This window comes from Bacteroidota bacterium (assembly GCA_039111535.1).
Lineage (GTDB): Bacteria > Bacteroidota > Rhodothermia > Rhodothermales > JAHQVL01 > JBCCIM01.
The window spans coordinates 1-41,353 of the sequence record JBCCIM010000031.1; the positions used below are offsets into that span (position 1 = coordinate 1).

General features: G+C 51.3%; 18 protein-coding genes. 8 read left to right on the forward strand and 10 right to left on the reverse strand.

Annotation, left to right across the window (positions count from 1 at the left end):
• From AAF564_07210 to AAF564_07220, 3 genes are all read right to left on the reverse strand, one after another.
• Positions 1 to 4,049 (reverse strand): FG-GAP-like repeat-containing protein (locus AAF564_07210; protein ID MEM8485321.1); only part of this gene is annotated, 4,049 nt, incomplete at its 3' end.
• Positions 4,050 to 4,272: 223 nt separating this feature from the next.
• Complete coding sequence (locus AAF564_07215) at positions 4,273 to 9,618, reverse strand: FG-GAP-like repeat-containing protein (protein ID MEM8485322.1); 5,346 nt, start codon at positions 9,616 to 9,618, stop codon at positions 4,273 to 4,275.
• Positions 9,619 to 9,948: 330 nt separating this feature from the next.
• Complete coding sequence (locus AAF564_07220) at positions 9,949 to 12,057, reverse strand: CSLREA domain-containing protein (protein MEM8485323.1); 2,109 nt, start codon at positions 12,055 to 12,057, stop codon at positions 9,949 to 9,951.
• A 278-nt stretch (positions 12,058 to 12,335) separates the two neighbouring features.
• Between AAF564_07220 and AAF564_07225 the strand changes: the two genes are divergently transcribed.
• Positions 12,336 to 12,926, forward strand: coding sequence for an ECF-type sigma factor (locus tag AAF564_07225; GenBank protein MEM8485324.1), 591 nt, complete (start codon positions 12,336 to 12,338; stop codon positions 12,924 to 12,926).
• A 205-nt stretch (positions 12,927 to 13,131) separates the two neighbouring features.
• Complete coding sequence (locus AAF564_07230; protein ID MEM8485325.1) at positions 13,132 to 15,798, forward strand: serine/threonine-protein kinase; 2,667 nt, start codon at positions 13,132 to 13,134, stop codon at positions 15,796 to 15,798.
• Positions 15,799 to 15,859: 61 nt separating this feature from the next.
• On the opposite strand, the gene AAF564_07235 is transcribed toward AAF564_07230, so the two are convergent.
• Positions 15,860 to 18,130, reverse strand: coding sequence for a T9SS type A sorting domain-containing protein (locus tag AAF564_07235; protein MEM8485326.1), 2,271 nt, complete (start codon positions 18,128 to 18,130; stop codon positions 15,860 to 15,862).
• 71 nt (positions 18,131 to 18,201) lie between these two features.
• On the reverse strand, positions 18,202 to 20,688 hold the full coding sequence (locus AAF564_07240; protein ID MEM8485327.1) for a T9SS type A sorting domain-containing protein: 2,487 nt from the start codon (positions 20,686 to 20,688) through the stop codon (positions 18,202 to 18,204).
• Positions 20,689 to 20,906: 218 nt separating this feature from the next.
• Here AAF564_07240 and AAF564_07245 point away from each other — a divergent pair, with 218 nt between their 5' ends.
• The 3 genes from AAF564_07245 to AAF564_07255 all read left to right on the forward strand — a co-directional run bounded on the left by AAF564_07245 (position 20,907) and on the right by AAF564_07255 (position 26,145).
• A complete protein-coding gene (locus tag AAF564_07245; GenBank protein ID MEM8485328.1) occupies positions 20,907 to 21,482 on the forward strand; it encodes an ECF-type sigma factor in 576 nt (191 codons plus the stop codon).
• A gap of 209 nt (positions 21,483 to 21,691) precedes the next feature.
• Positions 21,692 to 24,472: a protein kinase gene (locus AAF564_07250; GenBank protein ID MEM8485329.1), complete on the forward strand. Its 2,781-nt coding sequence runs from the start codon at positions 21,692 to 21,694 to the stop codon at positions 24,470 to 24,472.
• A gap of 983 nt (positions 24,473 to 25,455) precedes the next feature.
• A complete protein-coding gene (locus tag AAF564_07255; GenBank protein MEM8485330.1) occupies positions 25,456 to 26,145 on the forward strand; it encodes a hypothetical protein in 690 nt (229 codons plus the stop codon).
• 67 nt (positions 26,146 to 26,212) lie between these two features.
• On the opposite strand, the gene AAF564_07260 is transcribed toward AAF564_07255, so the two are convergent.
• Together AAF564_07260 and AAF564_07265 are read right to left on the reverse strand one after the other, a co-directional pair.
• Positions 26,213 to 34,546, reverse strand: a complete 8,334-nt coding sequence (locus AAF564_07260; protein MEM8485331.1) for an FG-GAP-like repeat-containing protein — start codon at positions 34,544 to 34,546, stop codon at positions 26,213 to 26,215.
• A gap of 734 nt (positions 34,547 to 35,280) precedes the next feature.
• On the reverse strand, positions 35,281 to 35,718 hold the full coding sequence (locus tag AAF564_07265; GenBank protein ID MEM8485332.1) for a MarR family transcriptional regulator: 438 nt from the start codon (positions 35,716 to 35,718) through the stop codon (positions 35,281 to 35,283).
• A gap of 170 nt (positions 35,719 to 35,888) precedes the next feature.
• Between AAF564_07265 and AAF564_07270 the strand changes: the two genes are divergently transcribed.
• The 3 genes from AAF564_07270 to AAF564_07280 all read left to right on the forward strand — a co-directional run bounded on the left by AAF564_07270 (position 35,889) and on the right by AAF564_07280 (position 39,332).
• Complete coding sequence (locus AAF564_07270; protein ID MEM8485333.1) at positions 35,889 to 36,716, forward strand: SDR family oxidoreductase; 828 nt, start codon at positions 35,889 to 35,891, stop codon at positions 36,714 to 36,716.
• Between the two features lie 125 nt (positions 36,717 to 36,841).
• Complete coding sequence (locus AAF564_07275; protein MEM8485334.1) at positions 36,842 to 38,128, forward strand: amino acid permease; 1,287 nt, start codon at positions 36,842 to 36,844, stop codon at positions 38,126 to 38,128.
• Between the two features lie 124 nt (positions 38,129 to 38,252).
• On the forward strand, positions 38,253 to 39,332 hold the full coding sequence (locus tag AAF564_07280) for an aromatic ring-hydroxylating dioxygenase subunit alpha (GenBank protein ID MEM8485335.1): 1,080 nt from the start codon (positions 38,253 to 38,255) through the stop codon (positions 39,330 to 39,332).
• 63 nt (positions 39,333 to 39,395) lie between these two features.
• Here the strand turns inward: AAF564_07280 and AAF564_07285 are convergent, their stop codons facing one another.
• From AAF564_07285 to AAF564_07295, 3 genes are all read right to left on the reverse strand, one after another.
• On the reverse strand, positions 39,396 to 40,205 hold the full coding sequence (locus AAF564_07285) for a permease prefix domain 1-containing protein (GenBank protein MEM8485336.1): 810 nt from the start codon (positions 40,203 to 40,205) through the stop codon (positions 39,396 to 39,398).
• Positions 40,193 to 40,531 (reverse strand): PadR family transcriptional regulator, encoded by a 339-nt coding sequence (locus AAF564_07290; GenBank protein MEM8485337.1) that lies wholly within the window; start codon positions 40,529 to 40,531, stop codon positions 40,193 to 40,195. Before AAF564_07290 ends, AAF564_07285 begins: the two co-directional genes overlap by 13 nt.
• A gap of 296 nt (positions 40,532 to 40,827) precedes the next feature.
• Positions 40,828 to 41,271 carry a DNA starvation/stationary phase protection protein gene (locus tag AAF564_07295; protein ID MEM8485338.1) on the reverse strand — a complete coding sequence of 148 codons (444 nt, stop codon included), beginning with the start codon at positions 41,269 to 41,271 and terminating at the stop codon, positions 40,828 to 40,830.
• Between the last annotated feature and the right edge of the window lie 82 nt (positions 41,272 to 41,353).

Below are 41,353 nucleotides of genomic sequence, written 5' to 3' on the forward strand. Positions count from 1 at the left end.
AGCAATCCATCTGTGGAGAAGGTAAAGCCTGCAACAGGCGCCTGGTTGCCACCAGCATCAACGCCTTCACCCGTCAGATCAACGGTCTGTGAGGCGTTGGTACCGTCGTGGTCAAATACCAGCTGTGCTGTTTTTGGACCGGTACCCGTGCTGCCGTCGAGTTCAATGATCTCAATTGCTGCAATAGTTGAAGGCCGGTTGTTTACCAGCGGCATAGCGATCGTCAACGTGGCATCTCCTGCAGTCAGCGTAGTGCTGTGCATGATGCCGGTGTCACAAACGTTGCCGGCTGCGGCATAGATGTCGAAATCATCAAGAACAACGACGTCTTCAACAACCACATCGAAGATGCGGCCGCCAACAGAACAGCGCGAGTTCTCGTTGAAGTACATCCGTACTTCGTAATCATTACCTGCCGTTACCGGGAAGTCCCACGTCATGTCAGGCGCTGCTTTAGCGGCATCGCGACGGACAGACTGGAAGATTTCCATTGGCGTGCCGGCTGGCACTGAAGCGTCCAGTGTTACCACATCTGTGTGCGTTTCAACTTGCGTATCCGTCACATTCACAAATGCAGATGGATTGGCATCAGAGTCTTCCGTGAAGTCTCCAACAACAGCTCCACCACCGTTTATTTTGTAGATAACCGTGCTGGCAAGCGGTGTGCTGATGGAAGAAGGAGAGAAGGTCACATTAACCGTCTCCTGTCCACCTGCAAGTACTGTAAATGTGCTTGCTGCATCGTGTGCAAATTCTGCAGCATCGTCACCCGTAAGTGATACGCTGGTTACGTCAACATCTGCATCACCCGTGTTGGTCAGCGTTACAGCAACGGGTGCTGAAGTTGAGCCAACCTCAATCTGGCCGAAGTCGATGCTGAGCGGCGAAGCAGTTAGCGTTGAACCACCGCCGGTGCCGCCATCTTCAACGATGAGGCTCCGCTGGTTGATGCCGATACCTGTTTCGGTCTGCACCGTACCTGATGGCCAGGTCACCGTTACGCTCACAATTGAGCTTGCGGTGCCGAGGCCGAAGTAGCCACCGATGTCGTCGCCCGCGCCAAGGCTCGAGCCGCTACGCACTTCGTGGTACTGGGTTACGCCATCATTCGTCTCTACTTCGATCTTCGCGCCAATACCATCGCGGTTACTCGTCACACCCTGGAGATCGATGATCGCCCAGTTGTTGAAGTTCGCGTTGTCATTACGGAAGAGCTGCATCTGACCTTCGTAGTTCACGATGAACATGTCCGGGTCACCGTCTGCATCATAGTCTGCAAACGCGCTCGTACGGGTACGCTCCTGCGTATCCAGACCACCACTGTTGGTCGATACATCTGCAAACGTACCGTCGCCGTTGTTCTGGTAGAGATACGAGTTCATATCCGTCTGCAGATCCTGCATACCGCCGGCTGCAACGTAGAGGTCAAGCCAGCCATCGAGGTCGTAGTCGAAGAAGTTGGCACCCCAGGTAATGTTGTCGTTATCTACGCCAGCTGCATCAGTGCGCTCGAAGTAGGTTGTCAGATCGTTGCGCAGCAGCACACCGCCGGCGCGTACGTTGGCTGACGTCGGGCTCGTGCCACCGTTGTCGGTGAAGTAGAGGTCCGTGTCAAGGTCGCGGTCATAGTCACCCATGGCCAGACCCATACCCTGCTGACACCAGTCTGCTTCGATTGAAGCGCTGATCTCCGTGAAGGTCCAGTCCGTTGCGCCGTCGGTACCGCCGTCGTTACGGAAGAACTCCGTCGGGTCGGTGTTCGACGTTGGACAGTCGTTCACTTTGAATACGTCAAGGTCACCGTCTTTATCGAAGTCGGTGAATCCACCCACAAAGCTGCGGCCTTCGCGGTCAACGCCCATCAACATGTCCGATACGTCGGTAAACGTACCATCGCCATTGTTGTGGAAGATGTAGTCCTGGCCGTTGATGCCGTCAAACGTGGCACCTGATACTGCCGTGTGGTTGGCGATGTAGAGGTCTACAAAGCCGTCATTGTCATAGTCACCAAATGAGGCTGAGGATGCGCGGTGCTCCAGCAGCGCGTCGATGCCTGAGCCGGCTGTGATGTCGGTGAATGTGCCGTCGCCGTTGTTGCGATAGAGTACGTCTTCGCCGCCATTGGCAAGGAAGAGGTCTTTGTCGCCATCGTTGTCGATGTCAGCTACAACCACACCACCACCGTCGCCCGTTGCGTCTTCGACGCCGGCTGCGGCAGCCATGTTGGTGAAGGTCCCGTCACCGTTGTTGCTCCACAGGAAGTTCGCCTGTGTACGCATCGTGGTGTAGAGGTCCATGTCGCCATCGAGGTCGTAGTCAAACCAGGCGGCACCAGTACCTTTACGCGGATCGCCTACGACTGGGAAAAGGTCCCCGTCGTGCGTGGCTGATACGCCGGCAGCTACCGATACGTCTGTGAACAGACCAGCAACACCGCTGGGTTCTGTAACGTTGATCATCTGGTTGACGCCTACGCTTGTCAGGTTAGATACCTGACCAGATGGCCAGAAAATGTCTACGTTGTCTGCTGTTGTTGCAGTACCCAGACCAAATTCGAGCACCAGTTCATTCTGCGAGTGTGCACTCACAGCACCTTTGATCTGGCGCATCCGCTCAACACCGCCGGCAGTAACTTTAACAAGCGCGTTGATGGCGCCAGTGTTACTCTGGGTTGCGTCGAGATTAACCTGGAGGTAGTTGTTGCTGTTTGAGGTAATGTTCTCATACAGGTGCATACCAAAGCCGTCGTGGATCACAACGATGTCCTGGTCGCCATCACGGTCATAGTCTGCTGCCGCGAGGCCGCGAGAGCTACCGCCAAATGCAGGCAGACCTGCAGAGCCGGTAATGTTGGTAAACGTACCGTCTCCATCGTTGTGATAGAGAATCGGGTCGCCTGTCCCTACAAGTAGATCTTCAAAACCATCCTGGTCAAAGTCGACAAAAACGATACCCCAGGAACCACCGCCGGTGATGCCGGCTGCAGGCGCTGAGTTTTCGTTCCATGTGCCATCAGCATTACCGGTGTAGAACGGGTTGCCTTCAGCGACAGGTTCGTTGCCTGGATCAGGCAGGTCGGTCATGTAGATATCCCAGTCGCCATCAAGGTCGATGTCGGCAAGGTCGATGCCCATACCAGCGCCTGAATCATCACCAATACCCGGCATAGAAGTAACCATCTCGGTGAAGGTACCATCGCCGTTGTTGCGGAACTGCTGGTCATGATGCCAGGGTGATGCATCGTGAACGTTGGTCACGTAGATATCCGGAAACAGGTCGTTCGGGTCCATCAGGCCGGCAAAAGCAGTCAGCGTCGGACGGTACCAGTCAACATCCGTTTCAGGATTCACACCACTGGCGACGGTAACGTTGGTAAACGTGCCGTCGCAGTTATTCATGTACAGGGCATTGTTATTGCTTGGCATACCCCCTTCGAAGAACACCATATTGCCTACAAAGAGGTCAATACAGCTGTCGAGGTTGTAATCCAGCCAGGCAGCGGTAAGACTTTGGTGTCCGGGATCGCTGCCAAAAGGAACAGCTGGCAGGTTGTCTACGCCGGCGGCTGCAGCCACATCAATAAACATTGGGGTGCTTTCTGCACCACCATTTTCTACCCACTGATTTTGCCACAGCACGTTGGCTTCCCCATCAGGGTTACCGAGGCTGTTGTTCATCGTGATGTAGATATCCATGTCGCCATCATTGTCGTAGTCGGCAAAGTTGGCGGCCGTTTTTTCTTCATTCGAGATTGAAGGCAGGATGGCATCTTTGTTTGTAAACGTTCCATCCTGGTTATTCAGGAACAGATGAACGTCCATACCTGCGCCGTTTGTGGCGAAGATATCGGGCCATCCGTCGTTGTTGTAATCCACCCAGATCACGCCAAGTCCGTGCGCATGTCCGGTGTCGTAGAGCTCTGTATCCAGGCCGGCGGCTACACTTGATTCCTGAAAAGAAACCTGTGCAAACGCTTGTGTGGTCAGAAGAGACCAGGCTACAAAGAACAGAAGCGGGATTACACCTCTGGTAGCAAGTTTTTTAAACATATCGAAATATTTGATCTAGAAAATTCTTGAGCGAGTTGCTTTTGCGAGCAGACGGAATTGCGTTCCAAAACAATCATCGTTGCAATTTCTCGCTGCACATTGTTTGCAGCTGAGTCGTCGGCGAACCCGAGAAGCGGAAGATCGAAGGGAAGGGTGACATTGTACCACCCTTCCCGCTCGATCTGCTTTCAATCGTCGGGCAAGTATGTCGAAGGACACACTTTTACTTCATGAGCAACATGGTATTGGTTTGGGTAAAGGATCCGGCTTTAATCCGATAGAGATAAATGCCACTTGCAACAGGAGCGCCTGCGTCATTTCGCCCATTCCACTGGGTTTCATAACGGCCGGCAGCAAGCTGTCCATTCATCAGTGTAGCAATGCGGCGACCCATCGTGTCGTACACTTCAAGGGTTACCCCTGCTTCTTCCGGCAACGCAAACTTGATGGTAGTTGCAGGATTGAACGGATTCGGATAGTTGTCTTCCAGCGCGTACTCGGTTGGCAGATCAACAGATGCGCCCTGCAGGGTCAGCATGTCTTTGTTAAGTCCACCATTCTTCGCTGCAGCTACAGCACCTGAACGCGGGCTTTCAGCAGGACCCTGTCCGGTTGGGACAAAGTTGATGTCGGTTGTTAACACAACTTTGTCTACGTAAGCGCCATCTTCGCGCATCCAGACATTCACTGTATTAACACCGCCGGCTGTAATACCCATCGTCAGCACATTGCCTTTGGAGTTCACATTCACCCAGTTCCAGGAGCCAATGGTAGAAGATTCCATTTTACTCGCTGAAGGGAAATCGTTAAGACCCATGTGGATGGTATTGTCCACAACGGCTGGTGCAAAGATACGTGCCCATACGAAGTAAGAGCCGGTAGTCGTGAAGTCGACTTCATACGTCATTACCGGGCTATTGCCTACGCTGGACTTCTTCAGGTTGGTACCTGTGTTTGGCGTGGTTACCATTGCACTGGTTCCGCTGTAATCAGCCTGATCGGTTGAAGTGATCCACTCGTGATCGCTACGCGGTTCATTGTTCAGGAAGTTTTCTGCTTCCATTACAACCATGCCACCTTCTTCAACAAAAGGTCCGATTGCATTCGGATCAGCGACATTGACATCCTGCGTAGCGCTACCTGTAGCACCCTGGTCGTCTGTAACGGTCAATGTAACCGTGTAGATACCGTAAGCACCGTATGCGTGCGTTGGGCTCTGGGTGGTGGATGTATTGCCATCACCAAAGTCCCAGCTCCAGCTTACTACGCTGCCATCGCTGTCTGTACTGGCATCTGTATATTCAACGCTCAGGTCGTTAACAGAAGCTGTGAAGACTGCGGTTGGCGCAACGTTGCCGTCACTTACCGTAACCTGTTGGCTTGTGCTACCGGTTGCCCCGAGGTCATCAGTGACCGTGAGCGTAACCGTGTAGGTGCCGCTGGCAGCATACGTGATGTCAGGATTCTGTCCGGTTGATGTGTTGCCATCACCAAAGTCCCAGTCCCAACCGGCGATTGTGCCATCGCTGTCGGAGCTACCATCAGTGAAGCTCGCCTGGAGACCTGTCGTTGTGAAGGTAAAGGCTGCCGTTGGTGCGTTGTTGCCGCTACCGTCGGTAGTTGCTTCACCCATCAGGTCAGCGTTAACAGCAGGGTTGGATCCCGTGTGAGATACCACCAGCTGCGCGGAGCGCGGATCGCTTGTGCCACCGCCGCCGGCGCCCAGGATTTCAAATCCTGTGACCAGTGAAGGCCGGCCATTGACGAGCGGGAAGTCGATATCGAGGTTGCCGTCGGTTGGCGTTACGGTGAAGGACCGCATGATACCAACGTTACAGGCGTTGCCGGCTTCGGTGAAAATATCGAAGTCGTCCAATACCAGGTTACCTTCGATTTCAACGTCGAAGAGGCGGTTACCTGAAGAACAACGCGACATTTCAGCGAAGAAGAGGCGTACCTCAATTTCTTCACCTGCGGTTACAGGGAAGTCCCATTCCATTTTCGGATCGTTCTTCGTAGCGTCGCGACGCGCAGATTTGAACAGATCGTCTGGCGTTTCAGCCGGAACAGATGCATCGATTGTTGGCGTAACTGCGTCAGTTTCGATTGACGTAGCACCTGGCAATACGTAAGGTGACACATTGGTGTCTGAGTCTTCTTCCCAGTCACCAAGCAGATCGCCACCCGCGTTAACGCGGTAGAGCACGCCTTCAGGCAACAGGCTAGGCGCTGCGGCCTCCTGTGGCGAGAAGGTTACGTTGAACGTGCCCGTGGCACCACCAGAGAGCGTGATCGGACCAGAGAAGTCGTGGCTGAAGTCCGTTGCATCAGCGCCCGAGATCGAAACGTCGGTTACGTCGATGGCATCAACACCATTGTTCGTCATGGTCATTTCTACAGGTGCAGAAGAAGAACCAACTTCAACAGCGTCAAAGTCGACGCTCAGTGGCGAGAGTGCCAGTGTTGAGGTAGCTGTTCCATCTTCTACAACGAGATGACGCTGGTTAATGCCCAGGCCGGATACGTTCTGTACCGTACCTGAAGGCCATGTGATCTGCAGGTTCGAGATTGAACCGTTGTTGCCAATACCGAAGTAGGCAGCAACATCATCGCCGGCGCCAAGGCTGGAGCCACTGCGAATCTCGAAATGCTGTGTTACACCGTCTGGTGTGCTCAGCTCAAGGCGTGCACCAATACCGTCGCGGTTGCTGCTTACACCCTGGAGATCAATTGTCAACCAGTTGTTGCCATTGTTGTTGTCGTTTCTGAAAAGCTTGACAGGCTGGTTGTAGTTCACGATGAACATGTCGAGGTCGCCGTCACCATCGTAGTCTGCATAAGCAGAAGTACGGGTGTTGGAACCGTCATCCATGCCACCAGCTGTGCTGGATACGTCAGAGAACGTGCCGTCGCCGTCGTTTTTCCAGAGAATGTTTTCTACAACGTTCTCCGGAGCCATGGCGCCACCAACCATAAAGAGGTCTTGCCAGCCGTCGAGGTCGTAGTCAAAGAAGTTGGCACCCCACGAGAAGTGGTTGTTGTCAACCTGCGCTGCATCGGTCGTCTCGGTAAAGGTACCGTTGTCGTTGCGAAGCAGTACAGCACCCACGCGCTTGGAAGCGTCTGGATACTCGGTTGTGGTTGCGCCATTGTCTGTGAAGAAGAAGTCCATCCAACCGTCACGGTTGTAGTCGCCCGTAGCGAGGCCCATACCGTTCTGGCACCAGTCGGTATTGGTTGCATCAGACACTTCCGTGAACGTCCAGTCAGTTGTGCCATTGGTGCCTCCATCATTACGGAAGAGACGCATCGGCGCAGAGTTCTGACCAAATGGACAGTCAGCGATCAAGTATACATCGAGATCGTTGTCATTGTCGTAATCTGTCCAGCCACTGATAAAGGCGCGTCCCATGCGGTCGCCACCAAGTAGCATGTCAGATACATCGGTGAAGTTGCCCGTACCGCCATCGTTGTGGAACAGGTAATCCTGCTCGCCGTCGCCGGTGAAGGTCTGGCTGAACGGCATGTGATGTGATACATAGAGGTCAAGGAAACCATCCTGGTCATAATCGCCCCAGGAAGCAGACGTACCGCGGCGCTCTTCTGACGCCTCGAGACCTGATCCTGTAAAGATGTTGGTGAATGTGCCATCACAATTGTTCTCGTAGAAGGCATCACCATTTGAGTTGGCCAGGTAGAGGTCAACACAACCGTCGTTGTTGTAGTCGGCCACTGCTACACCTGAACCGTCGTTGCCGGCATCCTGAACGCCCGCAGCCGCAGCTACATCAGTGAAGCTTCCACCATTGTTTTCGAACAGGTGGTTTGCACCGGTACGGTTGGTCATGTAAAGGTCGAGATCGCCATCCTGGTCGTAATCAAACCAGGCAGCACCTGTACCAATGGCCATGTCGCCTGTCTGGTCGCCTACGTGTGATACGTTGAGGCCGGCAGAGCTGGTCACATCGGTAAAGAGGTCGTTTCCACCACCGGTTGAACTGGACTCTACAACCAGAATACGCTGGTTGATGCCCACGCCACTTACCGTCTGCACGGTCCCTGATGGCCATTCGATGGTCAGGTTAGAAATAGAAGCATCTGAACCAAGGCCGAAGTACGCAGCCACATCATCCCCGCCACCAACGCTCGAACCGCTGTGAATCTCGTGTGTCTGCGTGCCACTGCTGGCACTGGTTACAATTACTTTTGCGCCAATACCCTGGCGGTTACTGGTCACACCCTGCAAGTCTACGATGAGCCAGTTGTTGCCGTTGCCATTGTCGTTGCGGAAAAGCCGCGCCTGGCCGGCGTAGTTCACGAGGAACAGATCCGGGTCACCATCCTCGTCGTAGTCAGCGTAAACGCCGGTACGGCCGCGGCCGGTGTCATCCACACCCTGAGCAGCTGATACGTCGGTGAATGTACCGTCGCCATCAGAATGCCAGAGGACAGACTCTACAGGATCGAAGTTGTTCAGAGAACCAGCTGCCATGAAGAGATCTTCCCAACCATCGAGGTCGTAGTCGAAGAAGTTGGCTCCCCATGAGAAGTTGAACGAAGAAACGTTGGCAGCATCGGTGGCATCAGACATGGTCGACCCGTTGTTATTCAACAGAATCGTACCCTGACGCTCTAGCCCACCTGAACCAGAAAGGTTGCCGTTGTCCGTGTAGAAGTAGTCCTGGAAACCGTCTTTGTCGTAGTCACCAACCGCGATACCCATGCCGTTCTGGCACCAGTTTGCATTGGCTACATCCGCAACGTTTGTGAAGGTCCAGTCGGTTTCCCCGTTTGTACCGCCGTCATTTCTCCAGAGTCGCATAGGCGCCTGGGCATCAAACGGACAGTCAGCGATCATGTAGATATCGAGGTCACCGTCGTTGTCATAGTCAGTCCAGCTACCAATAAAGCTTGCTTTTTCGCGGTCATCGCCGAGAAAAGCATCGGTAACGTCGGTAAAGGTGCCGTCGCCGTTGTTGTAGTAGAGGTAGTCCTGACCTTTGGATTTGTCGTCGGGTACGTTGGTGCCATCGAGCGGGTAGTGATGCGCTACGTACAAATCGACAAAACCGTCGTTGTCGTAGTCTCCCCATGAGGCGGAAGTACCGCGGCGTTCGCCTGACGTTTCAAGGCCAGAGCCGGCATAAACGTCTGTGAAGGTACCGTCGCAATTGTTCTCAAAGAGCACGTCTTCGATAGAATTTGCGAGGTAAAGGTCGATACAGCCGTCGTTGTTATAGTCGGCTGCAGCAACGCCGGCGCCATCGTTGCTGGCATCCTGGACACCAGCGGCGGCAGCTACGTCCGTAAACGAGCCAGCGTTGTTTTCAAAAAGAAAGTTTGCGCCTGTGCGCATGGTCATGTAGAGGTCAAGGTCGCCGTCGTTATCATAGTCAAACCAGGCTGCACCGGTACCTAACCCCATATCAGCTACAGATGCACCATCATGGGTCACATTGATCCCCACGCTGGATGCGACGTCTGTAAACTGAGCCTGCACATTACTCAATGGCCACAGAAAAGCCACCAGGAGTAATGTGAGAACTGTTGAGCGTTGAAACTGACACATAAGAACTCACCAAATGCTTGCAGAATGCTGATTCAGGCAGATTTGCGGGAGCACTTTTACCTGTTTCAGCCAGAGAGATTGGGGGATCGACATAAGGAAGCAAATTGGCCGAGTTTTTTTATAATCCGCACGCCATGGGGGGGCTTCAAATTTGGAGATGAAAAGGCAATTGTAGGTGTGTAATGGCGGCTGGTCGCGTCAGCCATTTGTCAGGGGGAGATTTGCGCCAAAGCACCCCGCTCGGGTACACCTTTTGTTTGCGCCAAACGAAAAAAGGGCACGGTATTTAGCCGCGCCCTTTCGGATTTCCTCCTGTTTGACACCCACCATCTATTTGGTTAGCAGGAGGTTGCGTGTGTCGACAAAATGTTCGCCGGCAACGCGCAAAAGGTAGCTCCCGGAAGCGAGGCCGGCAGCGTTAAAAGTGAAGCTGTGGGTAGCCTGGGCAGCAAGCGGTCCATCGTGGATCAAGGCAACCGTTCGACCCAATAGATCGTGTACGGTGACGCGAACGGACTGGTGCTGCTCAACCTGTAGCGTAAAGTTGGTTTGCGGGTTAAACGGGTTCGGATACGCTGGAGAAAGCGCGAAGCCATATTTTAACAACTCGCTTGATTCGGCTCCTTCATCTTCGTTCGACACCAGCGATGGCGGCGCTCCAAGGGGTTGGGAAGTAGCACTAAATTCGCTGGTATTGCCAAAGGGATCTGTTGCGGTAAGCACCAGCACATCACGTACATCCCATATTAAGCCGTCAGCCGACACCTCAAACCGCTCTGATCGACCAGGTACCACGTATGTGTGCGTCCCCAGGTATGTCTTGCCTTCGCCACTGCTCGCATCATCAGCAAGATACATGTCTACCGTCAGTGGGAAAGTAACATAGGCGTTGCTGGCATCAATGCTATATTCGACACCAAGCACATGCTGTGTCTCATCATAGCCAGCAACGAGAATGTCCGGATAATTCTGATTGAAATTGGGACCTTCATCAGCATCATCTAAATCATTCATCGTCACACCATCGACATTCAAATCGATACCGATGGCGCCATTGTTATACATGCGATTTCCGCGCAAAGACGTATTCCGTGTCCCCGGAGCCGATTCAATGGCAATACCACTGCCCCCGTTAAACGCAATAGTATTGGTAAATTGCTGCGTCGTAGATATGGTATCAACTGCGCTATATCCAATCGTAGTATCGAATACAGTTTCTTCAAGCAAAACACCATGCCCATCATTGCCGAGATTGGCGCCGTTCCGATTCGTGCCTATATAGTTACCTTGCACAACACTTAGCGCCGTATTGTGCAGCACAATACCATTACCTCGAATATTGCCTACCACATTCCCTTGATTGGCTGCCTTACCGCCCACTACTACGTCTTCTGCGTTTGTTATTTCAATACCAATGTTAACATTGGCCGGCAAAGGAACACCAAGATCATCGCCGGCAGCGTTGGTGCCTATGTAATTTCGCTGGACAGTTATACCTTCACAATTGGATATCCGTAGAAATGTACGTTGAAACCCAATGGTATTATCAACAATAGTGTAATGGTCTCCATATATGGATATCCCCAAATCATCACTAGTCCCCAACTTTGCGCCACTGGCATTGGTGCCGATATAGTTATTGCTGACAATCCCTCCCTCACCAGCCAAAGAAAGTGTTCTAAGCACACTTCCTCCAATTACATTACCCTGCTCAGGCTGCGGACCGCCAATGATGGTGTTTTTGCCTGAATCAATTATCCCAGAGGCATTGGTTATGGGATTACCATCCATATCAACACCAATCCGATTTGCCTGTATAACCGTGTTACTTGCGTCTGGAGAAACAGATACTTGTGTGCTGTTGTCAGCGATTACGTTGTTCCGCAAGATATTACCTGACCCATCCAATACCCTTAGACCAATAGCATTCAGAAACTCACCTGCAGGGACTATGCCGATGATGTTTTGCTCGATCAAATTGGCATCGCTATGAATGACAATTGCAGTTGATACCCTGCCTATGATAAAACCCTTGATGACACTGCCCGCTGACCCGAGCACTAATTCAAAACCATTCCAGTTTGTATCCTCCACTTCGATTCGTATGCCGGCACCCGGCCCGCTTAATCCATCAAGTATCACGCGGTCCTTAATTTCGGGTAGCGCAAGATTTGTAGTTCGACCAACACGGATCACAACAGGCGCCGTCAAGCTAGTAGAAAAGTGGATTTCATCCGGGCCGGCAAACGCATTGCCCGTAGCATTGGCTTCTTCTATAGCTGCGCGCAGCGTGCAGGATTCAAGCATGGTGAGGCACTGCCCATCACCGGGATTTGCATCAGTGTGGTCGAGTACAGAATTGACGGTAAAAATTTTTTGGCCGTTAGCCGGCAGCAGGCTAACCAAAAGCCAGCCGCATAGTGCAAGAAGTGTTCTCATTGTATTTCTTCGATTGATGGAAACTGATCATGGTGGGCGTTTGCTTACAGATTTCTGCCCATCTGATCACTCTAGCGTCGCCAATCTCGAAATGTGGACACGGGGGGTAGGTTGAAGGTTGAAGGTTGAAGGAATGTAAATTTCGACATTCGTTATTCCTTGCTCGATATTCCCAAGAAGGCTGCCCCTGGTATTCAACCCTCGGCAAGATCTTTGTCGAATAATTCCTTTAATTAAGGAAGAGACCCATCCCCGCATTCACTCACTGGGTATCAGTCATGCAAGAAACAGGCACAGTCACGGTATGGCTTCGCCGGCTCAGCGATGGCGACGCGTCAGCCCTCGATGAATTGGTCCCGCTCATCTACGACGAACTGCATCGGGTAGCCCAGCACCGCATCAACCGCGAACGCAAAGGACACACATTCGGTGCAACAGCGTTGGTGAACGAGGTTTATTTGCGGCTGGTGAACGGCAAACAACTTGACATGGCAGACCGCAATGACTTCATGGCCGTTGCGAGCCAAACCATGCGTAATATCCTTGTGGATTATGCGCGCAAAAAGAACCGTGTTAAGCGAGGCGGTGGCCAGGCCAGCGTACCGCTGGAAAAAGTAGAAGCTTTCCTCACGCAGGAGGAATCAGAAGAAGTATTGCTACTAGACGCGGTACTGACGCGGCTCATGGACATCAACGAACGGGCCGGCCAGGTGGTACAACACAGGTTCTTTGGTGGCCTTACGCTCGACGAAACGGCTGAAGTATTGGGGCTTTCCAAGCGATCAGTCCAGCGATCCTGGGTTGTAGCTAAGGCCTGGTTGCGCAAAGAAATGGCCGGCGAAAGCGACCGCTTGATAGAGCCAGAGTAACAATCGAAAACACAGATGTGTTTTCAGTTGAAAGTTGCAGGTTTAAGGTTGAAGGTTTTGGAGCCATGTCACTAGAATTTACTTGTCGTAGCTTACGAACAACCCTGACTAAGAACTTGTCAACGTAAGCTTGCTTACTGGTGTCCACTCTTGCGCCAGAGCGACGCTAAGTAAAGCACACCCACAGTATTTTTGGAGCTAACCCATGGACGCTAACCGCTGGCAACAACTCGAAAACCTTTTTATTTCAGCACTCACACTGGAAGGCAAGGAACAAGCAGAATTCCTCGACAAGGCCTGCGGTGATGATGCTGCCCTGCGACACGAACTCGAATCGATGTTGCATGTCGACCAGGACAGCGTTGCTTTTGCCCTGGAAAACAAGTTGTTAAACGAAGAAGCGCCGGCGCAGTCACGGGCTGCAGACCTGATCGGCTCTCGTATTGGGCCTTACCGTCTCGAGGAATTGCTCGGAGAAGGGGGCATGGGTGAAGTATACCTGGCACAACGCAACGATGGGCAGTACGACCAAAAAGTAGCGCTCAAATTAGTGCGACCAGGTTACCGAAGTGCGGACCTATTCCGCAGGTTTCGCATGGAGCGCCAGGTACTGGCGCGTTTATCGCATCCCAATATCACCCAATTGCTGGATGGTGGCATCGATAACGATGGCCGGCCTTATCTGGTGATGCAATATGTGGAAGGGCTCCCCATCACCAAGTTTTGTGATAAACACGCGCTCTCCATCGAGGAACGTCTGGGTTTATTCCGCACCGTCTGTGCGGCAGTGCAGCATGCACACATCAATCTGGTTGTACATCGCGACATCAAGCCCTCCAATATTCTCGTCACCGAGGGCGGCGTCGTAAAACTACTCGATTTTGGTATTGCAAAGCTGCTTGCGCCAGATTTGCAAACGTCTGTTGCGCTCACGCAAAGCAGGGTTCGCCTGATGACACCGGAATATGCTGCACCCGAGCAAGTCCAGGGTGCAAACATCACGACGGCCACCGATGTCTATGCATTGGGTGTACTACTATATGAAATGTTGACAGGCCGGCGACCTTACCAGTTAGACAAAAAAATCCTATCGGAAGTCGAGCGCATCATATGCGAAGAAACACCTCTCCGGCCAAGTACATCGCTTACCGAAGCAACCCACACCAAGGCTTCCATCGAAGCAATTAGTAGCGCACGCCGGACAGGTGCTGCGCGGCTCCGCAGAACCCTCCAGGGTGATCTGGACAATATCGTACTCATGGCCCTCCGCAAAGAACCAACACGGCGGTATGCTTCAGCAGAACAGTTTGCACAAGATATCCAACGCTACCTGGAAGGCCTTCCTGTCTCCGCACAAAAAGATCGCTTAAGCTACCGGTTCAAAAAGTTTGTTTTTCGTCATCAAACTGTCGTAGCAGTAGCCAGCGCAGCATTTCTGTTGGCCATCGGTTTTGGCATCGCGATGTCAATCCAGGCGCGAAACTTGGCCATTCAACGGGACCTTGCGCAATCTGAAGCAACCAAAGCACAGCAGGTCTCGGCCTTCCTCGAAAACATGTTTGAAGCTTCCGATCCACTCGCCGTAAATACCGAGCGACGCGACACCTTGCGGGTTCGTGCACTACTTGATATCGGCGTCAAGAACTTGCACGAAGAGCTCGCGGATCAACCCCAGGTCAAAGCTTCGCTCCTTCATGTGCTGGGCAATGTCTACAACGGCCTTGGTGATCCAGTTGCAGCCCTGCCTTTGCTAGATGAGGCCCTGTCAATACGAACAACGTTGTATTCTGGTGATCATGCAGAAATTGCAGAAAGCATGGCTGGGAAATCTAACATCCTACGCCAACAGGGAAAGTTCAACGAAGCGGAGCCGCTAATCCTGGATGCGCTGGCAATGAACACCCGGCTCGCGGGTGCAGAGCATATTTCAATTGCAGACGACTTACAAGATTTAGGGGTACTCCGACAGCGCCAGGGCCGTTATGTTGAGGCCGATTCATTATTCCGCGCCTCGTACCAGCTTCGGAGTACGTTGCTAGGACCAGCACACTGGGATGTTGCATCTGACCTGAACAACATCGCAACCGTGCAATACCTGAGCGCTAACTTCGAAACTGCCGACTCACTTTTTCGGGAGGTGATTGCGATCAGGAGCCAGCTGCGAGACTTCACCCACCCTGACATTGTGTCCGCGCAAGGCAATCTGGCGACTACCCTGAGACGACAAGGAAAGCTCGATGAAGCCATTGCTTTGAGTCAATCCGTACTCGAAAACCTGAGAAACCGCCTTGGACCGGTCCATCCCATGATTGCCGGAAGCCTCAACAATCTTGGGCAATTGTTCAAGACACAGCAAAAGTATGCAGAGGCTGAAACCCATTACAAAGCAAGCCTTGCGATGTACCAACAAGTGCATGGCAGTTCGCACCCCAACATCGCGCTGATCCTGCATAATCTGGGCGCACTCTACAAGGCCATGCGTGCGTATGATGAGGGCTTTGCCCATTACGAGCAAGCACTGCAAATGCGCAGGGCCTTATTTGGCAATACACATCCTGCTGTTGCCGCTACACTCAATAATCTGGGTATCCTGCTGAAATCTAAAAGGGACTACGCCGGTGCTGAACCCTACCTACGCGAAGCGCTGGCTGTAAACAGAAAATTGCTCGGCGCCGATCATCCCCGTATTGGGATCACAATGGATAGCCTTGGCGACTTACTCATCAAAACAGGTAAGTATGCGGAAGCAGACTCAATGCTGCACGGCGCAAAAAAAATACTCCTCGCACAGTTTGGTCCAGACAACAGGATTGTCAAGAACAATCAGAAATCGCTGGAATTGCTGGCGGAGAAACAGCAAAACAACCAGTAGACTAAACAAAAAAGCTACACAAAATAGCTGGCACAGATTGCTTTTTGAGATACAAACCGTACTACTTCACCAGCTGCAATTGCCGGGTCTCAACAAAGCGATCTCCCTGTACCCGGAGCAGGTAACTGCCTGAGGCGAGGCCGGCAGCGTTAAAGGTGAAAGTATGCACCCTTGCGCCTTCCAACATGCCGTCGTGTAAGGTGGCAACCCGCCGGCCCAGCATATCGTGGACAGCAATCTGCACAGGACCATCCTCGCGCAAAAGCAATTCGAAACTGGTGCTCGGGTTAAACGGGTTGGGAAAAGCCGGCTTTAACTCATGGGTATCCATCTGCTCAGTTAGTACCAGCGATGGCTCCAGGGCAGCCAGATTGGAAACGCCAACGGCCCCGCCAAATTCACTTGTATTGCCCAGAGAGTCCGTTGCTGTTGCGGTAAACATGACGTCTTCCAAATGAACGCCCAATCCCGTGGTGTCCACAGTAAGCACAGCCAGATCCTGGGGATTGATATATGATGTACTGGCTATGTGTTGTACACCTTGACTGGCGAATGCAGACTGATCTTCTATATAAAAATCCAGCGTGAGCGGATACGCAGCGTACATGGTGTCAGCCGTGTGGATAAAAGTAAATTCGAGTTGGCCCGTTGCACTGTTGAACAAGACTTCTCCGATATCAGGAGAATTGAGGAGCGTATTTGCGCCAGTATCATCGTCAAACTCGTCATTGGGGGTATTGCCATCTAACTTAAGGTCAATGCCAATGCCATCATTTTCGCCTGTTGCATTGCCTCGAATGGTATGCGGGTGACTACCCAATCCAATTACGCCAACGGCCGGCCCTTTGTTGAAGAAGATATAATTGGCTTTGCCCATTTTTGTGTGGTCAACAACCTCCCCCAAACCATATCCGATAACACTGTCGCCAAAACCACCATCCATTAAGATCCCGCCCAACGCGTTACCCAGCGCCTGATGTTCTGAGTTCGTGCCAATGTAATTACCTTCGACACGGAAGTTCGTGTTACTTCCGGAGACATGAATTCCGTATGTACCATTGCTGCCAATCGTATTGACTGCGCCATAAAAATCACCGCCGATTAAACTATCATCGATGTCATACATTCGAAGACCAGCTTTAAAATTGCCAATGGGTGTCCCTGATTTGCTCACGCCAATGTAGTTGCCACGAATGAGCAGCGCCCGGCTCCAACCTATGTTGATGCCTTCCTCATTAAATCCAATGACATTTCCGGCTACCGGACTACCGATCACGTAGCGGTCCGCGTTCACCTTAATTCCTATGCCAGCGTTTCCAATATTTGCACCTGATGCGTTCGTACCGATATAATTATTTTCTACCCGTCCTGCTACCCCCGCAAGCAAAATACCTGTGTCATTGTTACCAATCACATTACCGTCAGTGTTGAATACCCCTCCTATTTCATTCGCGCTCCCGTAATCAGCTATGCCTATGATACCACTCCCCAGATCATCTCCTTCTTCGTTCACGCCGACATAATTTGCAGTAATCCGGTTGAGTTCTCCATCAACTGTAATACCTGTTACCTGATTAAAGCCCACAGTATTTCCTGAGACGATATTTGACCTTCCATAAACATCAATGCCCCCATTGTTACCCAAAAAATCGCCTTCAGCATTGGTACCTACATAGTTATTTTCAACCTGGGTAAACAGTGCATAAATAGACAAATAAACCCCAACTTCGTTGAACCCTATCACATTGGGATCATCTGACGAACCGATTTCTACGGAAAAACTGGACCGTTCAAGCTCTATGCCGGCAAACCCATTTCCTCTGTCATTCCCGTCCTGATCAGTACCCAGATAGTTGCCTATGATAACCTGGTCTGAGCCCCCCTCTACCAGAATAGCGCTCTCTGAAAAATTTCCGATCGTTAATCCTTTTATAACGCTTTTCCTTGATCCCGTTGCCAATACAATACCGTCGTCCTGGGCGGCTAATGTACCATCGATATAAACGCCCCCTTCTGCGGTTGTGCCATCGATAATGACATGATCGTCGATATCAGGCAGCACAAGCGCCGGCCCAGATAAATTTATGCGGTTTGCAAAGGGTCCAGGTGAAAAATGAATTTCGTCAGGCTGCGAATTGCTCACATTAACCGTCGCATTTGATTCCTCGATGGCCGCCCGGAACGTGCAGACACCAATCCAGGTGGCACAAATCCCATCACCCGGATTGATATCAGGGCCATGACCTGAGGTAGTAACCACAAATATGTTTTGTGCATGCGCGGAGATCGTACAAAAAAAGCAGAGCAAGAGGTATAGGGAATAGCGTTTCATCGTGTGATTGCCTCAAAGGATAAGCCGGCCCACGCGTAAGGGCCGGCTATTGAATTGATATGGGGAAATGATTACTTCAGCAGCGTGAGCATGCGGACCGCTCGAAATGCATCTGCCTGCACGTGGAGCAGGTACGTTCCGCTAGACAAGCCGGCAGCGTCAAAAGTGAACGTATGCCGGACGCCTGCTGAAAGCGGCGCGTCGTGTAACAGGGCAACTTCGCGACCAAGCAAATCAAACACGGCGATGCGAACGGGCGCTACATCGGCAACTTCCAGCGAGAACGAAGTGGTGGGATTAAACGGATTCGGATAGGCGGGTGATAGCGCGTACGTTTGCGGCTGCGCCGCCTCGTCATCTTGCACAAACGTTGCCGCTGCAGCCCAACTCGAGACCGGCGCGGTGGCTTTGCTAAACTCGCTTGTATTGCCCAATGAATCCGTCGCCGTAGCAACAAATACATCGTCGAGTTTCAACGCCAACCCGGTGGTGTCTACGGCAAAGACAGCCGCTTCTCCGGGCACCTCATAGCTATGGCTACCGACATACTTCTTGCCCTGCGTATCTGCTGAACCATCGCCAAGGTACAAGTCGATGGTCAAGGGAAACACAGCCGCTGTGCTGGCTACATCCAACGTGTAGACAATTTCAAGCTGCTTTTGCGCCGCGTTGTAATTCAGCGATTGCCACTCGGGGTGATTGAGCAAGGTGTTGGGTCCATCGTCAGTATCTTCATTGTCATTGATCAAAAAACCCTCATTGAACAAGTCGATGCCCAACCCGAGGTTGTTGCCAATTACATTGCCCCGAATCGTGTTAGCGTGGCTGCGAAATTCAGAGGGTAAAGCAACACCACCGCCGCGGTTGTACAGTATATGGTTGCCCCTTGCTTCAGCTTCAATAATAGGATCGTGGGGTGCATAGCCAATTATGGTATTGGATGACGCCAAACCCAGGGTGATGCCATATCCCGCATTACCCAGGTCCTCCCCCGCAGCATTGGTGCCGATATAGTTGCCTTCAATTATCATCCCTTCACATTCAGTCGATTCAATCCCGGCAGTTCCGTTAAACCCAATAACGTTGCCCTGACCAAATCCGCGACCACCAATTTGCTCCTCTTCACAATCCGACATATGCAATCCCACTTCAAGATTTCCCATGGGCAACCCGTCCGCATTGGTCCCGATGAAATTGCTGCGTATCAGGTTGCGTTCACTGCTCCATACAGCAATTCCGGTCTTGTTAAAGCCAACAACATTACCTGACCCGGGCAAGCCAACAAGGTTGTTTTCGCCATCCGTTACCCAAATCCCAAAGCCGGTGTTGCCCGCGTTGGTCCAGATACGTGTCGTTCCAACAAAATTGTTTTCGATGATGTTGTTGTTCGGTACGGTCTCGCTTCCAAAAACCAACTCAATACCGTTCTCATTAAACCCAATGACATTGCCATCTTCAGGTAAATTCCCGCCTACCTGGTTACCGGAACTGCTTAACCGTATGCCCTCATTTCCGTTGCCAATATTTTCACCGCCGAAGCCAACGCCGACGTAGTTGGATTTAATGGTCGAAAATGGGCCTCCTACATCAATGCCAGCACCCTGACTAAACCCTATTACATTATGGGTGATCGTAGTTTCCTCGGCGAAATGAACAGAGATACCAGCAGGTGAGCCAATGCTGGTTGCACCGTTCCCCATGGGATCCCCCTGTGCGTTGGTGCCAATGTAATTGTGTTGAATTACCGTTGACCGGATCGCAACACCGCCACTCCACAGCTGAATACCGTCCCCCACATTAAATCCAATAAAGTTGCCGGCATCAGGCTCTCCTATAACGTTCGAAAAACCGCGCGACACCGTAATGCCCTGCCGCTGATTGCCAAGTGGCCGGTATTCAACATCGGTACCGATGAAGTTGCCGGCGACAACATTGCGCGATGATGCAATGAAAACACCTGCGTCTCCGTTAAAGCCGATAACGTTGCCCGCATCTCGACCGCCTACAATATTCTCACCCCCATCCTCCGACAGATACAGTCCGGCGCCCCCATTTCCCAAATCATCACCCGCCGCATTTGTCCCCAGATAATTAACAAGAATGGTATTTTCCTCGCTTTCGACATAAATGCCGACTTCCGGGAAATTACCGATGGTCATGCCCTTGATGGTGCTACCATCCGAGCCCGCTGCCAGGGTAATGCCATTACCGGCGATGGACGCTCCATCCAAAAAAACAGATCCGGGCGCCGTGGTCCCATCAATCACGAGGGCATCCGTGATTGCCGGCAAAACGTTTACCGACATGGCAATTACAAAGGAAGAATCCAGCGTGGATGAAAAATGAATTTCATCGGGTCCATCCGGGCTATTGGCAAGCGCATTGGCTTCCTGAATCGCAGCACGTAACGTACAGGGACCGAATAAACTGCGACAATCGCCGTCTCCCGGCAGTAAATCTGCATATCCTCTAGGACTACTGACGACAAAAACGTGCTGTGCGTATGCAGGTGATAAGACGAATAAACAGAGCAAAAGCGTTGCAAAAAGTGTTTTCATGACGTGTTCTCGCTTGAAGTGGGTGTTTCCGGCGGCACGAAGTGGGTCTCCTCCTTAAGCTCTAGCGACAGAAAAGACGGAACATGGCCAAACTATTTTGCACGCACCCAATTTTTATGCTTTTTGCCGACCTGCGAGGATGGGTTAGGTAGCGATTACAAGTTAGAAAAGTCTTATTTTGTATGATTGTGGCCCCATCCACAGCTTGGCGCACGGATATGCAAGAACCAGGAACGATCACACGCTGGCTACGCCAGCTCCAGGAAGGCGACACATCTGCCTTCGATGCGCTTATTCCACTGATGTATGAAGAACTCCATCTTATTGCACAGCAGCGACTCAAACGGGAACGTGCAAACCATACGCTGGGCGCAACGGCACTTGTGAACGAAGTCTACCTGAAGTTTGTCAATCAGCAACAAATTACGCCGGCCGACCGCGGTGAATTCATGGCAGTTGCGAGCCAGTCTATGCGCAACATTCTCGTAGACTACGCAAGAACCAAAAAACGACAGAAACGCGGCGGTGAACAGATGAAGGTATCGCTGGAAACCGTAGAGGCATTTCTTTCGGACAGAGAAGCTGACGAGGTACTCGTGCTCGACGGCGCACTCGCCCGCCTCGCTGCCATCGACGAGCGCGCCGGCCAGGTTGTGCAGTACCGCTTCTTCGGCGGCCTCACGCTCGACGAAACGGCAGAAATTATGGGCATCTCCAAACGCTCTGTCCAACGCTGCTGGAATACGGCAAAAGCCTGGTTAAGGAAAGAGGTTGTAGGGAAGGTTGAAGGTTGAAGGTTGAAGGAAAGCTAAACTTCGACATTCGACATTCCTTGCCCGATATTCGATATTCAAAGAATGTGCAGGCCTGGCAGAGATCCTTCGCACGGCTCTGTTAGACTTATCAAGAGCAGCATAACAGACTGGAGCAAATCAACATTCAGCAATCCCCTCTGTCCACATCCGTCATCAAATATCGCTAAACTAATAAAGCCCTCTGCAGGATGGACACGCAACGCTGGAAAAAACTGGAAGCACTCTTTAATGCGGCACTTGAGCTGACGCATGTGGACAGGGCTGCATTTCTGACGGATGCCTGTGCAGATGACGAGGCGTTGCATAAAGAACTTGTCGCCATGTTAAAAGCCAACGAAGGCAGCATGGCCATGGCCCTCGAAGAACGGCTGCTAACAGAAGACGATAGCCCCGAAGCAATCGACCTTGTCGGCACACATATTGGGCATTACCGCCTGGAGAAACTCATCGGTGAGGGAGGCATGGGCGAGGTCTACCTCGCGCAACGAGATGATGCGCAGTATAAACAGCACGTGGCCCTCAAGCTTGTCAGGCCTGGCTATCGAAACAACCAGATTATGGCGCGCTTCCGCATGGAGCGGCAGGTACTGGCACGGCTCACCCATCCAAACATCACGCAGTTACTCGACGGAGGCATCGACAACAACGGCCGACCCTATCTCGTGATGCAATACGTGGAAGGCATCCCGATTACCCAGTATTGCGATGATCACGCGTTGTCCATCAATGAACGCCTTGCATTATTCACCACCGTCTGCAATGCTGTGCAGCACGCCCATCGCAACCTCATTGTACACCGCGACCTCAAGCCATCCAATATTCTTGTCACAGGAGAAGGCGTCGTAAAACTGCTCGATTTTGGCATAGCCAAACTCCTCGATCCCGACTGGGAAATGTCTCTTGCCATCACGCAATCACAAATGCGGTTGATGACACCCGAATATGCAGCCCCAGAACAGGTAAAAGGCGAAGCCATCACAACGGCGACCGATGTGTACGCGCTGGGGATTTTGTTATACGAAATTCTTGCCGGCCGACGCCCCTACCACCTCAAAAATCGCCGGCAATCAGAAATCGAACGGATCATCTGCGAAGTAGCACCCACACGACCAAGCACAGCACTTACCGTAGCCACAAAACAAGAAGACACTGCAGCAACGTATTCTCCTAAAGCGGTTAGCAAAGCACGCGGCATAGGGTTGAACAGGCTCAAAAAAATGCTCCGGGGTGATCTCGACAATATCGTACTCATGGCCATGCGCAAAGAGCCTGCGCGGCGATACAGTTCTGCAGAGCAATTAACAGAAGACATCTCCCGGTTTTTGAAGGGACTGCCTGTTCGCGCGCAGAAAGACAAGACGCTGTACCGCATGCAAAAATTTGTGCGCCGGCACCGGGCTGCGGTACTCTTCACTACCTTCGCCATTACAACCCTGATAGCATTCAGTATTTTTGCAACCTACCAGGGTTCGCTGCTCCGCGTGGAACGCGACACAGCACAGGTTGAAAAGACCCGTGCTGAGAAAATGGTAGGCCTGCTTGTCAGCCTCTTTGAGACCGCTAATCCTAATGTTACCCCCGGTGGCGATACGCTCCGCGTGGGCACCTTTGTAGAGAAGGGGGCCAGGAAGGTCTTGCAAGAGGTAGAAGACGACCCTCAACTTAAAGCACAAATGACTTTCACGCTGGGCCAAATGTATGCGGCACAGGGACAATACCGCGAAGCACAGGGACTGCTGGAAGACGCCTATGAAATGCAACGCAAACTACGCGGCCCAGCAGACTCGGTGACAACGGGTTATCTGATGGCGTTGGCCACACAAACCTGGCGTTTGGGGCAGCGAGAAAAGGGCAAAGTCATGTTCGAAAAACTGCTCATCCACAACAAAGCAGTATTTGGAGAAACACATCCTCGCGTTGCCAAAAGCATGCAACTTCTTGCCTTGGCCACCAGCGACGTATTGGAAAAACAGGCGCTACTGGAATCTTCGCTACAGATTAGGCAAGAAATTTTGCCGGCGAATGACATTGAAATTGCGGACGGCCTGAATGCCCTGGCTACGTTCCATTTATTGACCTCCAATTATAGCCTTGCAGAGGAGAATTATCGCGCCTCGCTGGATATCCTTGAGCAAATCCTCGACAAAAACCACCCCAACATCCTGGCCGTCATGGGCAATCTGGCTTCAAGCCTGAATCAAATGGGTGATACCCCGCAAGCAATAACCATTCAAAAAGATGTGATCAGCAGGCTGCGGACGGTAAAACGCGACTCATCCGTACAAACAGCCAACGCCTGGAATAACCTGGCCGTGTATTACATTCACGAAGGCAAATTTGCAGATGCAAGGGACGCGCTACAATATGCCAACGGCTTGCAGACAGTTTTGCTGGGCCCCAAACATCATCGCGTATTATCTACAGCGCGCAACCTCGGCGTTGTATTATCCAAAATGGGCAATCACGAAGCTGCCAAAGCAATATTTCAAAATATCAACCGGCAAATAACAACCAGGAATGATCAGTTAAACATCGAGACAGGCTATTACTTTGGACAGTACGCTAACATTCTGCGAGAAGCTGATGCATCACGGAGAGAAATCGAAGACTACCTGCAAAGGGCCCTCGCGGCTGCCGAACAAACACGCAATAACGATCCCGAAGCCAAGCATACAAAGATAGCAGATATCTACCTCTGGCAAGCGATGTATTTGCTGGAAAATCAGGCGTACGCAGCGGCTGCACCTTACACGGAAGACGCGCTTGCCATGCGCCTGGCGCTTCTACCAAAATCCCATCCCCATATTGCCATCGCGCAGAGCCTGGATGGTATAACGCGATACCATCTCGATCAGAAAAAAGAAGCTGTTGCACTGCTTGAGGCCGGCAACAATGCGTTCCAGGCCCACTCACTTGTTGAACAACAATGGAAAGACGAGGCAAGCGCTATTTTAGCTGACAACTTGTGATGGGGAGTGTGTTCTCGTGCTTCCGAGGATTATTGCACAGTCTTCCTCAACGTCATGCAGGATTTAATCCGGTACCCAGGGTGCGTTGGCACTGCCAGGAAACAAGTAATCCAATGTGATATGCTCGCCTAGATCCCTCGGCCACGCTCGGGATGACATGGATACAGTATTACTCCATTCCTCATACATTCGGCACTCGAAATTCGACATTCGGCACGCAAAGACCGCTCACTTACCCGTCATGCCCAACTTGATTGGGCATCCACCCGGCTAGCAGATGCTATCACAAACAAATCCAACACCTCTAGCCATGCCTGTGGATCCCCAGTCAAGCTGGGGATGACGTGAATGATGGGTTGTGCCATCCCGACAGAGATCCCTCGGCTACGATCGAGGTGACATGGACGAAGGATAACGCCATTCCTCATACATTCGGCACTCGAAATTCGGTATTCGAAAATCCTCCCTGGCAACTTTTGAGGGATTACTGTATGCTGTAGCATGTACAACACAAATGGGCTTTGACGCATACTTGCCATGTTGCAACTGCTGTCTATCTTTTTCTTTATTCCCCTCGGGCTCAACGGCTATGCAACCGATCTTCTGATCGGTCATAGTGCGTATACGCAGCTTGTTGTACAAACTACGCTCGTAGAAAACGCATCCTTGGAGCAAAAGTCGGCCCTTGCGCTGCTTAGCGAAGATACAGGACTGCCAACGTATTTCACGGTCGAGCTACCGCATCCAGCAACACTTGCGTCCGCGCCTCCGTGCGCAACAACCTCACTGTTGCCCGTTTTTTCACCAGGGTTCACATTTCATCTACAAAGCCGACCTCCACCCACCCTTTGAGCCGGCGCCTCTCTTTTTCTTTGACACTAACATCATCCTTGGTTAGCCCTAGAGCATTATGCGCTGAAGCATAATGTATAGCCGGTACCCTTCTCAGTCGCTCATTTTCCCCATTTTTCCCAATATTCGAGATGAACAATACATCCAGTTTCCTGGGCTTTGGGTCCGCAGTTCTGGGCAGCATTTTGCTACTTGCCTTTACCTTCTGCTTTATTGCCCTAATAGCCAATAATCCGCAGATGCCGGCAGCATGGACCACTTTACCCGACTACCTTGCGTACACCCAACAAACCGATCAGGCCCTCAAGTACATCGCACAATGTTGCATGCTACTTTTCTGCCCACTGTTTGTCATCATGGCGTTCAGTCTACATGAAATAACACCACCGGCTAAACAATACTGGGCGCGCCTTGGTAGCGCGTTTGCTATTGGTTTTTGTGTACTTACCACAACCATGTACTTTGTGCAACTAACAACCGTACGACTTGGTGCAAAAGGGATTTACACATCGGGGATCGAACAATTTATTCAGTTTTATCCGTATGCCGGCATCTTATCGATAGGCATGCTTGGCATGACGCTTTTTCTGGGCCTGGCATCGCTATGCATGGCGCCGCTTTTCCGGGGAAACCGGCTGCAGGTGTGTATTCGCATCTTCCTGCTGATCAACGGTTTCAGTTGCCTGTCTGGAGGTTTAGCGTATGCATTCGATAATGTGTGGGTGATCAACTTGACCATGAATCTAGGCATGGGTGGTAGCCTGTTGATCCTGACCAGCCTGCTTGCGGTTTACTTCTCCAGACAACTGCGACATCTGTAAGCCCGACAATAAAAAACCCCGTCCCGGCGTAAGCCAGGACGGGGTTTTTAAATCGGTTATGGTCTGTTTACTTCATCAGAACCATCTGCTTGACAGACTCGAAAGAGCCGGCGCGCAGGCGGTAGATGTACACACCACTTGCAACCATGGAGCCAGAATCGCTGCGTGCGTTCCACACGGCTTCGTAGCGACCTGCATCCAGGCTACCATTGATCAGCGTCGCTACCCGGCGACCCATCATGTCGTAGACTTCCAGTCTCACATCCGTTGCTTCTGGAATATCGAAAGCAATGTTTGTGGTTGGATTGAATGGGTTCGGATAGTTGGACTTGAGTGCAAACTCAGTTGGCAGATCAACAACGTTGTCGATTGACAGCATGTCCTGACCGAATTTAGCAGCTGTTGCAGCACCACCACGTGGGCTTTCTGCAGGACCCTGTCCTGACGGTACAAAGCTGCCATCCTGCGTGAGGAGGATTTTGTCGATCATGGTGCCGTCTTCGCGCATCCAGATGTCGATCGTGTTGGTGCCGGCTGACGTGATACCAAGCGACTGTACGGCGCCTTTGGTATTGACGTTGGTCCATACCCAGGAGCCAACGGTCAGCGTCTCCATCTTAGAAGCAGATGGGTTGCCAGCAAGACCAACGTGGACAGAGTTGTCATCCGTTGTAGCAGCAAACATGCGCACCCAGACGACATACGAACCGGTGTTCGTGATGTCTACTTCGTACGTCATGTGCGGGCTACCAGATACGCCGTTCTTCTTGATCAGCGTGCCCGTGTTCGGATCAGCAACCATTGCACCAGCGCCACTGAAGTCAGCCTCGCTTGTGCTTGAGATCCACATGTGACCACCGTTGTCGGTGTTGGTATCGAAGTTTTCGACTTCCATCACAACCAGACCATTCTCTTCGATGAACGGACCTGTTGCATTTGGATCTGCAACCAGTACGTCATGAGCCACCGTGTTGGTGTTCGCGAGGTCATCCGTTACCGTCAATGAGACATTGTAGGTACCGTATGCAGCGTACACATGCACAGGGTTCTGATCGGTAGATGAGTTGCCATCACCGAAGTCCCATGCCCACGATACGATCGTGCCGTCATCCGTGCTTTCGTCTGTGAAGGTTACGGTCAGGTCAGCGGCTACTTCAGAGAAGGCAGCGACAGGAGCGCCGGCTGGATTCTCTGTAGCTTCACCAGTCAACTGAACGATCTGCGTACCGTTTGAACCAGTGTGCTCGATGTTCACCTGTCCCGTTCTGATTGATGGCGCGCTCGTGATTGCTTCGATGATCTCGATAGCGGCCACGATTGAAGGCTTGCCATTGGCGAGCGGGAAGCTGAGGTCGATGCTGGCATCCGCTGGCGTAACATTGAAGGAACGCATCGTTCCTACGTTACAGGCGTTGCCGGCCTCGGCGTACACATCGAAACCACTCAGCTCGGTTACCCCTTCGATTTCAACATCGAACGTACGGCTACCCACAGCACAGCGAGACAGCTCTACGAAGTACAGGTTGACTTCATAGGTGGTACCGGCTGTGACCGGGAATGCCCATTCCATGTAGGGTTCTGGCTGGTTGGCATCTTTACGCTTGCTTTCAAAAATGTCAAGCGGTGTACCTGCAGGAACCGTTGCGTCTGCCGTAGCTGTGACTGGCTCAGATTCCGTGTTGCAGCATCCAGGTACAATGTACACGGATGGAGAAGCCTGAGAGTCTTTCTCCCAATCATCTACATTGCCACCACCAGCGTTGACGCGGTACAGTACGTCGCCAGGGGCCAGAATTTCTGGTCCTGTTACCGGTGCCGGTGTGAAGGTTACATCAAACGAACCTACGCTACTTGCAGCGACCGTTACCGGCGCTGTGAGATCGTGGCTAAAGTCGCTTGCGTCCGTGCCTGTGATCGAAACAGCCGTCACATCGATGTCTTCCGCGCTGTTGTTTGTCAGCGTGATTGTCATCGGTGCAGAAGCAGAACCTTCGTTTACCTGACCGAAGTCGATATCTGTAGGCGTAGCGATCAGTGTTGCGCCGCTTGCAGCCGTAGCTTCACCAGCGAGGTCAACGTTGAGTACTGGGTTTAGGCCTGTGTTGTTGATCACAAGCTGGCCTTCGCGCATGCTCGTGCTAACACCTGAAGAACCAACAATCTCGATCGCTGCCAGGGCAGACGGCTTACCGTTTTCAAGCGGGAAGTTGATGTCGAGGTTGGCGTCCAGCGGCGTTACGATGAACGAGCGCATGATGCCCACGTTACAAGCGCTGCCGGCTTCAGTGAAGATGTCGAGATCTTCGAGTACTGTGGTGCCTTCAACTTCGATGTCGAATACGCGGTTGCCAACAGAGCAACGCGACATTTCAACAAAGAACAGGCGGATTTCAATTTCTTCACCTGCAGTTACAGGGAAGTCCCACTCCATGTATGGCTCAGGCTGATCAGCATCAAGGCGCATGGCCGTGAAGAGGTCAACCGGTGTACCTGCTGGTACAGAGGCATCCAGGGTTGGCGTTGGTGAATCCGTTTCGATGTTGGAGGATCCTGCGAGCAGGTAAGCAGATGGCGTTGTCGCCGAATCTTCTTCCCAGTCGTCAACCAGTGAACCACCAGCATTTACACGGAAGAGTACGCCTTCAGGTAACAACATCTCTGGTCCGGCAGAAGCTGTCGGTGAGAAGGTTACGTCGAAGGTGCTCGTTGAGCCACCAGCGATGGTAACAGGTGCAATGAAGTCGTGGCTGAAGTCGCCAGCGTCTGTACCTGTTACATCGATTGAGCTTACATCAACAGAGGCAACACCCGTGTTGGTCAGCGTCACGGTTGAAGGTGCTGAAGAAGAACCTTCACCCACCTGGCCGAAGTCGATGCTTACAGGATCGACGGTAAGGACTGACACCCCACCACCTGTAGTCACTGATTCACCGCTCAGGTCAACATTAACCGTTGGGTTTTCACCATCGTGTTCGATCATCAACTGCGCAGCGCGCGGATCTGTTGTCGTGCCGTCAGATCCGAGGATCTCGATACCAGCAAGCACAGAAGGTTTGCCGTTTTCCAGCGGGAAGTTGATGTCCAGGTTAGCATCGGTAGCTGTGATCGTGTACTCACGCATGATACCAACGTTACAGGCGTTGCCAGCTTCAGCAAATACGTCGAAGTTATCCTGAACAAGCGTGCCTTCGATTTCTACATCGAATACGCGGTTGCCAGCAGAACAGCGAGACATTTCCACGAAGAACAGGCGTACCTGGTATTCTTCACCTACAGCAACCGGGAAGTCCCACTCCATGAATGGCTCGGGCTGGTTAGCATCGAGGCGCATCGTTGTGAAGAGATCGGTTGGCGTGCCAGCTGGTACAGAAGCATCCAGCGTTGGCGTTGGTGAATCGGTTTCGATGTTGGTAGAGCCAGCAAGCAGGTACGTAGATGGTACTGCGTCCGTATCTTCTTCCCAGTCATCAACCAGTGAACCACCAGCGTTGACACGGTAGAGTACACCTTCAGGAAGCATCATCGCTGGTGCTGCCGTTGCCATTGGCGAGAAGGTTACGTCGAACGTGCTCTGGCCACCAGCAGCAATAGTCAGCGGACCACCTGCAAACGTGTGGCTAAAGTCGCCGGCATCGGTACCTGTGATTGTTACAGCCGTAACATCAAGATCTGCTGAACCAACGTTGTTCAATGTCATCGTCTGCGGTGCAGAGCTGGATCCTTCATTGATCTGGCCAAAGTCAACGCTGGCTGGATCAACTGTAAGGACACCACCTGCGATACCACTCTCAACGATGAGATGGCGCTGGTTCATTCCCAGGCCTGTCTCAACCTGAACGATACCAGATGGCCAGGTGATGGTAAGGCTTGTAATAGATGTTGCAGAACCGATACCGAAGTGCGCGCCGAGATCGTCACCGCCACCAAGGCTTGAACCACTACGGGTTTCGTAGTACTGCGTAACACCGTCAGAAGTCAACAACTCAAGGCGAGAACCGATACCATCGCGGTTACTGGATACCCCTTCGAGGTCGAAAGCAATCCAGTTGTTCAGGCCGTTGTCGTTGTTTTCGTAGAGTTTGGTGTCGCCGGCATAGTTCACGATGAACATGTCGAGGTCACCATCCTGATCGTAGTCAGAATAAACACTGGTACGTGTCCGTGTTGGATCATTGAGTCCACCACTAGAAGCAGAGACATCCGTGAAGGTTGCGTCTCCGTCGTTATTCCAGAGTACAGATTCTACAACTTCGGTGTCTGAGTTCATCGCGCCGGCTGCAAGGTAGAGATCCTGGAAGCCGTCGTTGTCATAGTCGAAGAAGTTTGCACCCCATGACCAGTTCAATGAAGAAACACCTGCAATGTCCGTAGCATCGGTGAAGGTGCCACCGTCGTTGCGAAGCAGCACTGTGCCGGCGCGTCCCATCTGACCAACAGGAATTGTACCGTCGTTTCCGTTGTCAGAGATGAACAGGTCAAAGTCGCCGTCGCGGTCGTAGTCACCTACTGCGAGCCCCATACCATTCTGGCACCAGTCAGCATTGATCGTTCCAGCTACTTCGGTGAAGGTCCAATCCGTTACACCGTCTGTTCCGCCATCATTGCGGTAGACTTGCTGTGGTGACGTGCCATCAAATGGGCAGTCATGTACAACAAAGACATCAAGGTCGCCATCAGCATCGTAGTCAGTCCATCCACCAATGAAGCCCATGCCTTCACGCGTTGTACCCATCAACATGTCAGATACATCGGTGAACGTGCCATCTCCATCGTTGTGGTAGATGTAGTCCTGTGCTTTGATTTGCTCAGTGGCACCCGTTGCTGTGTTGGCAGCAATGTTCATGTGGTTTGCAACGTAGAGGTCAACAAAACCGTCCTGGTTGTAGTCGCCCCATGATGCTGTTGTACCGCGGCGTTCTTCAGAAGACTCAAGGCCAGAACCAGACGTGATGTCTGTGAACGTACCGTCACCGTTATTCCGGTAGAGTACGTCATTGTCGCCATTGGCAAGGAAGAGGTCCTTGTCGCCGTCGTTGTCAAAGTCAGCAACAGCTACGCCGGCACCGTCATTGGTTGCATCCTGTACACCAGCTGCAGCAGCCACATCCGTGAACGAGCCGCCGTTGTTCTGGTAGAGGAAGTTAGCACCGGTACGCATGGTAACGTAGAGGTCCTGGTCGCCATCGTTGTCGTAATCGAACCAGGCTGCACCCGTACCCATGCCCATGTCGGCAACAGCACCACCATCGTGCGCCAGATTAACGCCAGCAGCAGCAGTTACATCAGAGAACAGTGCCGCAGGCGGCGCTACATCTTCAATAACCAGGTGACGCTGGTTGATACCCAGACCAGTTTCAACTTGTGTGATGCCTGAAGGCCATTTGATGGTTACGCTTGTAACTGATCCGTTCAGACCCAGGCCAAAGTACGCTGCCTGGTCATCGCCGGCACCAAGGCTGGAGCCGCTGCGGATTTCATAGTGCTGCGTTACACCGTCTGGTGTTTCAACTTCAACACGCGCACCAATACCATCACGGTTACTGGCAACACCTTGCAGGTCGATAGCCATCCAGTTGTTGGATGTGCTCAGGTTGTTACGGAAGAGTTTAGACTGCTGTCCGTAGTTCACAACAAACATGTCGATGTCGCCGTCATCATCGTAGTCAGCAAATGCAGACGTACGCGTGTTCAACGGATCGTCCATACCACTGGCAAGTGATACGTCGGTAAACGTACCGTCACCATCATTCTGCCAGAGCGCGTTTTCCAGCGCAACAGCAGGATCCATAGCACCAGCAACCATATAGAGGTCCTGGAACATGTCGTTGTCGTAGTCAAAGAAGTTGGCACCCCAAGAGAACTTGTTGTTGTCAACATCTGCAACATCCGTAGTCTCGATGAATCCACCTGCGCCGTCACCCTGCAACAGTACAGCACCCACGCGCTTCGGAGAAGCAGGGTATTCTGTAGTAGTTGCACCGTTGTCCGTGAAGAACAGGTCCATGTTGCCATCGCGGTTGTAATCACCAACTGCGAGACCCATACCGTTCTGGCACCAGTCAGCACCAGCGGTTTCAGCAACCTGCGTCATCGTCCAATCTGTAACAGGGTCCGTACCGCCATCGTTGCGGTAGAGACGCATTGGGCCAGAGTTGGCGCCAAATGGACAGTCACGAACCGTGAAGATATCGAGGTCGCCATCGTTGTCGTAATCGGTCCAGCCGGCGATGAAGCCGCGACCTATGCGATCCAAACCAAGCAACTCGTCAGATACATCGGTGAATGTACCGTCACCATTGTTGTGGAATACGTAGTCCTGCTCGGAGTCACCCGTGAAGGTAGCTGCCGGCGCCGGCATGTGGTGTGCTACGTAGAGGTCAAGCAGACCGTCCTGGTCGTAGTCACCCCATGAAGCAGAAGTACCACGACGATCTTCGGTAATTTCAAGACCGGATCCCGTGGTGATATCTGTGAACGTGCCATTACAGTTGTTCTCGTAGAGGACATCTGAATGGGTGTTAGCGAGATAGATATCTACACAACCATCATTGTTGTAGTCAGCAACTGCAACACCTGCGCCCGTACCGGAAGCGTCTTCAACACCAGCTGAAGTCGCTACATCGGTGAAGGAGCCGGCATTGTTCTGGAAGAGCCAGTTGCTGCCTTCGCGGTTAGTCATGTAAAGGTCAAGGTCGCCATCGTTGTCATAGTCAAACCAGGCGCTACCCGTACCAATTGGCATGTCGCCATCAGTAGCACCGCCATGTGTTACTTCTGCACCCAATACAGAAGCCATGTTGGTGAAGAGGAAATCAGTGGTGCCTGCGGCTTCCACGATGTTCATGCGCTGGTTTACGCCAACGTTGTTCAGCGTCTGAACCGTACCTGAAGGCCAGGTAACAGTGATGCTTGCGATTTCTTCGTCTGATCCTACGCCAAAGTAGGCACCGGTGTCGTCACCGCCACCCAGGCTTGAACCACTGCGGGTTTCGTGGATCTGGGTCCCGCCGGCTGAAGTCAGTTCGATGCGGGCACCAATACCGTCTAAGTTACTGGTTACGCCTTCAAGATCGACAATAAGCCAGTTGTTAGAACCGCTGTTGTCATTTCTCCAGAGTTTTACGTCGCCAGCATAGTTGACGTAGAACATGTCAGGGTCCCCATCCTGGTCATAGTCGCCATAAATGCTAACGCGGCCGCGGCCGGTGTCATTCACACCCTGTGCAACTGATACATCAGTAAATGTGAAAGCAGGACCGTCGCTCTCCCATAGTTTGGCTTCGATCAAAGCAGAGGCGTCATTTACAGAGCCGGCAGCCATGAAGAGATCGAGGAAACCATCGAGGTTGTAGTCGAAGAAGTTTGCACCCCAGGAGAAGTTCAGCGTGTTAACGCCAGCTGCATCCGTAACGTCGGTAAATCCGGTTGCGCTGTTGGCAAGCAGGATTGTGCCGGCGCGGTTCGGATCCGTACCACCTGGAGCTGTACCGTTATCGGTGTAGAACAGGTCCATGAAGCCGTTGCGGTCGTAGTCACCTACTGCAACGCCCATACCGTTCTGGCACCAGTTGCCATTAACTGTGCTGGCAACTTCAGTAAACGTCCAATCGGTCACACCATCGGTGCCACCGTCGTTCCGCCAGAGATCCATCGCACCTGAGCCGTCAAATCCACAGTCGCGGATCAGGTAGATGTCGAGGTCACCATCGTTGTCGAAGTCTGTCCATGAGCCAATGAAGCTCGCGTTTTCACGCTCTGAGCTACCCAGCATGTCGTCAGATACATCTGTAAAGCTAAAGCTTCCGTCGTTATGGAATAAGTAGTCTTGATCTTTTGTTTTGTCGTCAACTACGCCATACCCAGCAACAGGTGTGTGATTTGCAACGTAGAGGTCGAGTAGACCGTCGCCGTCATAGTCACCTACGGAAGCAGAAGTACCGCGTCGTGCACCTGAAGACTCAAGTCCAGAACCCGTGGTTACGTCTGTAAACGTCCCGTCACAGTTGTTTTGAAAGATTACATCTTCATTGCTATTCGCGAGATAAAGGTCTTTGCAGCCATCATTGTTGAAGTCTGCAGCTACGACGCCGGCACCGTCGTGTGATGCGTCTTGGACGCCGGCTGTTGCTGCGACATCGGTAAATGTGCCGCCATTGTTTTCGTACAGGAAGTTAGCGCCTAAACGCATCGTCATGTACAAGTCGAGGTCACCATCCTGGTCATAATCGAACCAGGCAGCGCCGGCACCAACCCCCATGTCGGAAGGATTCCCGTCATGTGGCGTCGTGATGCCCGCACCAGCGGTAACATCGACAAATTGAGCGTGTACCTGAGCGGCCGGCAGTAATGCGAATACCAGCAGCGCCAGGACACAGGAAAATATTCTTGTGAAATGAGGCATGTACGTCACCAAACGTGTGCTTGCAGTTTATTGTGGATACGCTTCTTGGTGGGAGGACTTCTCGGGAACAGGAGAAAGAAGCCCCCTAAGAAAGCAACAGGATGGGCGCTATTTGTCATCCACAGGTGAAGGGGGTGTTTATCTCTGGCGCGGATATTCAGAGACATGGCATGCTGAAGCGCAGCCAATTGATAGCCATTCGTACTACATCACTATGCGCCAATCTGCCCGTGTCGATAAGCCATTTACCTATTAAGGCGCGCAAACATAAAGGGACGTGTTAATCCTTGCATGGCAAAAAGTGGTATTTTTGCATGCATGAGGGTAGTTTTCAAGGCTGGTTAGTTGTTTTCACATGCCTTGAAAAAGGGTGTTTAAACCGGTACAAAAAAGAGGAAGGAGTTTGTTGAAACTGTTTTCAAATTGTGGCGGCTTGCCCAGCACAGGCGTGCGCCAAATTGTGAAGAACTTGTGTACTGATTGATAGCCCGTTACCCGAAAAATCATAGCTGATTTTCCCGCAGAAACAGTTGCCTTTCACACAGTCGAGCGCCGGCTGTATAGAACCTGGAGGTGTCCTTTTACACAGCTTACTTCAGTAACCTGAATGACCTCAAATTATGCAAGCAGATCCGGCGCACACTGTGGGTAAAAGCAGCGCTACAGGCGTAAGCCAATCAAGCTAAACCGAAACAGCTTTGCATTGGATTTGCCTACAAGGGAGTTCGACTTGATTACTCGACTGTAGTCGCCGTGGTCATTCTTGCCAGTAGCGCTATAAACGTATCGCGCTCTTCATCTGCCAGCGGTACAATCAACTCTTCAGCTACCGTGCGGTAGTTCTTCGCCTGCACCTCAAACAGATCTTGTCCGGCTTTGCTCAACTCTACAAGCCAAACGCGGCGGTCTTGTTTGCTCCGTACGCGCACAACCTTCCCTTTTTCTTCCAGCCTGTCGATGAGCGATGTGATTGCGCTCTGCCCCACCCCGAGGTACTCCGCGATTTCGCCCATCCGGCAGGCACCGTTCATACCCAACACATCGACGGTCAGGAGTTCCTGTTTGCTGTAATCCGCCGGCATCCCCGGCTGGTTACTAACTACCTTTGCATACAGGTAGCCGAGTTGGCGCAGCGCCTTGGCCAGCGCTTCTATTTGTTCGGTATTAGACATCGATCGAACGGATTGTACTGATTGCCCACGTTACCGGAAAGATAACAAATAGTTTCCAAAATAAATATTTCATTTTTTGAAACATTTATTTTTCTGAACATGTATATCTCGAACCAAACGGGGCAACCACCCTGACTCACAGAAACAAAGCATAGCAACATACAACACCCATGAAGCAAACCATTCTTATAACAGGCTCCTCTTCAGGTATTGGTAAAGCAACAGCACAACTGTTTGCAGACAAAGGTTGGAACGTAGCAGCAACCATGCGCACGCCGGCTAAAGGAGCTGACCTTGCAGCACATGAAAACATTGAAGTCATCCAACTCGATGTAACAGACAAAGCCAGCATCGACAATGCCGTCGCTACAACGCTGGAGAAATTCGGTCGCATTGATGTTGTACTGAACAACGCCGGCTACGGCACCTTCGGCCCGCTTGAATATGCAACAGACAAGCAGGCCAGAACGCTGATGGACACACACCTGTTTGGTGTAATCGACATCACCAAAGCCGTGTTGCCAACCATGCGCACGCAGAAAAGTGGCATCATCTTCAACGTATCCTCCATCGGCGGCACGCTTACCCTGCCGTTTGTAAGCCTCTATCACGCAGCCAAATGGGCCATGGAAGGCCTCTCGGAGTCGCTGAGCTTTGAGCTTGCCCCATTGGGTATCAAAGTCAAAATTCTCGAGCCCGGCGCAATAGGTACGGGCTTCCTCGAAGCGATGGAACAACACGTGGGCGAAGGCGAGAATGCATATACGCCGGCAGTGCAACGTATGATGGCAAACTTCGAGGGGCTAACCGAGCACAGCTCAACGTCGGAATCAGTCGCGGAAGTGGTATATGACGCCGTGCACGATGATTCAGATACCATTCGCTACCTCGCCGGTCCGGATGCTGTGGAAATGTACAAACAGCGCCGCGAAGTTGGTGATGAAGCCTTTATTAAAGGCCTCGCGCAGCAGATGCTTGGTGAAGTTGCCGCAAGCTAGCAGCATTTGACGTCTAAAACCTAAAACGGGAAGGTAGCCTCACTGCCTTCCCGTTTTGCTTTTGGGCCAATACTGCTTCAACTTGCTATGGTTGGAGATCGTAGCTTCGTTACCTACCTTCCTCCATGGCTGATAAAAAAATAGGTTTTTGGCCGAGCACAGCGCTTGTTGTCGGGAATATGATTGGCTCAGGAATTTTCCTGTTGCCCGCTTCCCTCGCGCTATACGGAGGCATTTCGTTGCTTGGTTGGCTTGTGGCCGCAGGCGGGGCCATGTTGCTCGCCGTGGTTTTTGGCAACCTGGGTCGATACGCGCCTGATGCAACCGGGGGGCCGTATGCTTACACAAAAATTAGCCTCGGCGAATTTCCAGCCTTTCTTGTAGCCTGGGGGTATTGGATTTCTATCTGGTCTACCAATGCAGCCATTACGGTAGCGTTGGTCGGATACCTGGCCGTTTTCTTTCCCGTGCTGTCAATCAATCCGATGGCGGCAATCCTGACCGGGTTGTGTTTTATCTGGTTGATTACCTGGGTGAACACGAAGTCCCTGCAAACCGTTGGCGTGGTGCAACTGACTACCACCGTGCTCAAGGTTGTCCCCATCTTTCTGATTGGCCTGTTGGGGCTTTTCTACTTGAAAGGCGCCGGCACATTTCCAGTGTTTAACCTCTCCGGCGAGTCAAATATTTCTGCGCTTACCGCGACAGTCACCCTTACCTTTTTTGCTTTTCTGGGGGTTGAAAGCGCCACAATTCCAAGCGCTAATATTAAAGATGCGGCGCGCACTGTTAAAAAAGCGACGGTTGTGGGTACCGTAGTTGCCATCGTTGCCTATGTGCTGAGTTCAGCCGTGATCATGGCGCTGATTCCGGCTGAAACACTTGCTAATTCCAGCGCGCCTTTTGCTGATGCAGCAGCGGTAATGTGGGGAGAATCAGCGCGAAAACTCGTTGCGTTAGGTGCAGTTATTTCCACGCTGGGCGCGCTAAATGGCTGGATCCTGATTCAAGGCCAAATCCCAATGGCAGCAGCAACTGACAAGTTATTCCCCAAAGTTTTTGGCAAACAAAACAAGTCAGGGGCGCCGGCTGTCGGGATTGTGTTATCCAGCATACTGGTTTCTGTGTTGATGATGACCAACTACCACAAAAGCCTGGTCGAAGCATTTACATTTATGATGCTGCTCTCAACACTTTCTGTACTCACACCATACTTGTTCTCTATTGCCAGTTACGGACTCATGGTGTTTGAAAAAGAGGAGGAAGGTAAAAAAGGCAAACTTATCGTAGCGTTACTGGCGTTCTGTTTTTCAATGTGGATTGTCATCGGATGCGGCCACGAAGTGGTATTTTTGGGCTTCATCCTGCTGATGATGGGCATCCCTTTTTATGTCTGGCTGAGACGGACATGATCCCTTTTCGCTAGTGATCTACACACCGTAAATGCACCCCTAACTAAAGTCTAACCTATGGGGCAAGATTCTCTGGTATGATACAAAAAACCTTCTACCTGTAACCTGTAACGTTCAACCACACATGCAATACATTGTAGATCCTGACATTACCCGAGCTGAGACTTTACCAGCCGCTTTCTACAAAGATGCCGCTGTTTTTGAAGCACTGAAAGAAAAGGCATTTGCAAAAAGCTGGTTGTGGATCGGTGATGAAAGCCTCGTCCCGTTACAAAATACTGTGCACCCTTTTGTACTGCTGGACAACTTTATTGGTGAACCGATGGTATTGGCCAGAGATGGGGCTGATAACATCACCTGTTGCTCCAATGTGTGCACGCACAGAGGCAACATTGTAATACAAAATCCCGGCCGCACCAAAGGACTGCTTTGCAACTATCACGGCCGGCGATTTTCACTGGATGGCCGCTTCAAATCGATGCCTGAATTCAAGGAAGCAAAAAACTTCCCCCGGCCCTGCGATGATTTACACGCCTTTCCCGTTGGGCAATGGGGCCCTTTCTTGTTCACCGCACTCGATCCAGGTTTTGCGTTTTCAGAACTGGTGGATTTGATGAACGAACGTATTGGCTTTCTGCCGCTACATGCGTTTGAACGCAACACGCAGCTGAGCAAGGATTACCTCGTCAACTGCCACTGGGCCTTGTATTGTGACAACTACCTCGAAGGCTTTCACATCCCTTTTGTCCACGAAGATCTGAACAAAGCATTGGACTATGGCTCGTATGCTACGGAGACCTACGATCATGCCGTGTTGCAAATTGGATATTCGAGTGGCGGAGACGAGGTATTCGACTTACCAGAAGGGCATGTCGATTACGGTAAAAACGTGGCGGCGTACTATTACTGGGTTTTTCCAAATATGATGTTCAACTTCTACCCCTGGGGGTTATCTGTGAACATCGTGCATCCGTTGAGCATGAACAAAACGCGGGTGTCCTTTATCTCTTATGTGTATGATGAACAAAAACTAGACGCCGGCGCCGGTGCACTGCTGGATAAAGTGGAAAGGGAAGATGAGTTTGTGGTAGAAGGCGTGCACAAAGGCTTGCAGTCGAGGTTTTATACCACGGGCAGGTTCTCTCCAACCAGAGAACAAGGCGTGCATCATTTCCACCAACTACTAGCAACTTGTTTGAGCTAGTAATCCATCGTTTATAAAACGTACTGCTGTTGCCGCTTCAATTAGCATAACCAATGGCTGAAGCTAATTCTTAGCAATGCTAGTTATCGCTATAGTTCCTTGTTTTTGTCTAAACAATGCGTAGCCCAACATAACACCTATAATGGGATCGCCTACTGTCGTTACCAGAACGATGAGTATCGAATCAGCCGGTAAGCCAGCCAGCACGAGAATAGATGGCATCATAGATATGCTTACAAAGAAAAGATATACCCCAGTAACCAATACTGTTAATCTCCAAGCCCAGGCTTCCCTAAAGAATAAGGAGATGACTAGGATTAAAAATGAGGTGCGAAATAGGCTTTCATTATCATATATAAAACTTGATACCCGATACGGAGCACTTATGTAATCTACTATCAAAAGCGTAGCCAAGATGATAACAAAAAGCTTAACAGTAGAATTCTTAATGAACGTAAAGGCGGTGAAAATGGTCAAAACAGGGAGCCACCATGCAACTATGGCAAAAACGCTTAAGCCATTAAATACATTCGTTGAATACAGAAGCGAAGGTGCATAGCCAGTTTTGAACTGATACACCTGAGCAATGACAAACGCAAAAAGCCCTACGATCAAATAAAGTGCTCGTAAAAAACTAAAAGCAAGCCAACTAGCAGATTTAGCATTAATGTATTCCTTACGCAATGCCTTGCTCTGACCCAGAGCTAAAGATGCCACTTGAAACGCTTCAGATTCATTCATCCCCTCTTGTATGTTTCGTTGAAATGTTTCCCTTAGATGCGACTCTAGCTCATCGATATCTTCGTTAGTAAAAGCTATATCCTCCTGAAAGCTTTTTCGCCAACGTTGAATCTCGTCCTCTAATCTAAACATAGCTTAGGCCCCCACAATTGTCCTAATACCGCGTTCGCCACGTGCCACTGCTCTTTTTCAGCAGCAAGCTCACGCAATCCTTTTTGAGTGATTTGGTAGTACTTTCTTTTGCGTCCCTGAGCAGATTTATGCCAATTCGAAGTTATAAACCCCTGCTTTTCCAAACGATGCAAAACCGGATACAATGCTCCTTCTCTCCATTCAATCTTATCATCCGATAATCGTTTTACTTCTTGAATGATTGCGTACCCATAGTTCTCACCCTTACTGAGCACACCCAGAACAATGGGTTTAGAAGAAGCAGCTGATAATTCTCTAGAAATCATTTTTTACCTCGATGATCTATGCAAGATACAAACAAATACATAGATGATCAAGGTGTCAAAATAATTCATACTAGAACCTATAAAAACCTTCAAAGCTGAGGCCCTTTTTTTAGATCGTGAGCTGTATTCAGAAATGCTCCTTGTTTCTCAGGCGATCAGCGTTAGTTCGAAACCGCACCCACATTATATCCTTTCTGGGATAGGCTTTATATACATAAACAAAATGGGCCAGCTGTGAAATAACTGGCCCATTTTGTACTTAAAACGAAAACAATGTAAAGAGAACATCGACAGTGTCAGGCTACTTCGAGAAAGCTCTTTAACATCCACACGGTTTTTTCGTGCACCTGGATACGGGCGATCATCAAGTCTTCTGTTTCCGAATCATTTGCATCGCCGGCGGCATCACGCGCAGCTTTGAGGTCAGCAAGTAGTTTCTCGTTGGCATTGACCAGGTGTTGAACCATCGCTGTGGCACCTGCGTCTTCAGCAATTTCTTCGATGCCGGCCATTTTCGAAAGATTGGATAACCCACCGGGTGCCAGCGCACCTTTTGCGCGGATCCGCTCTGCAATTTCATCTACAGCTACAAAGAGTTCATTGTACTGTTCTTCAAAAGCGGTATGCAGCGAAAAAAAGGAAGGACCGCGAACATTCCAGTGGCAAAGATGGGTCTGGCCGATCAGGGCATAGGTATCAGCAACAACTAGTCGGAGTGCATCAACTACAGGTTGATTCATGTATCTATGGGTGGATTTTTTTCTTTATTAATGGACACTAATAGTACACGACAGCCCGCTTCTGCAACCAATTATTGGCCAC

What these genes read in the sequence shown, in the direction of transcription:
- AAF564_07215 (MEM8485322.1), bottom strand. Translation starts at nt 9,618, where the DNA reads ATGTGTCAGTTTCAACGCTCAACAGTTCTCACATTACTCCTGGTGGCT.
- AAF564_07220 (MEM8485323.1), bottom strand. Translation starts at nt 12,057, where the DNA reads ATGAGAACACTTCTTGCACTATGCGGCTGGCTTTTGGTTAGCCTGCTG.
- AAF564_07225 (MEM8485324.1), top strand. Translation starts at nt 12,336, where the DNA reads ATGCAAGAAACAGGCACAGTCACGGTATGGCTTCGCCGGCTCAGCGAT.
- AAF564_07230 (MEM8485325.1), top strand. Translation starts at nt 13,132, where the DNA reads ATGGACGCTAACCGCTGGCAACAACTCGAAAACCTTTTTATTTCAGCA.
- AAF564_07235 (MEM8485326.1), bottom strand. Translation starts at nt 18,130, where the DNA reads ATGAAACGCTATTCCCTATACCTCTTGCTCTGCTTTTTTTGTACGATC.
- AAF564_07240 (MEM8485327.1), bottom strand. Translation starts at nt 20,688, where the DNA reads ATGAAAACACTTTTTGCAACGCTTTTGCTCTGTTTATTCGTCTTATCA.
- AAF564_07245 (MEM8485328.1), top strand. Translation starts at nt 20,907, where the DNA reads ATGCAAGAACCAGGAACGATCACACGCTGGCTACGCCAGCTCCAGGAA.
- AAF564_07250 (MEM8485329.1), top strand. Translation starts at nt 21,692, where the DNA reads ATGGACACGCAACGCTGGAAAAAACTGGAAGCACTCTTTAATGCGGCA.
- AAF564_07255 (MEM8485330.1), top strand. Translation starts at nt 25,456, where the DNA reads ATGAACAATACATCCAGTTTCCTGGGCTTTGGGTCCGCAGTTCTGGGC.
- AAF564_07260 (MEM8485331.1), bottom strand. Translation starts at nt 34,546, where the DNA reads ATGCCTCATTTCACAAGAATATTTTCCTGTGTCCTGGCGCTGCTGGTA.
- AAF564_07265 (MEM8485332.1), bottom strand. Translation starts at nt 35,718, where the DNA reads ATGTCTAATACCGAACAAATAGAAGCGCTGGCCAAGGCGCTGCGCCAA.
- AAF564_07270 (MEM8485333.1), top strand. Translation starts at nt 35,889, where the DNA reads ATGAAGCAAACCATTCTTATAACAGGCTCCTCTTCAGGTATTGGTAAA.
- AAF564_07275 (MEM8485334.1), top strand. Translation starts at nt 36,842, where the DNA reads ATGGCTGATAAAAAAATAGGTTTTTGGCCGAGCACAGCGCTTGTTGTC.
- AAF564_07280 (MEM8485335.1), top strand. Translation starts at nt 38,253, where the DNA reads ATGCAATACATTGTAGATCCTGACATTACCCGAGCTGAGACTTTACCA.
- AAF564_07285 (MEM8485336.1), bottom strand. Translation starts at nt 40,205, where the DNA reads ATGTTTAGATTAGAGGACGAGATTCAACGTTGGCGAAAAAGCTTTCAG.
- AAF564_07290 (MEM8485337.1), bottom strand. Translation starts at nt 40,531, where the DNA reads ATGATTTCTAGAGAATTATCAGCTGCTTCTTCTAAACCCATTGTTCTG.
- AAF564_07295 (MEM8485338.1), bottom strand. Translation starts at nt 41,271, where the DNA reads ATGAATCAACCTGTAGTTGATGCACTCCGACTAGTTGTTGCTGATACC.